Origin of the sequence: Paenibacillus sp. 2RAB27, assembly GCF_052115445.1 — a bacterium.
In the GTDB taxonomy this organism is placed as follows: domain Bacteria; phylum Bacillota; class Bacilli; order Paenibacillales; family NBRC-103111; genus Paenibacillus_E.
Map to the genome: position 1 here is coordinate 173,015 of NZ_JBFRGR010000008.1, position 57,671 is coordinate 230,685.

At 44.3% G+C, this 57,671-nt stretch carries 56 protein-coding genes and 1 other annotated feature (2 of these 57 running past the window's edge); of the genes, 37 read left to right on the forward strand and 19 right to left on the reverse strand.

Translation table 11 applies throughout. From position 1 onward, the window contains the following. The 5 genes from AB4114_RS14385 to AB4114_RS14405 all read right to left on the reverse strand — a co-directional run. On the reverse strand, positions 1–384 hold the 5' portion of the coding sequence (locus tag AB4114_RS14385; RefSeq protein WP_441989058.1) for a TetR/AcrR family transcriptional regulator. It extends 273 nt beyond the left edge of the window; only the first 384 of its 657 coding nucleotides appear in the window; the start codon lies at positions 382–384; its stop codon lies off the left edge, out of view. A 37-nt stretch (positions 385–421) separates the two neighbouring features. Continuing rightward, positions 422–1,453, reverse strand: a complete 1,032-nt coding sequence (locus AB4114_RS14390) for an ABC transporter permease (RefSeq protein ID WP_441989059.1) — start codon at positions 1,451–1,453, stop codon at positions 422–424. After that, entirely contained in the window at positions 1,450–2,178 is a 729-nt protein-coding gene (locus AB4114_RS14395) for an ABC transporter ATP-binding protein (protein ID WP_441989060.1), read from the reverse strand. Before AB4114_RS14395 ends, AB4114_RS14390 begins: the two co-directional genes overlap by 4 nt. Before the next feature lie 174 nt (positions 2,179–2,352). Next, positions 2,353–3,033: a hypothetical protein gene (locus AB4114_RS14400; RefSeq protein ID WP_441989061.1), complete on the reverse strand. Its 681-nt coding sequence runs from the start codon at positions 3,031–3,033 to the stop codon at positions 2,353–2,355. Positions 3,034–3,144: 111 nt separating this feature from the next. Beyond that, positions 3,145–3,783 (reverse strand): DUF1054 domain-containing protein, encoded by a 639-nt coding sequence (locus AB4114_RS14405; protein WP_441989062.1) that lies wholly within the window; start codon positions 3,781–3,783, stop codon positions 3,145–3,147. A 197-nt stretch (positions 3,784–3,980) separates the two neighbouring features. On the opposite strand from AB4114_RS14405, the gene AB4114_RS14410 reads away from it, so the two are divergent. Then, positions 3,981–4,838, forward strand: a complete 858-nt coding sequence (locus AB4114_RS14410) for a stalk domain-containing protein (RefSeq protein WP_441989063.1) — start codon at positions 3,981–3,983, stop codon at positions 4,836–4,838. A 4-nt stretch (positions 4,839–4,842) separates the two neighbouring features. Here AB4114_RS14410 and AB4114_RS14415 read toward each other — a convergent pair whose 3' ends face one another. Together AB4114_RS14415 and AB4114_RS14420 are read right to left on the reverse strand one after the other, a co-directional pair. Beyond that, complete coding sequence (locus tag AB4114_RS14415) at positions 4,843–5,496, reverse strand: response regulator transcription factor (protein ID WP_441989064.1); 654 nt, start codon at positions 5,494–5,496, stop codon at positions 4,843–4,845. 15 nt (positions 5,497–5,511) lie between these two features. After that, complete coding sequence (locus tag AB4114_RS14420; protein WP_441989065.1) at positions 5,512–6,648, reverse strand: sensor histidine kinase; 1,137 nt, start codon at positions 6,646–6,648, stop codon at positions 5,512–5,514. Positions 6,649–6,832: 184 nt separating this feature from the next. On the opposite strand from AB4114_RS14420, the gene AB4114_RS14425 reads away from it, so the two are divergent. Genes AB4114_RS14425 through AB4114_RS14435 form a run of 3 tightly spaced genes read left to right on the forward strand, consistent with a single transcriptional unit; the run spans position 6,833 to position 10,115 of the window. Next, entirely contained in the window at positions 6,833–7,768 is a 936-nt protein-coding gene (locus AB4114_RS14425; protein WP_436242709.1) for an ATP-binding cassette domain-containing protein, read from the forward strand. A gap of 12 nt (positions 7,769–7,780) precedes the next feature. Next, a complete protein-coding gene (locus AB4114_RS14430) occupies positions 7,781–8,965 on the forward strand; it encodes an ABC transporter permease (protein ID WP_441989066.1) in 1,185 nt (394 codons plus the stop codon). Then, positions 8,958–10,115 (forward strand): ABC transporter permease, encoded by a 1,158-nt coding sequence (locus tag AB4114_RS14435; RefSeq protein WP_441989067.1) that lies wholly within the window; start codon positions 8,958–8,960, stop codon positions 10,113–10,115. Before AB4114_RS14430 ends, AB4114_RS14435 begins: the two co-directional genes overlap by 8 nt. 57 nt (positions 10,116–10,172) lie before the next feature. Here AB4114_RS14435 and AB4114_RS14440 read toward each other — a convergent pair whose 3' ends face one another. Continuing rightward, positions 10,173–10,301 carry a YjcZ family sporulation protein gene (locus AB4114_RS14440; RefSeq protein WP_441989068.1) on the reverse strand — a complete coding sequence of 43 codons (129 nt, stop codon included), beginning with the start codon at positions 10,299–10,301 and terminating at the stop codon, positions 10,173–10,175. Between the two features lie 189 nt (positions 10,302–10,490). Here AB4114_RS14440 and AB4114_RS14445 point away from each other — a divergent pair, with 189 nt between their 5' ends. The 8 genes from AB4114_RS14445 to gndA all read left to right on the forward strand — a co-directional run bounded on the left by AB4114_RS14445 (position 10,491) and on the right by gndA (position 18,901). Continuing rightward, positions 10,491–10,721: a DUF6953 family protein gene (locus tag AB4114_RS14445; RefSeq protein ID WP_171635459.1), complete on the forward strand. Its 231-nt coding sequence runs from the start codon at positions 10,491–10,493 to the stop codon at positions 10,719–10,721. Positions 10,722–10,912: 191 nt separating this feature from the next. Then, the gene (locus tag AB4114_RS14450; RefSeq protein ID WP_056612513.1) at positions 10,913–11,509 is read left to right on the forward strand and encodes a hypothetical protein; all 597 of its coding nucleotides are present in this window, start codon (positions 10,913–10,915) and stop codon (positions 11,507–11,509) included. A 177-nt stretch (positions 11,510–11,686) separates the two neighbouring features. Beyond that, entirely contained in the window at positions 11,687–12,691 is a 1,005-nt protein-coding gene (locus tag AB4114_RS14455; RefSeq protein ID WP_441989069.1) for a LacI family DNA-binding transcriptional regulator, read from the forward strand. A gap of 99 nt (positions 12,692–12,790) precedes the next feature. Further along, positions 12,791–13,795 (forward strand): LacI family DNA-binding transcriptional regulator, encoded by a 1,005-nt coding sequence (locus AB4114_RS14460; protein ID WP_441989070.1) that lies wholly within the window; start codon positions 12,791–12,793, stop codon positions 13,793–13,795. 17 nt (positions 13,796–13,812) lie between these two features. After that, complete coding sequence (locus AB4114_RS14465) at positions 13,813–15,084, forward strand: lactate racemase domain-containing protein (RefSeq protein ID WP_441989071.1); 1,272 nt, start codon at positions 13,813–13,815, stop codon at positions 15,082–15,084. Continuing rightward, positions 15,081–16,643: a gluconokinase gene (gene gntK, locus AB4114_RS14470; RefSeq protein ID WP_441989072.1), complete on the forward strand. Its 1,563-nt coding sequence runs from the start codon at positions 15,081–15,083 to the stop codon at positions 16,641–16,643. The genes AB4114_RS14465 and gntK overlap by 4 nt, the downstream gene beginning before the upstream one ends. 42 nt (positions 16,644–16,685) lie before the next feature. Beyond that, positions 16,686–17,453 carry an SDR family oxidoreductase gene (locus AB4114_RS14475; protein ID WP_171635468.1) on the forward strand — a complete coding sequence of 256 codons (768 nt, stop codon included), beginning with the start codon at positions 16,686–16,688 and terminating at the stop codon, positions 17,451–17,453. A 32-nt stretch (positions 17,454–17,485) separates the two neighbouring features. Then, positions 17,486–18,901 (forward strand): NADP-dependent phosphogluconate dehydrogenase, encoded by a 1,416-nt coding sequence (gene gndA, locus AB4114_RS14480; protein WP_171635470.1) that lies wholly within the window; start codon positions 17,486–17,488, stop codon positions 18,899–18,901. On the opposite strand, the gene AB4114_RS14485 is transcribed toward gndA, so the two are convergent. Then, entirely contained in the window at positions 18,902–19,222 is a 321-nt protein-coding gene (locus AB4114_RS14485) for a hypothetical protein (RefSeq protein ID WP_441989073.1), read from the reverse strand. It abuts the gene before it with no gap. Between the two features lie 168 nt (positions 19,223–19,390). On the opposite strand from AB4114_RS14485, the gene AB4114_RS14490 reads away from it, so the two are divergent. Continuing rightward, positions 19,391–19,909, forward strand: a complete 519-nt coding sequence (locus AB4114_RS14490; protein ID WP_441989074.1) for a shikimate kinase — start codon at positions 19,391–19,393, stop codon at positions 19,907–19,909. A gap of 10 nt (positions 19,910–19,919) precedes the next feature. On the opposite strand, the gene AB4114_RS14495 is transcribed toward AB4114_RS14490, so the two are convergent. Beyond that, on the reverse strand, positions 19,920–20,210 hold the full coding sequence (locus AB4114_RS14495; protein ID WP_056612497.1) for a rhodanese-like domain-containing protein: 291 nt from the start codon (positions 20,208–20,210) through the stop codon (positions 19,920–19,922). Positions 20,211–20,564: 354 nt separating this feature from the next. On the opposite strand from AB4114_RS14495, the gene aroA reads away from it, so the two are divergent. Genes aroA through AB4114_RS14510 form a run of 3 tightly spaced genes read left to right on the forward strand, consistent with a single transcriptional unit; the run spans position 20,565 to position 23,155 of the window. After that, entirely contained in the window at positions 20,565–21,863 is a 1,299-nt protein-coding gene (aroA, locus tag AB4114_RS14500) for a 3-phosphoshikimate 1-carboxyvinyltransferase (protein WP_441989075.1), read from the forward strand. 31 nt (positions 21,864–21,894) lie between these two features. Beyond that, on the forward strand, positions 21,895–22,716 hold the full coding sequence (locus tag AB4114_RS14505; RefSeq protein WP_441989076.1) for a C39 family peptidase: 822 nt from the start codon (positions 21,895–21,897) through the stop codon (positions 22,714–22,716). A 13-nt stretch (positions 22,717–22,729) separates the two neighbouring features. Further along, complete coding sequence (locus AB4114_RS14510; protein ID WP_441989077.1) at positions 22,730–23,155, forward strand: CoA-binding protein; 426 nt, start codon at positions 22,730–22,732, stop codon at positions 23,153–23,155. A gap of 91 nt (positions 23,156–23,246) precedes the next feature. Here AB4114_RS14510 and AB4114_RS14515 read toward each other — a convergent pair whose 3' ends face one another. Next, complete coding sequence (locus tag AB4114_RS14515; protein ID WP_441989078.1) at positions 23,247–23,813, reverse strand: NAD(P)/FAD-dependent oxidoreductase; 567 nt, start codon at positions 23,811–23,813, stop codon at positions 23,247–23,249. Between the two features lie 265 nt (positions 23,814–24,078). Between AB4114_RS14515 and AB4114_RS14520 the strand changes: the two genes are divergently transcribed. The 6 genes from AB4114_RS14520 (at position 24,079) to AB4114_RS14545 (ending at position 30,760) form a co-directional block, all read left to right on the forward strand. Next, complete coding sequence (locus AB4114_RS14520; RefSeq protein ID WP_171635482.1) at positions 24,079–25,968, forward strand: glucose PTS transporter subunit IIA; 1,890 nt, start codon at positions 24,079–24,081, stop codon at positions 25,966–25,968. Then, complete coding sequence (gene ptsP / locus AB4114_RS14525; protein ID WP_056612485.1) at positions 25,965–27,704, forward strand: phosphoenolpyruvate--protein phosphotransferase; 1,740 nt, start codon at positions 25,965–25,967, stop codon at positions 27,702–27,704. Before AB4114_RS14520 ends, ptsP begins: the two co-directional genes overlap by 4 nt. A gap of 1 nt (position 27,705) precedes the next feature. Beyond that, positions 27,706–28,248, forward strand: coding sequence for a type 1 glutamine amidotransferase domain-containing protein (locus AB4114_RS14530; protein WP_441989079.1), 543 nt, complete (start codon positions 27,706–27,708; stop codon positions 28,246–28,248). A 124-nt stretch (positions 28,249–28,372) separates the two neighbouring features. Then, on the forward strand, positions 28,373–28,780 hold the full coding sequence (locus tag AB4114_RS14535; protein WP_171635487.1) for a hypothetical protein: 408 nt from the start codon (positions 28,373–28,375) through the stop codon (positions 28,778–28,780). A 180-nt stretch (positions 28,781–28,960) separates the two neighbouring features. After that, positions 28,961–29,968 carry a catabolite control protein A gene (gene ccpA, locus AB4114_RS14540; protein ID WP_056612480.1) on the forward strand — a complete coding sequence of 336 codons (1,008 nt, stop codon included), beginning with the start codon at positions 28,961–28,963 and terminating at the stop codon, positions 29,966–29,968. A gap of 90 nt (positions 29,969–30,058) precedes the next feature. Continuing rightward, on the forward strand, positions 30,059–30,760 hold the full coding sequence (locus tag AB4114_RS14545; protein ID WP_441989080.1) for a 5'-methylthioadenosine/adenosylhomocysteine nucleosidase: 702 nt from the start codon (positions 30,059–30,061) through the stop codon (positions 30,758–30,760). A gap of 78 nt (positions 30,761–30,838) precedes the next feature. Here the strand turns inward: AB4114_RS14545 and AB4114_RS14550 are convergent, their stop codons facing one another. Both AB4114_RS14550 and AB4114_RS14555 read right to left on the reverse strand, forming a co-directional pair. Then, positions 30,839–32,020, reverse strand: a complete 1,182-nt coding sequence (locus AB4114_RS14550) for an acetoin utilization protein AcuC (protein ID WP_441989127.1) — start codon at positions 32,018–32,020, stop codon at positions 30,839–30,841. 73 nt (positions 32,021–32,093) lie between these two features. Then, positions 32,094–32,732: a GNAT family N-acetyltransferase gene (locus AB4114_RS14555; protein WP_441989081.1), complete on the reverse strand. Its 639-nt coding sequence runs from the start codon at positions 32,730–32,732 to the stop codon at positions 32,094–32,096. 315 nt (positions 32,733–33,047) lie between these two features. Between AB4114_RS14555 and acsA the strand changes: the two genes are divergently transcribed. Further along, positions 33,048–34,772 (forward strand): acetate--CoA ligase, encoded by a 1,725-nt coding sequence (gene acsA, locus AB4114_RS14560; RefSeq protein ID WP_441989082.1) that lies wholly within the window; start codon positions 33,048–33,050, stop codon positions 34,770–34,772. Between the two features lie 108 nt (positions 34,773–34,880). Here the strand turns inward: acsA and AB4114_RS14565 are convergent, their stop codons facing one another. Continuing rightward, complete coding sequence (locus AB4114_RS14565; protein ID WP_441989083.1) at positions 34,881–38,036, reverse strand: transglycosylase domain-containing protein; 3,156 nt, start codon at positions 38,034–38,036, stop codon at positions 34,881–34,883. A gap of 127 nt (positions 38,037–38,163) precedes the next feature. Beyond that, positions 38,164–38,553 (forward strand) — a binding site (T-box leader). A gap of 51 nt (positions 38,554–38,604) precedes the next feature. On the opposite strand from AB4114_RS14565, the gene tyrS reads away from it, so the two are divergent. Beyond that, complete coding sequence (gene tyrS, locus AB4114_RS14570) at positions 38,605–39,867, forward strand: tyrosine--tRNA ligase (protein WP_441989084.1); 1,263 nt, start codon at positions 38,605–38,607, stop codon at positions 39,865–39,867. 54 nt (positions 39,868–39,921) lie between these two features. Here tyrS and rpsD read toward each other — a convergent pair whose 3' ends face one another. Beyond that, positions 39,922–40,521 carry a 30S ribosomal protein S4 gene (gene rpsD / locus AB4114_RS14575; protein ID WP_056612460.1) on the reverse strand — a complete coding sequence of 200 codons (600 nt, stop codon included), beginning with the start codon at positions 40,519–40,521 and terminating at the stop codon, positions 39,922–39,924. A gap of 351 nt (positions 40,522–40,872) precedes the next feature. Between rpsD and AB4114_RS14580 the strand changes: the two genes are divergently transcribed. From AB4114_RS14580 to AB4114_RS14595, 4 genes are all read left to right on the forward strand, one after another. Then, on the forward strand, positions 40,873–42,858 hold the full coding sequence (locus tag AB4114_RS14580; RefSeq protein ID WP_441989085.1) for a diguanylate cyclase: 1,986 nt from the start codon (positions 40,873–40,875) through the stop codon (positions 42,856–42,858). Positions 42,859–43,059: 201 nt separating this feature from the next. Next, positions 43,060–43,743 (forward strand): TVP38/TMEM64 family protein, encoded by a 684-nt coding sequence (locus tag AB4114_RS14585; protein WP_441989086.1) that lies wholly within the window; start codon positions 43,060–43,062, stop codon positions 43,741–43,743. 116 nt (positions 43,744–43,859) lie between these two features. Beyond that, positions 43,860–44,108 carry an HPr family phosphocarrier protein gene (locus tag AB4114_RS14590; RefSeq protein WP_056612449.1) on the forward strand — a complete coding sequence of 83 codons (249 nt, stop codon included), beginning with the start codon at positions 43,860–43,862 and terminating at the stop codon, positions 44,106–44,108. Between the two features lie 123 nt (positions 44,109–44,231). After that, a complete protein-coding gene (locus tag AB4114_RS14595) occupies positions 44,232–44,519 on the forward strand; it encodes a YlaN family protein (protein WP_056612445.1) in 288 nt (95 codons plus the stop codon). A gap of 37 nt (positions 44,520–44,556) precedes the next feature. Here AB4114_RS14595 and cax read toward each other — a convergent pair whose 3' ends face one another. Further along, on the reverse strand, positions 44,557–45,603 hold the full coding sequence (gene cax / locus AB4114_RS14600) for a calcium/proton exchanger (RefSeq protein WP_441989087.1): 1,047 nt from the start codon (positions 45,601–45,603) through the stop codon (positions 44,557–44,559). Positions 45,604–45,765: 162 nt separating this feature from the next. Between cax and AB4114_RS14605 the strand changes: the two genes are divergently transcribed. Next, positions 45,766–46,143, forward strand: coding sequence for an Asp23/Gls24 family envelope stress response protein (locus AB4114_RS14605; protein ID WP_056612440.1), 378 nt, complete (start codon positions 45,766–45,768; stop codon positions 46,141–46,143). Between the two features lie 32 nt (positions 46,144–46,175). Here the strand turns inward: AB4114_RS14605 and ftsW are convergent, their stop codons facing one another. Together ftsW and AB4114_RS14615 are read right to left on the reverse strand one after the other, a co-directional pair. Then, positions 46,176–47,354: a putative lipid II flippase FtsW gene (gene ftsW / locus AB4114_RS14610; protein WP_441989088.1), complete on the reverse strand. Its 1,179-nt coding sequence runs from the start codon at positions 47,352–47,354 to the stop codon at positions 46,176–46,178. A 13-nt stretch (positions 47,355–47,367) separates the two neighbouring features. Further along, the gene (locus tag AB4114_RS14615) at positions 47,368–47,715 is read right to left on the reverse strand and encodes a YugN family protein (protein ID WP_056612435.1); all 348 of its coding nucleotides are present in this window, start codon (positions 47,713–47,715) and stop codon (positions 47,368–47,370) included. Positions 47,716–47,921: 206 nt separating this feature from the next. On the opposite strand from AB4114_RS14615, the gene AB4114_RS14620 reads away from it, so the two are divergent. The 5 genes from AB4114_RS14620 to AB4114_RS14640 all read left to right on the forward strand — a co-directional run bounded on the left by AB4114_RS14620 (position 47,922) and on the right by AB4114_RS14640 (position 54,229). Then, positions 47,922–49,091 (forward strand): M20 family metallopeptidase, encoded by a 1,170-nt coding sequence (locus AB4114_RS14620; protein WP_441989089.1) that lies wholly within the window; start codon positions 47,922–47,924, stop codon positions 49,089–49,091. A 76-nt stretch (positions 49,092–49,167) separates the two neighbouring features. After that, positions 49,168–49,608: a CBS domain-containing protein gene (locus AB4114_RS14625; RefSeq protein WP_441989090.1), complete on the forward strand. Its 441-nt coding sequence runs from the start codon at positions 49,168–49,170 to the stop codon at positions 49,606–49,608. 133 nt (positions 49,609–49,741) lie between these two features. Next, on the forward strand, positions 49,742–51,847 hold the full coding sequence (locus AB4114_RS14630) for a PAS domain S-box protein (RefSeq protein WP_441989091.1): 2,106 nt from the start codon (positions 49,742–49,744) through the stop codon (positions 51,845–51,847). A gap of 136 nt (positions 51,848–51,983) precedes the next feature. After that, entirely contained in the window at positions 51,984–53,135 is a 1,152-nt protein-coding gene (locus AB4114_RS14635) for a Gfo/Idh/MocA family protein (RefSeq protein ID WP_171635509.1), read from the forward strand. Positions 53,136–53,155: 20 nt separating this feature from the next. Then, on the forward strand, positions 53,156–54,229 hold the full coding sequence (locus tag AB4114_RS14640; protein WP_441989092.1) for a Gfo/Idh/MocA family protein: 1,074 nt from the start codon (positions 53,156–53,158) through the stop codon (positions 54,227–54,229). Here AB4114_RS14640 and AB4114_RS14645 read toward each other — a convergent pair. Continuing rightward, the gene (locus tag AB4114_RS14645; RefSeq protein WP_441989093.1) at positions 54,174–55,100 is read right to left on the reverse strand and encodes a LysR family transcriptional regulator; all 927 of its coding nucleotides are present in this window, start codon (positions 55,098–55,100) and stop codon (positions 54,174–54,176) included. The genes AB4114_RS14640 and AB4114_RS14645 overlap by 56 nt on opposite strands. A 117-nt stretch (positions 55,101–55,217) precedes the next feature. Between AB4114_RS14645 and AB4114_RS14650 the strand changes: the two genes are divergently transcribed. The 3 genes from AB4114_RS14650 to AB4114_RS14660 form a co-directional block, all read left to right on the forward strand. Further along, the gene (locus AB4114_RS14650) at positions 55,218–55,406 is read left to right on the forward strand and encodes a hypothetical protein (RefSeq protein ID WP_441989094.1); all 189 of its coding nucleotides are present in this window, start codon (positions 55,218–55,220) and stop codon (positions 55,404–55,406) included. Between the two features lie 70 nt (positions 55,407–55,476). Next, positions 55,477–57,162, forward strand: a complete 1,686-nt coding sequence (locus AB4114_RS14655; protein ID WP_441989095.1) for a DNA repair helicase XPB — start codon at positions 55,477–55,479, stop codon at positions 57,160–57,162. A gap of 17 nt (positions 57,163–57,179) precedes the next feature. Then, positions 57,180–57,671 carry the 5' end (the start) of a helicase-associated domain-containing protein gene (locus AB4114_RS14660; RefSeq protein WP_441989096.1) on the forward strand. It continues 1,551 nt past the right edge of the window, so only the first 492 of its 2,043 coding nucleotides appear in the window; its start codon is at positions 57,180–57,182; its stop codon lies off the right edge, out of view.

Below are 57,671 nucleotides of genomic sequence, written 5' to 3' on the forward strand. Positions count from 1 at the left end.
CATGAAGATTTTGATGACTGGAAAGTGCCTGCGCGCAAATTCTAAGCGATTCACAATAATTGCACGTAGGAATTGCTCGACATCGGGATAATCCGCTTCCAAAACCTTCGTAAAATCTTTAACCGCAAATGGTGCAATGAGCTTGGACATCATCGGTGCTACGATCGAGAGGAGCAGCTCTTTTTTTGTTTTGTAATGACGGAAGATCGTGCCTTCAGCGACGCCAGCTTTCTGTGCAATCTCACTTGTAGAGGAGCCTGCAAAACCTTTCTCAGAGAAAATCTCCACAGCCGCTTGAACAATCTTAATCTGTTTATCGGTCATTTTATCTTCTTCGTCGTTCAGACGCAGCAGTTCAGTTAACCATGGCTCGATCTCGGACATTGCATTCACCTCTTTCTCCGTTCTAGACATCCATCCATTATATCTTACGATGCTTCTTTAATGCCACAATATTCAAGATCATAAAGACGAGTGTAAAGGCTGCAAGTACAAGCACATCAAGCCAGATGCGATCCCAGCCTGCGCCGCGAATCATAATATTCCGCAGAGCGTCAGCGCCATAGTACAGCGGCATCAAATGACCAATCCAGCGTAGGTAGACAGACATTGTATCCAAGCTGAACAAACCGGAGAAGAAGACCTGAGGCACAATGATGAGCGGGATGAACTGAATCATTTGGAACTCATTGTTCGCGAAGGCAGAAATCAAGGTTCCCAAGGAGAGCGCAGCCAGAGCCAGCAACAGGGTAATCAGCAGCACATACCAGAAGGATCCTACCATCATCAAGCCGAGAACGCTCGTTGCAAACCAAGCAATAAGTGTCGCTTGCAAGGTAGTGAAGATTCCAAAACCAAGGATGTACCCCACAACGATCTCCCATCGACGCAAAGGTGTAGCGAGCAATCGTTCCAAGGTCCCGCCTGTACGTTCTCTCAAGAAGGACACACCTGACAATAGGAAGACGAAAAAGAAAACGAAAAATCCAATAAGTACCGGTCCGAAATTGTCAAAAGCGGCCATATCAGCGGCACCGTGTAAATACGATATCGTTGGCGCAAGTACGGATGCGGTGCCAGTCGGGGCTGAGCTTTGCAGTGACTTTTGCAGCAGGAAGAGAACAGCTTTGTTCTTGCTTGGATCACTGCCTTCCAGGGTTAATTGCGGTGTAGTTCCATTCATGACTAGCACAGCGTCTAAGTTGACATGATCCAGTTCTATTTGCGCTTCTTCTGCCGAGTAGACAGTAACCTCCGCGTTCAAATCCTGCAGCTTCTGAATAAGCGGGGCAGGAACATTTACGGCGCCAAGCTTGGGCACATAGGTGTTGCCATTGAAAACTAAGGACATCATGAACAAAATGAGCATAGGAGCTACCAGCATCATCATGAGAGTTCGTTTATCATGGAAAAATTGACGAAGAATGCGTATAACAATGGCCCGAATTCTCATGCGTGAGCACCTCCATAAATTAAGAATGCTTCTTCGATCGTGGAGGAAGAGGTAGCGTGTTTTAACTCCTCTGGCGTACCTATGGCGGTGAGGCTTCCGTCTCGAATCATACCGAGTTGATGGCACTTGTCTGCTTCATCCATTACATGTGTGGTCAGAAGAATGGTAGTTCCATTCAGACTTAGATTCATGAGCTCCTGCCAGATCGATTTGCGTAACACAGGGTCAATCCCTACGGTAGGTTCATCGAGAATAAGGATGCTTGGCTCGTGGAGCAAGGAAATGGCAAGCGATAACCGTCGCTTCATGCCCCCCGAATAGTTGCTGACTTGTTTCTTCAAATGATCGCTCAAATCAACGAGCTCCATGACAGCTTGAATGCGCTGCTTACATTTGGCTCCTTTGAGGCCATATAAGGCTGCGAAAAAAGCCAGGTTCTCCTGCGCCGTCAATTCGGTATATAAGGCATCTGATTGCGCCATATAGCCGATTTGGGAGAGCATAGCTAGCTGAGGCATCTTCTGGCCAAGTACGGTCACCTGACCGGATGTAGGGGCATCAATGCCTGCGATCATGCGGACCAGTGTTGTTTTACCCGAACCAGAAGGACCTAGTAGTCCAAAAATCTGTGCGCGAGGAACTGCAAGCGTAATGTCCTTCAGAACCGTTTTCTCACCAAATTGCTTGCTGACTCCTTGCACTTGAATCGATGTGGCGGATGTCATGGTCTGCACCTCTTTCAATAAATAATAAAGTGAGTAATCACTCATTTTTGATTCTAAACCCATCATACGATAAATTTATGCAGTTGAGAAGTGAGTAATCACTCATTTTTTAAAGTGAGGTGCTAATACTGAAAAAGAGGCATTCCATAGAATGCCCCTCCTGTTAACGCCAAACTACTTTTTCGCTTTTGGTTCCATTTTGTGATCAACCCACTTCTCAATCGAGGGTGTTAATTGATCCTTAATCGATACCACTAGCTTGTCTTTGGAAATGCCTTTCGCTTGCGCAATTTCAGCCAAAGACTTACCTGCATGCAGTTGTGCACGGAGTTCGTCTTTACTCATGCCTAGCGATTTTGCGAGCTTTTCAGTGTCGGGCTTTAAGCCGAACTTATGCTTGCCATGCCCAGGATGGTGAGCTAGCAGGTTCTTCTCATTGAGAATGAACTTCAAATGCTCGCCGAGCTTTTGCTTCATGTGCTCGCCTTGGTCAGCAGTCAGCTTGCCATCTTTCACTGCGGTTTCAATCTTCGTCGTCCGAAGTTGTTGCAGCTTCGCAGTCAGATCGGCTTCCGAGATGCCCTTTTCAGCGGCGACCTCCACAATGCTTTTCCCGCTCTTCAGCGACTTGAAGAGAACTTCTTTGTCGACACCGATAACCGTTGCGGATTCTTCAATAATCGGCCATTTCCGTTTATGGTGTCCGCTTTGACCAGTCTCATCTGACTGTTGCAACATAACGGTTGGCTGATCTTCGGAATCAGGGTTCTGTGCGACAGCAGAGAGGCTGCCACCCAAGATACAGGTGAGTGCGATGGAGCTGATGAGCAGCTTCCTAATGTTTGTTGCTTCCATGGGATTCGAGGCCTCCTTTCCTGTTTATTGGGAATTACAGGATTTAGTCTGCGCAGGAAAGCCGCGTTTTAGTTGAAAGCAACCTTAATTTAATATAAATTTTTCGTGAAATTAGAGCGATGGTGTGTCGACAGCAAGTTTGTACAACGGAATCAGCTTCTCAAAGGTTTGTTCGATTAAAAGTTCCAACTCAGCAGGTTGTGCTAACACGGGGTCATCGAAACGGAGGTTTCGACCGATGAGCAGCTCTGCTTTTTTGACATCACGGAAGCGAATTAAGGCTTCGTTCCAGCCTGTAGTGTCGAGTTGAGACACGGAAATCGTATCTTTTTTCATATGATCAAAAGAAAGTAGGAAATCTGTTGGAATTTCGGCTTGAATCTGCTTCAAATTGTTCATGTAAGTCGTAGCGATATTGCCTTTGTTCGGCAGCTCATAAATGAGTGCAAGCCAGATGAAAACTCGATCATCGAAAAGACCGACCTGGAAGTGAGGTACTTGCTTGTAGCCGCGTTTGTTAGGACAGATAGCCATCCAGGTGTCGACAGGAGGATTGATCTTACGTCGTAAGTGTTTGGCAATATGGAGGAACATTTCGGTTCCCGATTGGACAGATAATTCGGTTGCCAATACATCGCCAAGGGCTTTGAATTTAGGTTGAATTCGCTCGCGAATGGCGGCCATTCGTCCGTCTAATCCCTCGATGGCGAAGGTATCGAAATCGTGTTGTGTAAATCCTGTAAAACTCATTATGGAAGTTCCTCATTTCACATGCATGTTTTTCAACTATTCTAAAGCAATTTCGACCAACTCGCAATGAATCAAGTGCATTGTTTGGTTAGCTTTTATAGGTCAATAGAGGGAAATTGTCGAAACAAGGAGGTAAATTAAGGTAGTTGTCGAATGAGTTAAGGTAACAAGCTAGGAAAGGTACAGGAGGAATTTGGATGAAGAAGATGCCAAAATGGTCGAAGGTTGCAATCGTTGGAACACTAATGGGAACATGTTTTGGGGCAGGTGTATATGCACAAGATGTACTTCAACGTGTCGATGCGTATCTCAGAAGTGATTATAAAGTTGTCGTAAATGGTCAAGCTGTTCAATTAGCGAATCCGCCATTAATTTATAATAATTCAAGTTATTTGCCGGTTAAGGAGTTGGCTGGTCATTTAGGAGCTGTCGTGAATTGGCAGGAAAGTACGAAAACGATTTATGTCGTCCCGCGCGTGAATTCGAATCAGCCAGTTGTGGGAAATGAATCGAATTATACGGAGATGGTCTTGCAATTTCCCTATGCGCAATATATGGATTACCAGGGAGCATCCTACCCGGTCTTACTTAATAACACAGATCAAACGTATTATCGGTTGAGCGATATTGAACGAATGGGAATCCGAACAGATGGTTTACGTAAAGCAAAAGAGAAATTTACGGGTCAAGTGTACGTGAGTGAAACTGAATTGAAAAATGTATGGGGGAACCAGCCCCCACAGATGTCTTATTCCAGGTATGAGACATTAGTCGTGTCAGGTGAGACAGATCCGCTTAAATTGAAGGCACTGAAGACTTATGTTGATTCTTACCGTTATTTTGTTGTGGATAAAGTAAGTTACTCTTGGAATCCAGTCATTATTGATAAGCTGCCGGAAGAAAACACCTATTATTACTTGTTGAATAATAATGGACATTTCTTTAAAACCACGGTCAAGTTAACGCCTTTTATCAATTATAGTAATGAAATTTCTGATTACCTAGTTGCCAGTACTTCGGTGGAAGATATCGAGGCGGGTAAAGTCGTGAATTAGGTTCTCAGCCTTGCTGTCGCTTCAGGTAAAAAATGGCAATTTGAGTGCGATCTCGGAGGTTCAATTTACTTAAAATTTCAGTTACATAGTTCTTCACCGTACCTTCGCTCAGGAATAGCTCCTGGGCGATTTCTTTATTTGAAAGGCCTTCGGAGATTTTAGCAATGATAGCCTGCTCATTAGCTGTCAAGCCATACCCATCAAATGGATGGGCCTGTGCATCAGCTTTTGGGGGGCTATCTTGAATGAAACTGGTTAGTTTCTTCGCAATATCAGGATGAATGAGCAAATTCCCTTGCTTCACCGTCTTAACGCCTTGAATAATACGATCCGGGGAAATATTTTTTAATAAATAACCGCTGGCGCCGTTTCGTAGTGCTTGTATGATGTACGCATCATCATCGAAGGTAGTCAGAATCAGTATCGCGATTTCCGGGTACGCTTCTTTGATTTGTTTTGTCCCTTGAACACCATCGCAGAGCGGCATACGGATATCCATGAGGACTACATCAACTAGTGTTCCATTTTGAATAAAGGTGAGTGCTTCGTTCCCGTTCGTACAAGTTCCAACAACCGAGATTTCAGGATCAAGACCAATAATTAATTGTAAGCTTTCACGAATAAATGGATCGTCGTCGGTTATGAGTACATGAATCATCAACAATCCCTCCTTTTAAGTAGCTTCATTGTGTCGAAAAGCTGGCAGCACGGTAGTTACGGTGAAATGTTCCTCATTCGAAATAATAAGATGCCCGCCAATCACTTTAATTCGTTCTTCCATACCGGATAAACCAAGCCCTTTAACCGTAGGCTCCATCTGACGTGTGCCATTATTAGAGACTCCCATGGTCACTTGATTGGCTGTGTACTGCAATGTGATCTGAACGTATGTAGCAGCGCCATGCCGAATCGCATTAGAGATCGCTTCCTGTGCATTTCGGTAAAGAATGTATTCAAGGCTTGGATACAATTCATAAGGCATTCCCTGAATATCGAGTTCAATGTCGATAGCGTTCTCTCGAGTTAGCTCATCAATTAATGTAGCCAAGGAATAACTTTGCAGCGAATGCTTGTTCGGTTTCAATCGACGTACAGTTGAACGAAGGAGTTCCATACTCTCACCGAGTTGATCGCGAACAGAACGTAACATCTCAGTACCTTTGGTTGGTTGAGAGGGGAGGATGGTAAGTGAGGCCTCCATCATCATTTTGATTCGAATAAGCTTATGTCCCAAATCGTCATGCAAATCATGTGAGATGCGGTTACGTTCTTCCGTTTGGGCAATGTTCTCTACTTTTCGGGCATAATCCATTAATTGAAGACGGGCTTCATCCAATTCATAATGCTTCTTTCGGAGTTGATCATAGAGCAGCTCAACATCATCTTTATTTTTTTTCATTCGCTGAAGCTGGAAAGATAGGATGGCGATTGTGCCAAACATCACGTTTGCAAAGATGAAATACATAGATGGTTGATTTTGCAAGGAAAAATTAAGAACAAGTAGCTGTAACAGAATTGCTCTAAATTGCTGCTGACGATTCAACTTGGGTACGTAAGTCAGAAGGGTTGAGAAGAACGAGAGAAACCATACGCCTTCGAAATGATAACTCATCCAGCCTGTACAGGCGATTTCAAGGAGGAGCATCCAGTTCGTGTTCGGGAAGCGTGTTCGCCTCATTTCGATCAGTCCAATAAATAGGAGTACGAATAGCGCATAGGTGTTATTGGATATGTAGACTTCCAAATACATGGAAGCAATCGCAGGTACGAGTAAGAGAAGATAGCGTGTGAGTAAGAGTTGGTTTATCAATCGAGATTCGCATCCTTTATCTTAGTAAAGAAAGTATAGCATACGACTTTTCGTTGGATAACACTTTTCTTAGCAAAAATAAAGTGACTTTTGTCACTTTGTAAAATGACTTCTTCTACCTGTCGAGTTGCTCACAAAAGCGTACAATTACGGTAATAAGTGCAGTGAAGAAAGGGAGAGATGTATGAGCTTTGTTCAATTGAAGGATGTAGTTAAGAAATATGACAATCGTATTTCTGTAGATCATCTGAATTTGACGATTCGAGAAGGTGAAGTTTTTGGTCTGTTAGGACCTAATGGAGCGGGCAAAAGTACAACGATTAAAATGCTAAGCGGATTGCTGAAAATCGATCAAGGTGACATCTTGGTAGGTGGCAAATCTGTTGCTAAATACCCAATGGAAGTCAAGCGTAATTTGGGGCTCGTGCCTCAAGATTTAGCGATATATGAAAACTTAACAGCTCGGGAGAACGTCACTTTTTTCGCTAAATTATATGGGTTGAGAGGAAAGCTGCTTAAGGAGCGAGTGGAGGAATCGTTAGCCTTTGTGGGACTCCTAGATCGTGCGAGTGATAAGCCTAGTTCATTTTCAGGTGGCATGAAACGAAGACTGAATATCGCTTGTGCTATCATGCATCAACCAAAGCTGATTATTATGGATGAACCAACGGTGGGGATCGACCCTCAGTCACGTAATCATATCTTAGATTCGGTAAGAGAATTGAATCGAATGGGATCGACGATCCTATATACCTCCCACTATATGGAAGAAGTGTCGGCCATTTCGACGAGAGTCGGGATCATGGATCATGGTCATCTCATCGCTTGCGGAACGCAGGAAGAGCTGCGTAATCAAGTTTCCCAGGACAATAAAATTGTGCTTCAAATTACGAACCTCACGGACCAAGCAGTTAAAGAGTTGAGAGAGTATCCGTTGATAAAACAGTTAAATGCAAATGAACAAACCCTTGAACTGATCGTAAGCGCGTCACAAAGTTATTTGCAAGATATCCTCTTCATTTTGTCTAAACATCAGGTGAAAATACAATCGCTCACGCAGGTGGAGCCTGATCTAGAAGCTTTGTTCCTGTCATTGACCGGAAGAACCTTGAGAGATTAGGGGGAGATTCACATGCCAATTTGGACTATTGCTAAATATGAAATCCTCAGGAAACTGCGGACCCGCTATGTGCTGTTGATTCAATTTCTAATGCCCTTACTGCTCATTTTTATTTTGGGATCAGCTCTCTCAGGCGTGTTTAAGGTCGAGGATAAAGGATTAAATTCAGTCAAGGTTGATATCCTTCAATCGGATTCAGGAGCTTTGCAGGAAGGTTTTCAAAAATTCTTGGCATCTCCAGAGACCCTAAAGCACCTGCAAACCCATGTGATATCAACACGCGAGGAAGCGATAAAACGGTTGAAGAATGGAGAATCTGAATTTGCAGTTATCATCCCGAACGATTTCAGTGCTCAGGTGCAGGCGGGAAAAGCAGCCCAGTGGGAGATGATATTGGGTCATGATTATTTGAAAAATGTAACAGCTCAAATGGTGTTTCGCACCTATTTCGATAAAGTGAATCAGATTCAAGCTATTCAGACTACAGCTCGTTCAACGTCTTTGGAGCCTCTAAAGCAGGTCGAAGGCATATCCTCACAACGTGGGGCTGCAAACCCTTCGTTGGTACATGTAGGCCAATTAGCAGCTTCAAATGGCAACTACACGGCCATGCAATATTATGCGGCGTCGATTCTCGTGATGTTTTTATTATATTCGGGCATGATCACTGCTTTTAGCTTACAGAATGAAAAGGTGAATCACACGTTATCTCGTTTGAATGGCATGCCTATTCGTGAGTATCAAATTTTAATTGGTAAAATTAGTGGGAATATGTTCCTTTCTATTGGTCAGGCTGCAGTTATCATCGGTGCCACCAAGCTATTCTATGGTGTGGATTGGGGTTCTCAATTCCTAACACTCTTTCTTATTTGTTTATGTATGATTCTAGCTTCAATGAGTTTGGCCATCGTAGTCATGCTCCTCTTCCAATCAGATAGTATGATTGCGGCGATTTTTCAAACGGGGATTATGATTATGACATTCTTAAGTGGGGGCTTTACACCGCTTCCTGATGGATTCCTTAAGCAAGTAGGTTCGTACACATTAAACTATTGGGGGATGCAAAGTATGTTTCAACTCATGCTGGGGAGCGAAACGTCTATAGTAGCGCATCACTTATTGATTTTAGTTTGCATGGCCATTGGCTTGTCACTAATCGCATTTCTTGTTTACCGAAAAGGGGGATATCATGAATAGTTTGGCGATCGCTCTAAATATGCTGCGCCGTTCCCTTTTTCAACGAAAAGGACTTCTCATGTATTTGGTTATACCGGCTGCCGCGGTGTCACTCATCATTTCTGTTCTTGGTAAACAAAGTGAGCATCGAGCAGACATCGCTTATCTTAATTTGGATCAAGGTGCATTAGGCACACAGGTCGTACAAGAGTTAAGTGCATTACCTGATTATCGGTTGACATTGGCTGCATCTGAAGCCGATTTGAAAAACGATGTTATTAAACAGAAGGTCACCGGTGCCTTCATCATACCTGCAGACTTAAGTGAAAAGTTATTAGCAGGAGGAACTTTGCCGCAGCTTGACATGTTTCAACTCAATTCGAATGAATCCACGATTACATTCAAAATAAGTCTGGAAGGCATTTTATCCAGGTATCAAGATACGATTGCTTTATACAGTAAACAAGGTCTGACAGAGACTGATTTGCGAGAGAGCACCTTGCAAACAATTTCTCAAATTCAAAAGTACCAAGTTAGTCCTAAAATAACGGATTTGGATTTGTATACGAATCCTAACATGCATATCGTGATTGGACTCATGCTGATCTTCATGATGGGCTTAATGAACAATACAGTGTCTCTCGTTATGGAAGATCGAAGACTTCGTACATTAGCAAGAACGTACACAGCGCCAGTTAGAGCTTTTGAAATTGTAGCAGGAAATTTCTTGGGCAGTTTTGTTGTGGGTACACTTCAAGTGCTAGTTATCCTCTTCATTACTAGATACGTGGCTGGATATGAGTACGGTCTCCCATTCATATCTCATTTTGTCATCTTAGAATTTTTCCTGTTAGCGAGCATGGGAATTGCCAGTGCTGTAGCGAGTATGGTGAAAAATGCGACTAACATGAACGTGATAAACGCTCTTGTTGTTACGCCAACCTGCATGCTGGGCGGATGCTTCTGGCCGATTAGCCTCATGCCGGAATGGATGCAAAAGCTCGCAAACTTTGTCCCGCAAAAGTGGGCACTCGATGCGATCGAACGTATGTCTGCAGGAGAACCATTGTCTCAGCTATGGATGAATATAGGGGTATTGGCTTTATTCGGTCTTATCCTTATGAGCATTGGCTCAGCAATCCTCAATCCGGCGGAATCTGAAGCTGGTTAAATAAACTCAAAGGGCAGCTCCTGAAGTACAGGGCTGCCCTTTATCAACTGTGAAGTATTAGATTACAAAAGCGCTAGTGATAATAACTAACAAGATGAAAAGAACCAAAATTGCTGCAGAAGATCCATATCCACCGCCACAGCCAACTCCACCAACTCCACCAACACCTGCTACACCATAACCCATATCATTCACCCTCTCTGTTTGAAGTCTTGTTCATTGACTTTCGACATAGCATATGGAGCAATACGGTAGATGGAATGGGCTGTGCGAGAATTCTGTCATGATTGTGCTGGTGTCCTTAGTCAGGTGCGGATATTACAAGGATGTATGTTATAATGATCAAATGGACAAGGAAAGGAGAATGGTTGGAGTATGACAGAGAATGAAATTGCAGAGTGGATGTTGAATGAGTTGAAATCGGCAGGGATTTTGTATCAAAAGGATGCCGTAGACTATATTCTTAAGACTTATGGGGAATCCTTTATTTATGTCAATGACAATGGGAATCAAGCCATTTCCAAAGAGGTCAAGAAAATCTTCAAGAAATTGCATGGCGGTAGAGCTGCATGGGAACGCGATGGATTTTTCTGGGGCTGGCATTAATCATAGGATGGCAAGAACATGGGCTGTAGCTGATGGCAAACAGGCATCGGCTTTTTTTGTGCGCTTTCTTTTAAAAAAATATCCATAATCCAAGTTGCTAAAACATAGAATTCATAATAAGATAACTGTAAGAACACAAGTTGTCTGAATATTTAAATAAATGGTTTGCGCCAATTATGGAGGGGATTGCCGTGAGTAAGAGTCATGAAGTGGAGTATTGCAACCTAGAGTTACGATTTGATCGCCGGCTAATCCGGAACTTCATTAAAGCCCTCATCCAAGAAGGATATTCGCTCTACTGGAACGAAAGTGAACTTCAATTTATCATCTCAATTCGCACAGGGCGCAAGTTGATCAAGCTGAAATTCGAACGAATTGGCGAGAAGTATAAGATTGTTGGCAATTATTCATTCAAAGATGAGAAGCTTGCTGAAATGATGGAGAAGCTGATCGGAGATACTCGCGGTCATGCCGTTGTGAAAAGATTTAAGGATCGGCAAATTCTCATTGAGAATATTATGTTCGGGGAAATCATCCGCATGGTGGAGATTAGCGGAATTGAACATAAGGTGCTGTATCAGAAGGAGCCTGCTGTGACCGTAGAAGAAGTCATGCAAGCACTAAGATCGAAGCGGACAGACGAACGCATCCCTATTTTGCGCATGGAGCTTGATTATGAATTAGCTACGCTGCAAGATGCACTCTCATCCGGGGACACCAAGGCCGCGATGGAAAGTAAAGTTAAATTGATCGAATTGAGACAAGAAATGCTTCTATTGGAGATGTGAGAATGAATAGTGTGCTGGGATGAAAGAGAGCCTGTATGAACGTATACGGGACTCTCTTTTGTGTGTTTATAAGGGGAGAAGAATGAAACATATACAGGAATGAAGCTATCGAATATAATTGTTTCATTAAAATTAAAGCGCTTATACTTTTTATTGTGAGTTACAGGAGCTGAAGATATGAAAGTCAGTATTTTTGATGTAGCGAAGAAAAGTGGACTTTCTGTAGTCACGGTCTCCCGCGTAATCAATCAAGCAGGTACGGTGCGCGAGGGGAATCGGCAAAAGGTGCTGCAAGCCATGAAGGAGCTGGACTACCAGCCGAATGCAGCTGCGCGCAGTTTAGCCAGAGGTAGGACAGGTATTATTGGTGTTGCGATATCGACCCTCAACGATTCATTCTTCGATGCCGTGGTGAAAGAAATGAATGATCGCTTAGCAGAGCGCGGCTATTTCCTTGCTTTATCGGTCTCGACCGATGCGTTCAAATCCTTTGAGAACTCTTTATTTCAAGAAGATCGGGTAGATGGGTTAATCGTCGTGTCTCCCACGAATGAATTTGCCTATGTAACGGAGTTGGAGAAGAAGAAAATCCCTTTTGTGCTGATTGATAATCAGTATTGTCATGATGCTGTATCGTCTGTCATTGTAGATAACTTCATCGGCGGCTATGAAGCAACCAAGCATCTTATTGATCTCGGGCATCAAACGATTGCTCATATTCGCGGGCCAGAGCCCTTCTTGAGCAGTGCGGAACGTGAGCGCGGTTATATTCATGCGATGTTGGAAGCAGGTTTGACTGAGTTGTGGATTGAACAAGGTGATTTTAGCATCTCTTCAGGCTACGATATTGCAGATGGTTGGATACGTAATAATAAGGTGCCAACTGCTGTATTTGCAGCAGATGATTTCATTGCAATCGGTTTGATGGATGCATGCAAAACGGTAGGATACCAAATTCCCAATGATATGTCGATCGTAGGGTTCGACGATCAAATATTCGCTTCTGAATTTCGCCCGCATTTAACAACGGTACGTCAGCCTGCCAATGAACTAGGGCGTTGCGCCGTCGATGAATTAATACGTAAGATTGATGGTGTGGTAGACATAGACACGTATCCCACGATAAAGTTGCTGCCAGAGTTAGTAGTGAGACAATCGACAGCAAAGAGAAATCATACATAATGAGTTGTGGACTCCCTGAGAAGGGAGTTTTTTTGTCTCGCGAAAAGACTATTGTTAACGTGTGCATAGATGTGATATGCTTCTGTTAGAGGTGAATGTATGAGCGCAACTATTAAGGATATTGCGAAGCTCGCGGGTGTTTCCCACACGACAGTTTCCAGAGCGTTGAATAACAGTCCGCTCATTCAAGAGGAGACGAAGGAGCGCATTCGCATCATCGCTGAACAGCTGGATTACACGCCGAATTATAATGCGAAAAGTTTAGTGCTGGATCGTTCGTATAACTTGGGGCTATTCTTTACAACACTAAGCAATGGAACTTCCGCTGGTTTCTTCTACGAAGCCATTCGAGGGGTTAACTCGGTGATTCGAGATCGCTACCAGTTGATTGTCAAGGGAATCGATGATTACACTAGCTTTCATTCCATCACCAAGAAGAGCTTTGATGGCATAATTATTGTCAGCCAAAGTGACGACGATGGGCCGATCATTGAGCATATTGCGAACAAAGGGATTCCGCTCGTCGTATTGAATCGGCCAGTGGACACCGCCGGTGTTCTGAATGTTCTCTCTGACGAGGAGCAAGGTGCTTTTCATGCAGGAGCTTACCTTGTGAATCAGGGTCATAAGAAAATCGCCTTAATCGAGGGGCGTAAGGGCTTTAAATCTGCGCAGAATCGCAAGGATGGCTTCGAACGAGCAATGGAGCATTATGGGATTTCCATTCCAGCTGCGTTCCGCATGCCGGGACTTTACGATTTGGAAAGTGGTCATCAAGCAATGCAGCAATTTTTGAGCCTCGAAGAGAGACCGACAGCGGTTTTTTGCTGCAATGATGAGATGGCACTAGGAGCCATTAAAGCTGTGTTTGAAGCGGGTTTACATGTCCCTAAGGATATCTCCGTGGTTGGTTTTGATGATACGGTATTCGCGGCCTATGTGACACCTGCCTTAACGACCGTGCGCAGGCCGATCGAACAAATTAGCAAAGAAGGCGCACTGCGTCTCCTAGGTAATATAGAGAATAAATTGCATACAACCGAGCAAGTTCTATTGCGAACCGAATTAATTGTTCGTGAATCTGTGCAATTATTACAAGCATAAGAAAGTGGGGAAAGTCGATGAGTATTCTAAGAGAATTGTTAAATGACATTCCGATTCCGCAAATGGTCAAAATTCGTCAGAAATTTGATCGTTCGATTCTGGAAAATCCTTTGCAGGAACTTGCCGATAAGCTCGAAAGCAGTGGCGTTATGCCGAGTATCCTTCCTGGCCAACAAGTTGCTGTGGCAGTAGGGAGCAGAGGGATTGCCAATATTGCGGGCTTCACGAAGACAACTTTGGATGCCATCAAGGCACGAGGTGCACATCCGTTTATCGTACCGTGTATGGGAAGTCATGGCGGGGCGACTGCGGATGGCCAGACTGAGGTGCTCCAGCACTTTGGTATTACGGAAGAAACGATGGGAGCACCGATTCGCTCTTCCATGGACGTGGTCAAAATCGATCAACTACCGAATGGTTTGCCTGTTTATGTAGATCGCATTGCATCAGAGGCAGATGCCATTGTCGTTATTAACCGTGTGAAGCCGCATACCGCATTCCGCGGACGCATTGAGAGCGGCATCATGAAGATGATCGCGATTGGCCTCGGCAAGCAAAAAGGGGCTGAAGCTTGCCATCAGCTTGGCTTTAAATACATGGCAGAGAATGTTCCTGCGATGGCAAATTTGATGATCGAGAAGCTGCCGATCGTCTTTGGCGTAGCCCTCGTAGAGAATGCTTACGATGAAACTTGTCAGGTTGAGGTTCTTCCTGCTGCCGAGATTGAAGCGCGTGAGGAGCTGCTGCTTGTTGAAGCAAAATCACGTTTGCCGAAAATTTTATTCGATGAAATCGATGTGCTAGTGATTGATTATATCGGTAAAAATATTAGCGGTGACGGTATGGATCCTAACGTAACGGGACGCTATCCTACTCCTTATGCACATGGCGGACCCGAAGTGTCAAAGATGGTTGTTCTTGATTTGACACACGAGACCAAAGGGAATGCCAATGGCGTAGGTACAGCGGATTTCACTACTCAACGTCTAGTTGATAAGACAAATCTAGAATTCACGTATGCCAATGGGTTAACTTCTACGGTCTGTGCACCTACGAAAATCGCGACGACTTTAGAAAATGATTTCTATGCGATCAAAGCTGCCGTGAAAACTTGCAATATTTTAGATTACACGACCTGTAAGCTTGTTCGTATTCAAGATACACTTCACTTAGGTGAGATTGAAATTTCGGTGAACCTCCTTGAAGCCGCTCGTCAGCATCCGGATATTGAAATTTTATCAGAGCCATTTGAGCTAACATTCGATGCAGAGGGGAATATTTGCCCATGACGCAAAGTCAGAAGCCTTATATCATAGCTGCTGATATTGGAACAACGAGTACCAAAACGCTGGTTATTGATCGGGATGGGCAGGTACTTGCCTCCCATTCCATCGAATATCCGCTCTTCACCCCTGCCGCAGATCGTGCCGAGCAGGATCCAGATCAAATCTTTGATGCTGTGGTGCAGGGGATTGGCGCCGTTGTTCGCAAGCAAGGCATCTCGCTTGAACAAGTGCTTTGCGTGTCCTTCAGCTCAGCGATGCACAGTATAATTGCCGTAGATGAGCACAATAAGCCATTAACCCAATGTATTACATGGGCGGACAATCGTGCCGCGAAATATGCGGAGGATTTGAAGCAGAGTGGGCTTGGTCAACAGATTTATGCGAGAACAGGCACACCGATTCACCCCATGTCACCACTTTTGAAATTGAAGTGGTTCGGGGAGCATGAACCAGCGCTTGTTCGAAATACCCATAAATTTATAGGGATTAAAGAGTATGTGTTTGCCAAGTTGTTTGGTCAGTATTTAATCGACCATTCCCTGGCGAGTGCAACAGGATTATTCAATCTGGAGCAATTGGATTGGGATGCGGGTGCGCTTGATTATGCAGGGGTAACACCTCAGCAGCTATCCGCACTTGTGCCAACGACACATCGTGTAGAAGGCATGAGCTCTGCTTATGCTGATGCGATGGGCTTGTCCACGGACACGCCATTTATTGTCGGCGCTTCCGATGGTGTACTTGCCAACCTTGGCGTCGGCGCCTTCGAACCCGGCGTTGTCGCGGTTACGATCGGTACGAGCGGCGCAGTCCGCAGCGTCGTGAACAAACCGCAAACGGACCCCGAGGGTAAGTTATTCTGTTACGCGTTAACCGAAAACTTCTGGGTCGTTGGTGGGCCGATTAACAACGGAGGTATTGTATTCCGTTGGGTGAGAGACCAGATCGCGACAGCAGAAGCAGAAGAAGCACGCCGCATGGGCATGGATCCTTATGATCACTTGACAGCACTTGCTGCTGAAGTGGGAGCAGGCTCCGAAGGATTGCTTTTCTTGCCATTGCTATCCGGCGAGCGTGCGCCTTATTGGAATGCTAATGCACGTGGCGTTTATTTTGGTTTATCACTTAGTCATCAGAAGAAGCATATGATCCGTGCCGCATTGGAAGGCGTCATGTTCTCCATTCAAGCCGTTGCGACATCGTTGGAGCGCATGATGGGACCTGCAACCGTCATTCGTGCATCAGGCGGCTTCGCTCGCTCAGAGTTCTGGCGTCAGATGATGACCGATATGCTCGGCACGGCCGTTACCGTTCCAGACTCCATCGAGAGCTCAGGAATTGGCGCAGCTTTACTTGGTCTACTCGCAATGGGGGAGATCGAGGACTTATCGCTTGCGCATAAATGGATCGGGGTAGGAAAGGCTCACGAGGTGAATGAAAACGATTATCGCGTATATCAACAATTGACATCTATTTATACGAGCGTATATCATCAGTTAAAAGATCAATTCGACGCGATCACCGCTTTTCAAAGTCAGCACCTACGGAGTCCTCAATCATAATACTTTTTAGACAAAGCACTATTATTCGAGAGGATGACGACAATGAACTTATTCGATCTTTCTGGGAAAACAGCAGTAATTATTGGCGGTAATAGTACACTTGGTGGCTCAATGGCTTTAGCTCTTGCTGGACATGGTGCAAAAGTAGCTATCGTCGGGCGGAATCAAGAGAAAAGCGAACAGGTTCAAGAGGCTATTGCTGCGATTGGCGGCGAAGCGAAGACTTTCCAAGCAGATGCAACCAAACGTGAAGATTTAGAGCAAGTCCTTCAAGATGTTATTGCTTGGTCAGGCAGTGCGGATGTTCTTATGAATTGTCCAGGTAAAAATAGTGCGACACCTTTCTTTGACATTTCCATGGAAGAATGGGATTCTATTATGGAGGTAAATTTGAAAAGCGTCGTGCTAGCTTGCCAAGTGTTCGGGAAATACATGGTTGAACGAGGTGAAGGCGGAAGCATTATTAATATTTCATCCGTTTCCTCGGATCCACCACTTTCTCGTGTGTTCACTTACTCCGCTTCTAAAGCAGCTGTGAATAATATCACACAGAACCTAGCCCGTGAGTTCGCTCCGAGCCGTGTGCGTGTGAACGCGATTATTCCAGGCTTTTTCCCAGCAGAGCAGAATCGTAAGATTTTGTCGCCTGAGCGGATCGAATCCATTATGCGTCATACGCCGATGAATCGATTTGGTGAAGCTGCAGAGCTTCAAGGTGCTGCTGTGTACCTGGCTTCAGAGAAAGCTTCGAGCTTTGTAACAGGAACAGTTTTGAGAGTAGACGGCGGTTTTGGCGCGATGACGATTTAACTATTTATATATCGGAAGGGTGTATGAGAGACATGTCTAAGCAACAAATAGGTGTTGTAGGTTTAGCAGTAATGGGGAAAAACTTAGCATTAAACATTGAAAGCAGAGGCTTTACGGTATCCGTATTCAACCGTTCTGCTGAGAAAACGAAGGAGCTTCTTAATGAAGCACCAGGCAAGCAACTTGTTGGTACATATACGGTTGAAGAATTCGTTCAATCCCTAGAAGTGCCGCGCAAAATTTTGATCATGGTCAAAGCAGGCGGACCTACGGATGACACAATTAACCAATTGCTTCCGCATTTGGATAAAGGCGATATTTTGATCGACGGCGGAAATGCATTCTTCCCAGACACACAACGTCGCAACAAAGAGCTAGAAGCTCACGGGATTCGTTTCGTTGGAACAGGTGTTTCCGGCGGTGAAGAAGGCGCGCTTAAAGGACCTGCGATCATGCCAGGTGGCCAAGAAGACGCGTATAAATTGGTAGAGCCTATCCTAACAGCCATCTCAGCTAAAGTTGGCGAAGATGCTTGTTGTACGTATATCGGGCCAGACGGCGCGGGTCACTATGTAAAAATGGTGCACAACGGTATTGAGTATGGAGATATGCAATTGATTTGTGAAGCTTACCAATTGCTGAAAGATGTACTTAACGTTAGCACAGAAGAGCTTCATGAGATCTTCACGGAGTGGAACAATGGGGAGCTGGACAGCTACCTAATCGAAATCACACGTGATATTTTCACGAAATATGATGCTGAAACAGGCAAACCAATGGTTGACGTGATTTTGGATTCCGCTGGACAAAAGGGAACAGGAAAATGGACCAGTCAAAGTGCTCTGGACCTTGGCGTGCCGCTTTCTATCATCACAGAATCCGTATTCTCCCGTTTCATCTCTGCGATGAAGGAAGAACGCGTAGCAGCAAGCAAAGTACTCAAAGGACCTGATGCTCCAGCATTCACAGGGGATCGCAAAGCGTTTATTGAGGCTGTTCGTCAAGCTCTTTACGCAAGCAAAATTTGTTCGTATGCACAAGGTTTCGCTCAAATGAGAGCAGCTTCCGAAGAATACAAATGGGATTTGAAATACGGCAGCATCGCAATGATCTTCCGTGGCGGTTGTATCATCCGCGCTCGTTTCCTTCAAAATATCAAGGATGCGTATGATCGCAATCCTGAGTTGAAAAACCTGTTGCTTGATTCCTACTTCACAGACGTAGTGGACAACTACCAAGGATCATGGAGAACAGTGATTGCAGAAGCGGTTACTCGCGGTATTGCAGTACCTTCCTTCGCATCCGCACTTGCTTACTACGACAGCTACCGTACAGAAAGATTGCCAGCTAACTTGTTACAAGCACAACGTGATTACTTCGGAGCTCATACATTCCAACGTGTTGACAAAGAAGGATCCTTCCACTACAACTGGATGGGTAACGAGTAGTTATTTCTCATCTTGTAAACCGTATGCCGCTTCTCGCAGCCACAACTTCAGTCGATCAGCTTYTTGATCGAAGCCGTTGCGTTTGTGAATCAGCATGAGGGATATCTCTGCAAAATAACGGAAATTTCTTAATAATCGTGGTTGAGTTAGACCCTGCATCATCGGGTCTTCTTCAGCCACTTTTTTCTTAATAAATTCTAAAATCCAGACGACATCCTCTTTGCATAGTGTATAGCTTGGGTGTAAAATTTGCTCCAGTTTGCGTTGTGTGCGATTGGTAAAGGCGGTAGTTTGGTTTTGCTTCAGCACAGTTGGGTTCAAAGCTCCATCTCTCCTTATCGGCGTGGTCTCTCTAAAATCTTAACTGTTTGTGCTAGAATTTATTCACACTACTATATGATTTTTTAATGGATTGTATTCATGCTGAAAGGGCTATGGTATGATGTTGGGAAAGTTTGTATGACTAGCATATGGGAAAAGGGGATTTGTGTGACAGTCAGAAATATTGTGCTTGTTGGATTCATGGGAACAGGGAAATCAACCGTAGGCAAGAAGCTTGCAGAGCGTTTAGGATGGAGTTTTTGTGATTCTGACGCCGTGTTAGAAGAGGTACAACAGACAAGTATACCCGAAATATTTCGGGATTATGGAGAAGCACGCTTTCGCGCTCTGGAAACCGAGACGCTGGCACATATATTAGACAGTGAGGGCCAAGTTGTTGCGACGGGCGGCGGTGCGGTACTTGCAGAATCTAATCGAATTTGCATGTTGCAGCATGGCTTTGTTGTCGCGTTGAACGCAACGGCGGAAACGATTATCCAAAGAGTGAGTGCGGATACGAATCGGCCTTTGCTGCAGGGGAATTTGGAAGAAAGAGTTCATACATTAATGGAACAAAGAAAGCATGCCTATGATTTCGCTCATACGTCCATTGATACGACGGACTTAAGCGAAGATGAAATTGCAGATCGCATCATTCAGCAAGCGGCGTCATTAGGGAGAAGATAAGCTTTTCAGCTTAATCTTCCCACTCGAGCATGCCGCCGGTCATGTTCTTAAGACCTTTATAACCGTTGGCTTCAAGATAGCCTAGTGCGCGTCCGCTTCGATTTCCACTACGACATACTAAAATGACTTCGTCGACTTGTGGGATCTCGCTAAGCCGCTCTGGCAATTGGCCTAATGGAATATGTATGGCGCCTTGAATCATACCTTCAGCTACTTCCTCATCTTCGCGAACGTCGATAAGTGTTAGCTGCTCTCCTTGCGCGAGTCTTGCTTTGATCTCGGATGGTAGAATCGTGTCCATGATATGCCTCCATGTTTGTATTTTCAGAAGAAAGCTTCTTACTTAGTATGATAGAAATATAACGACGTGATGTCAAACGAAGTGTTTCTTTAATATATAAGAACTTGTATGTTGCACACGATAAACTGGCTATATTTCTAGATAAACGCTCCCGTCCAAGAAACGGCGGAGCCAATTATTTCGTCTAGCTTTTCCAAGATGCAGCTGCTAGGTCGGAAGGTTCCCAAGTTAGATTTCGTATGGTACACTGTCAATAAATCTTAGGATCTCTATCATCCCGCTGATGATTGGTTTCTTGTCATTCATTCTGCTGGATATACATATAAACTACTTGCGAAGGAGTTAACAAACGACATGAAAGCCATCGTAAAACCAACTTCCCATCTTGAAGGGGAAATTAATGCTTTATCCTCCAAAAACTACACTACACGCTACTTGCTAATTGGTGCACTAGCGAATGGGACAAGTACAATCTATTACCCAGCTCATAGTGAAGATAGTGATGCTATGAGACGATGTGTACGTGATCTTGGCGCTATTATAGAAGAAGATGATGAGAAAATTGTAATCACAGGCTTCGGCAAGAACCCTAAGCATGTGTCTGAATTGAATGTTGGTAATGCTGGTGCGGTGCTCCGCTTTTTGATGTCTACGGCTGCTTTCTGTCCGGAAGTAACTTTTGTGAATACATATCCGGAATCATTGGGTAAACGTCCTCATGATGATTTAATCGATACTTTGCAACAAATGGGCGTAGAAGTACAACATAATAACGGTCGTTTGCCGATAACAATTAAAGGGGGACAACCTCGCGGCGGCAAAATCACCGTTTCTGGTAATGTGAGCTCGCAGTTTCTGAGTTCTTTGTTGTTTATGACGCCGCTGCTGGAAGAAGACAGTGAAATTGAAGTTCTGCATGATTTGAAGTCCAAAATTATTGTAGGGCAGACGCTTGAAGTGTTAGCGCAAGCGGGTATCGTCGTTCATGCAAGTGAAGATTTGATGCACTACCGTATTCCAGGTGGGCAATCCTATGAAGCCAAAGAATATGTGATCCAAGGCGACTATCCAGGTTCAGCAGCCATTCTAGCTGCCGCTGYGGTTACGAATTCCGATGTGCGTGTACTTCGTCTGGAAGAGAACAGCAAGCAAGGTGAGAAGGCTTGTGTGGACGTTCTGAAGGCAATGGGAGTTAATTTAACGCATGACAACGGTGTAGTTCATGTGCGTGGGAATCAACGCCTTGTTGCTGGTGAATTCGATGGTGATCATTTCACGGATGCTGTTCTTGCGATGGTTGCTGCGGCAGTGTTTGCAGAAGGTACTTCGCGTTTCTACAATGTTGAGAACCTACGGTATAAAGAGTGTGATCGTATCACAGATTATTTGAATGAGCTTCGCAAGGCTGGAGCTGATGTAGAAGAGCGTCAGAGTGAGATTATTGTTCATGGTAAACCACAAGGGGTTGAAGGTGGCGTAGAAATTAATGCGCATTTCGATCATCGTGTCATCATGGCTTTAACTGTAGTTGGTCTGCGCTCTGAGAAGGGTTTAACGATTCGGGATGCTCACCACGTGGCGAAGTCGTATCCACAATATTTCGACCATTTGCGCTCCATTGGCGCACAGGTTGAGCTAGTGAGCGAGTCTTAGAATCTCAATTACATTGAATGGGTGAGTCAGCATGAGGATTATTTGGCAAGGATTGAAAGTGACGTTTGGATTGTTTCTCGTAGCAGGTCTTACATTTGCGAGCAGCGTATTTGCTGTATTGCTTTATGCGAAGGCTACAGGGAAAGAAMCAGCTTTATTCGCTTCTGGTCCGGTAGTCTTAGCAGTTGATAAACCCACCGCTACGGTGAAGGGCACCGTGAAGCCGACACCACCGCCAACGCATGCACCAGTCAAATCAGCGATGCTGGATGTCCCCGTCATACAGCAACTGCCCGAGCTGCCTGCTGGCTGTGAGATCACAAGTCTCACGATGCTGCTGAAGTACTATGGCGTAAACAAAACAAAGATGGAATTAGTCGCCGAGATGCCAACAGACATGACACCAGCAACATYGGATGCCAATGGCAACATCGCTTACTGGGGCAATCCGAACTCCGGCTTCGTTGGAGACGTAACGCGTAAGAAAAGAGGCTTTGGCATCTATTCTGCAGGATTGTTTCCGCTTATGAAAGACTATATCCCTCAAGCGATTAATATAACAGGGGAAGCTTTTGAATTGTATGAGGGGCAAGTGGCGAATGGGATCCCTGTAATCGTTTGGACGACAATTGACTACAATCTACCGTACAAATGGGTAACGTGGGATACGCCAATCGGTCCTCTAAAGACAACGTATTCGGAGCATGCTGTTGTCCTTGTTGGATTTGACGAAACGAATGTTTACTTAAATGACCCATTGAGTGGCAAAAAGCAAGTTAAAGTGAGTAAAGCACAGTTTGTTGAAACTTGGGAAGCAATGGGGAAACAAGGTCTAACCTACTTGAATAAATAGGAGAGCGATCCACATGACATTTGAGAATCCGTCTAGGGAACACATCAAAGAATTGCTTGCCCATGCAGGGAATATCGCTGTTGTAGGCTTGTCTGATAAACCAGATCGCACATCTTATATGGTATCAGCAGCCATGCAAAGCCGTGGATACCGAATTATTCCCGTTAATCCGAATGCAGATGAAATTCTAGGTGAGAAGTGCTATCCATCGTTATCGGACATTCCTGAGCCTGTGGATATCGTGAACGTGTTTCGTCGAGCTGATCAGGTAATTCCAGTGGCTGAAGAATCAGTTAAGATTGGGGCGAAGGTGTTCTGGTTGCAGCTTGATATCGTGAATGAAGAAGCAGGACGAATTGCCAACGAGGGTGGCTTAGAAGTCATCATGGATCGCTGCATTAAAGTGGAAGATGCGATATTGAATCCGCGCAACAATTAATGCAGGTCCCACAGGGAAGCCTCAATCAAATAAAACCGCTAGTCGATCACCTTTGCAGGGGAACGATTAGCGGTTTTCTCATACGCTGGAACTAGGCTTTCAACACATCGTGATCTACATAACGAGCACCGTTAAGCTCACTAATTACATTGATAGCGACTTTGGCTCCGTCACCAGCAGTGATAATCGTATGCATACTGACACCAGCCGTCGTACCTGCTGCCCATACACCTTTGACACTTGTATGTCCTTGTGCATCACAGTCAACAATAGATTTAATTCTCGGTTCAGTACCTTCTTTTGTCGCGATACCAGCAGCTTCAGCAAGTTCAACGGATAAACCAGTTGCTAGAATAACATGCTTACCTGTGTATGTACCATTTTCTGTGGTGATCTCAAAACTATCTTCATTCTTTACTAGTTGAGTCGCTTTGCCAGTTACGAATTCAGTGCCAAATTTAGCAGCTTGTTTCTTGCCGATCTCAACCAAATCTGGCCCGCCAATCGCTTCGACACCATAGTGATTCTCGATCCATGCACGTTTCGTAACGCTTTGCTCATTGTCGATGACGAGCGTTTTCTTGCCTGCTTTTGAAGTGAAAAGTGCAGCACTCGCACCGGTAGGACCTGCACCAATAATAATAACATCATAAGACATAAGCGTATTTCCTCCTTGAATTCTAAATTTGGGTACAAATGAATTATGACAGCTATCAGGGGACTTAGTCAACTTTCGCGTTTACTATGTAGAATAACCCTGATGGAATAAGCGATCTGCTTATTTTTTTTGACAAAAGCACGAACAAGCTTTACGATTTGATAAGAGAATCTTATGCTTATGGAAGATACTCTTCGAAATTGCTAAGGGATGATGCTTACGAAGTCAGTTTTCTGACGAAAACTTTTAGGAGGTTAGCATTCGTTTGAACTGGATGGGGAACTTACAACAGCTTGGCCGCTCCTTAATGCTGCCTACCATTGCGCTTCCTATTGCTGCTGTGCTGCTTTGTCTAGGGGATTTACCTTGGGATGCTATACATGCTTCAAGCTTTGGGGAAATGCTGTCATTGGCTGGAAATACAATCTTTGATTATATACCAATTATCTTCGCTGTTGGTGTGGCATTGGGATTAACAGAAAGTGCCGGAATAGCTGGTTTATCGGCTATGCTAGGGTATTTCATGTTTACCCGACTCATCGAGCATGGGCTGGGCACGCAATTTCAATTAGGCGTTTCTGGCGGGATCTTGATTGGGCTGCTGGCTGCAATCATCTATCACCGCTGCAAGGAAATTAAGCTTCCGGAGTACATACAATTTTTCGGTGGTCCTCGGATGGTGCCGCTCGTCATGGGCCTCGCAACGCTCATTGTCTCTTATATCATGATCTGGCTTGGTCCTTATCTGGAGACGCTTATGGGCAAAATATCAAGTGGATTACTTGGATTAGGCGGCTTCGGTGCATTCATATATGGGATTGCTCATCGCTTGCTCGTACCTTCGGGCTTACATCATATTTTGAATAACTTTTTCTGGTTTCAAGTGGGGGCGTACGAGACGCCATCAGGACAATACGCCTATGGCGATTTGCCGCGATTTTTTGCTGGCGATCCATCTGCAGGGATGTATATGGCCGGTTTATACCCGATCATGATGTTTGCATTACCAGCTATTGCTTTTGCAATTATCGGAGAAGCGAGGGAAGATTTAAAGCCGAAGATCAAAGCTACATTCTTAACGGCTGCATTGGCTTCCTTTTTAACTGGTGTAACAGAGCCGATTGAATTTGCTTTCCTTTTTGTAGCACCTTATTTGTTCGTTATTCATGCCATCCTTTCGGGCGTAGCTATGTGGATCGCTTATGAGTTAAATATCCACCATGGATTCTCTTATTCGGCTGGGGCTATTGACTACATCATTAATCTGCACTTATCACACAATGGCTTATTGTTGATTCCGATAGGGCTGGTCTATGGTTTACTGTATTATTTCTTATTCCGATGGGCGATTCAGAAGTTCCGAATTCCTACACCGGGTAGGGAAGAGGGCTCATCGCTAGAAGAGTGGGCTGGGGACATACCGTATCGTTCTCCGTTAATTTTGCAGGCACTTGGTGGGAAAGACAATATTAAGAAGATTGAAGCCTGTATTACCCGATTGCGACTTACGCTTGTCAATGATCGTCTGATGGACATCACGGCATTACGACACTTAGGAGCAGCAGGCGTCATACGTCTTGGAGGAGGCAATGTTCAAGTCGTGTTTGGAACATTTTCAGAGCTTATACGTGAAGAAATTATGAAGGTATTACGTAAAGATATTCATGTCGTCTTATTTACATCTCCAATGCAGGGACGTATGATCCCTATTGAAGAAGTGCCTGATCGTATCTTTGCCTCCCGACTCGTCGGGAATGGTGTTGCTTTTATTCCTGAAAAAGGTGAGTTGGTTTCCCCTGTTGCAGGTACCATTATGCACATTTACCCWACTATGCATGCACTGGGGATCTTAACGGATGAAGGTCTTGAAGTYCTGCTGCATATCGGAATTGACACGTCCAGCTTACCAGGCAAGTGCTTTAATGCTCTGGTGAAGGAAGGCGATCGTGTGGAAGCAGGACAGCTGCTAGTGAAGTTCAACTACAACAAAGTTAAGAAATTTGCTTCTTCCTTAGCGACACCTATGATAATTACGAATCCAGATATTGTGAAGTCATGGAGTTTTGCTCCGTTTAAGCCAGTTAAGAAAGGCCAAGGCTCTGTTATGTCCGTTGTCCTTAAGCCGACTAAATCCGAGGGGGGGACGAACGGATGATTAGAGGTGTAGGCGCGTCATCGGGAATTGCAATGGGTCAAGCGTTTGTTATTCCCACTTGGGAATGGGATTTTCCAGAGAAAATGATAGATGTGACAGATTTAGCTTATGAATTCGAGCGATTGTATGATGGCATTCGGCATTCCAAGGATGAGCTAGAGCTAATCAAACAAGAGATCAAAGAAGTTGTAGGGCAAGAACAAGCCTATATTTTTGATGCACATTTGGCCATTTTGGAAGACCCCATCTTCATGAATGAGATTCAAGGTATTATTGAGCTGCAATATAAAGCCGCAGAAGTCGCCGTGAAAGAAGTCATTGACAAATTTGTAGGTATGTTTAATTTAATTGATGATGAATACATGAAAGAACGCGCTTTAGATATTAAAGATGTCGGTAATCGTCTCTTGAAGCATTTATTGGGGGATACGAGCACGACGGTTCCGCCGATTGATCATCCTTATATTTTAGTTGCGAAGGAGCTTACCCCTTCACAGCTTGCTCATTTGGATCCAACGAATGTGCTAGGACTGTTGACAATTCTGGGTGGCACGCACTCGCACGTGTCGATTATGGCCAGAGCGATGTCTGTCCCTTATGTACTCGGATTAGAAGGAAAGCTGCTGCGTCCTATTCAAAATGGTGATTTCTTGATTATTGATGGTCAAGAAGGCACCTTGTATATTAATCCGGATAAGATTACAATCGAACGTTATCAAGCACGTAAGAAAAACTGGCTGGAGTTCAAGGAAAGCTTGCAAGAAATTGCCGATGTAGCTCCGCTGACGTTAGATAGAAGCTTGGTTAATCTACATGCGAATATTAATTCTGTTATGGAAATTGACCAAGTATTGCGGAATGGCGCATCAGGTGTAGGGCTTTTTCGTACCGAATATTTGTATATGGATCGAGATTCATTGCCTAGTGAAGAGGAGCAATTTGAGGTCTATCGCCACGCGGCCATGCAGCTCAAAGGACGTCCAATCGTGATCCGTACCCTGGATATTGGCGGCGACAAGAAGCTTGACTACATGCCGCTTGCCAAAGAAGATAATCCCTTCCTAGGCTACCGGGCCATTCGAATCTCTCTGGATCGAACGGATCTCTTTATGACGCAGCTAAGAGCGATCTTAAGAGCAAGTCATTATGGGAATGTGAAGATCATGTATCCGATGGTGACCTCCATCGAGGAGGTGCGTCAAGCGAAAGCGCACTTAGAAAGAGCGAAGCTGGAGCTAAGTAGTCTTGGTGTGCCTTTTAATGCTAATATTGAGGTTGGACTTACCATTGAAGTTCCTGCTGCTGCCATCATTGCTGATGTGCTTGCTAGCGAAGTGAATTTTATGAGTATTGGCACAAATGATCTAGTTCAATATGTTCTAGCAGTTGATCGAATGAACGAGAATATCGCGCACTTATATAATCCTTATCATCCGGCCGTTATTCGATTACTTAAACTCGTGATCGATGCAGGCAAGCGTGTTGGCATTCCTGTAGGCGTATGCGGGGAAATGGCTGGAGATATTCGGGCTCTGCCAATTTGGCTTGGACTGGGCATTGAGGAGCTGAGCATATCGGTTCAGACGCTCTTGCAAGTCAAGCACAGACTGCTTAGCAGTGATGCCGCGACATGCAAGGCATTAGTAGATCGTATTTTAATTTGCAAAACAAGTGATGAAATCTTGGAGCTTCTTGCTCAAACGGAACAAACGGAATCCATTGTAGGAGGAAATTAGTATGGAGTTAGCAGGTTTGAAGGTGCTAGCCTTCGTTGATGAAGAATTTGAAGATTTGGAAATGTGGTATCCTGTCTACCGGCTGCGTGAAGCAGGCGCAATTGTAGACATCGTTGGACCTAAAGCAAAAACTGTCTATCATGGCAAATATGGCGTACCCATCACGACGGATTATGCATTCGATGAAGTGAAATCTTCGGATTATGTTGGTCTTTATGTTCCTGGTGGTTGGGCACCTGACAAGCTTCGTCGTTATGCCGATGTGCTTAGACTTACGCAGGAGTTTCATGCGGATGTGAAGCCTATCGCACAGATTTGTCATGCAGGCTGGGTTTTGATTTCTGCCAAAATCGTTCAAGGTTACACGATGACGTCCACGCCAGGCATTCGCGATGATATCGAAAATGCTGGGGCCATTTGGCTTGATGAAGAAGTCGTGGTGGATCGCAATATCATTTCAGGGCGTAGACCACCGGATCTTCCGGCATTTTCCAAGCGTTTTGTGGATGAAGTTATCTCCTTTAGCAAACAACTGCAAAAGTAACATCTCTCTTCCATAGGTGGCAAAAACTACTATGTATTGATCAGAAGGAAATCTGATGACATCGTAGAATAACATAGTACAAGCAACTAATGTACATGCCGCCTGTCAGTGAAGGAGTGTTAGAATGCAAAAGTATTGTAAGTGCGGACGCACGATGAACCTTCGTCTGCGCACGGTTATTTATCAAAGTAAAGTAGATATTGAGAATGTTCCTATCTATTCCTGTGAGGGCTGTGGACGAAGTGAGGTTGTACCTCATGTAAAGCCTGAACTTACCGGTCTGATCGGTAAGCTGGGTAGTAAACCAGAGAAGCAGCAATTCTTCTTCCATGAAGTTTCGGAGGTTGCCTTTCTGCTGTTAAAAGTAACAGAAAAAGAGCGTATGAATGATTCTATGGAGAAAATTGTGGAGGAACGAATCAATGAGCTGTTGGACATCTTATTGCTAGCGCAATCGCTAGGCGATGAGCCATGGGCTGAGGAAATTCGTAAACGTTTATCGCAAATCACTCAAAGCGCAATTTCAACCTAAAAATGGGCTGCCAATCTCGACAAGAGGTTGGCTTTTATTCTATTTGTGACCCTTTTGAAAATAAAATGAAAATTATTTTCAAAGCATTTTCATTTTGCATTGCAAGATGGATTAATTTGTCGTATCATAACGATAATATACTAGGTTCGCAGAATACTTGTGAAAATGGAGAGAGTAACCGTGACCGTAACCATTTATGATGTAGCGAGAGAAGCAGGCGTTTCCATGGCAACCGTATCTCGGGTCGTTAATAATAACCCGAACGTGAAGCCGCAAACACGTAAGAAAGTTTTTGAAGCCATTGAACGATTGGGTTACCGTCCAAATGCGGTAGCTAGAGGATTAGCAAGTAAAAAGACGACAACGGTTGGCGTTGTTATTCCCGATATATCCAATTCTATTTTTGCTGAAGTAGCGCGTGGAATTGAGGATATTGCGAATATGTACCATTACAATATTATTTTGTGTAATGCGGACAAGAAGAAAGAGAAAGAAATTCGTGTAATCAACACGTTGCTTGAGAAACAAGTTGACGGGTTGCTCTTCATGGGTGGTGTTGTTACAGAAGAACATATTCAAGCTTTCCGTACGTCATCTGTTCCGGTTGTCCTATGTGGCACGAAGGATGAGAACCAAGCGATGGCATCCGTTGATATTGATCATGAGGCGGCTGCATTTGACGCAGTGAACGTACTTATTGAAGCAGGTCATCGTGATATTGCCATGATTTCTGGAACTCTACAAGATCCAGCGAATGGCTTCGCTAGATATCAAGGCTACAAACGTGCACTTGAAACGGCTGGCATTCCAGTACGTGATGAGTATGTACGGATTGGAAATTACCGTTATGAATCCAGTGTAGATGCAGTCAACTATTTCTTGGAGCTTTCTCCTAGACCGTCCGCTATTTTCTCGGCAACGGATGAAATGGCGATTGGCGCTATTCATACGATTCAAGACAATGGGCTTCGCGTTCCTGAAGATATCGCTGTAATCAGTGTGGATAATATCCGTATGGCCTCCATGGTTAGACCGACATTAACGACGGTAGCTCAACCGATGTATGATATCGGAGCTGTGTCGATGCGACTACTGACGAAGCTGATGAATAAAGAATCAACAGAAAATATGCAAGTTATTTTACCGCATGAAATCATTAATCGTCACTCGGTTAAAGCCCGAGCTTAAGTGAAAAATAAACCTCTAATCGTGTCCTTCCATTCTGGAAGAGGTGCGATAGAGGTTTTCTCATGTAAGAAGAGAGAGAGGGAAATTAGTATGGCTTGGAACAAAATCGCACTCATAGGAGCAATGAATGAAGAAATTGAGCTGCTCGTTGCTCATATGACAGATATAACCGAAACGGTAAAAGCAGGCATTACCTTTCGAGAAGGTACTTATTTCGGTAAAAATGTCGTTGTCTGTCGCACAGGCGTTKGGAAAGTGAATGCTGCAGTAACCACGCAAATTCTAATTGATCAGTTCGGTGTAGAAGCAATTATCTTCACAGGTGTAGCTGGGGCCTTAGATCCTGAGTTGCAAATTGGCGATCTAGTTATTTCCACAGAGTGTGTACAGCACGATATGGACGTGACAGCACTAGGATTTCCACGCGGCGTCATTCCGTATGCTGAGAACTCAGTGTACACTGCTGATCGCAAACTCGTAGAGCTAGCCGTAGCTTCGGGAGAGAAATTGTTTGCAGGTAAAGTGAAGCAGGGTAGAGTGCTGTCCGGCGATCAATTCATTGCAAGCCGAGAAGTGGTAGCAAGTCTGTATCAAGAGTTGAACGGTGTTTGTGTGGAGATGGAAGGATCCTCCGTTGCTCAAGTATGTGCGATGAATGGCATACCTTATGTTATCTTGCGCTCCATGTCCGACAAAGCAGATGGTTCTGCGCATGTGAATTTCGCGGAGTTTACGGTGATTGCATCGGAGAATTCGTATAAAATGGTTGAAGATATGGTGAAGCACCTGTAAACAACTGCTGTCCATGAATAAAGCTCAGAGCATCGCCTAATTGGCGGTGATCTGAGCTTTTCTCATCTTCGAAACGATTTATTTCAAATACATCATCGCTAGTTCCTTGGTCTGTCGATTCTTCTCGGTGATCACCTGGCGCCTTGGGATCGGCGCCCAAGCTTCAACCGGGTCGAGCCACGTCTCCACTAGGGGGACGGGGCTCTTGCCCTGCCAGGCGTCTAGCCACGCCTGGGGCAGCCTCAGCTGGGGCTCCGCCTCCAGCTGACTCATCATCGCCTGCTCGCTCATGACGAGCCAGAGCAGGCTCCAAGCCCGCGGTACGACACGCCAGATGTCGTACCCGCCGCCCCCGAGCGCGACCCACCGACCTTCGCACCACTGGTGCGCAAGTCGATGGATAAGCTCGGGCATGGCCTTGTACACGCGCATGGAGCAATGTACATGCGCGAGCGGGTCGAAAGCATGGGCGTCGCACCCATGCTGCGAGATAATGACGTCCGGCTGGAAGCGGGCGATCAGCTCGGTTAGCACCTCGCTGAAACATTCCAGCCAAGAATCATCCTCGGTATAGGGCTCCACCGGGATGTTTACATTCGTTCCGAACGCGTCGCCTTCTCCGCGTTCGTTCACAGCCCCTGTGCCGGGGAATAAATATTTCCCCGTCTCATGAATGGACAACGTGCCGACCTGCGGGTCGGCGTAGAAACTCCACTGCACGCCATCGCCGTGGTGTACGTCTGTGTCGATGTAGAGCACCTTAGCGCCATACTTCTCTTTGGCATAAGCGATCGCCGCAGACGCGTCATTATAGACGCAGAAGCCTGCACCCTTGCTCTGCAGGGCATGGTGGAGGCCGCCGCCTAAATGTAGGGCATGAGGTGCTTGGCCGGACATAACGAGGTCTACGGCAAGGATAGAGCCGCCTACGACCTTCGCAGTGATGTCATGCATCCCTGGGAAGTAGGGCGTATCGTCTGTGTCGAGCCCGAAACGGGCCGCTTCACGCACCCAGCGTTCCTCAGGAGCAGGAACACTTAACGCTTTCACCGCCTCGATATAAGGAGCTGAATGCACCCGCAAGAGTTCTGCATCAGTCGCTGAGCGAGACGTAAGTACCGCATTGTCTGGAAGAGCGCCAGATTTACGTAGTAAATCGACGGTCATGATGAGACGATCCTGATTGAAGGGATGCGTATCATTAAATTTATATTGAATTTCTTGATCATCATAGATAAACACAGGTTCCGTAAACTTCATGTCCATTTCCAAATTCCCCCGAATTGGCTAACAATTTCGTTTGAAGATCTGCTGCTAACTGCATCTTATGGAGCTAATACATAAAGCGCTGCTGAAAACGCACGCGATCAAACTGCTCGACTGACGAGATAGGTACTTGCTTCCCGATCCTCACCATCAGACAATTGGCGGGATGTGAGCAAATTTCTGGATCATCAGTGGCAAACCAGACCATATCGATGCTTTTCATGAGCTTTTCCATCATTTGACGATATTCCCAAACGGTTAATTTACTCGTTTCCAAATMCCAATGCCAATAATATTCGGTAGTGAAGCAAATGACATTTTCCATTTGATCATCTTCAAATGCAAGCTGAATCATCTTTTTGCCTAAACCAATCGATCTGTAATCATCAGCGACCTCAATCGCGCCTAGTTCAATTAAATCCTTCATATTGCCTTGTGACCATCGCTCAATTTCATCTGCGTAATGGAATGTAACGTAACCGACAATGGTGGATCCATCTCTCGCAAGGATGATTCGTCCTTCAGGCAACCCGGCGATCTCGATGAGTGCTTCGAGTTGTTCTTTAGGCCTCCTGAAGGCGTCGAGTTTCGTGTGCATGGTGAGTTCCTGCAATTTTTCTGGTGAAACGGGACCCTCAATTATAATTTCAGGTTGATCGGGAGCAGTGCGCAAGCTTTGTGAGTGGTAGATTTTGATATGCTGCATAACTTTTGCTCTCCTTCTAAAAAACAGCATGATGGGCGTTTCCTTTACTAAAAATATAAGAGTTTATATGTTTCACAGAATTAGTTGGCTATATTTCTCCATAAATGCTTAACGTCCATGAAGGACGGCGTAGTCGTTTATTTTGGATTCATAGTAATTTTATACCAAACTTTGGTTTGAAATCATAGCAAAACTTAAACATAGGCGAAATATTCTGAGTATGTTATAATAGAACATGTCAAAAATCGATCACATTTTGCTCGAATTCATCAGTAAAGTGAAAGCGGTTTATTTCGTGAGGAGGGTTTTACGTTTATGGATCAAATGAAAGATGAACTCATTAAATCAGTATCCCTTAATCCAAACATGGCTAATTACGAACAAACACATGCGTCATTTGATTGGGCAGACATCGAGAAAAACTTCTCATGGTACGAGACAGGTAAAGTGAATATGGCCTATGAGGCCATTGACCGTCATGCGGAAGGCGGGAAGAAAGACAAAATTGCTTTATATTACAGCGACAGCTCACGTGATGAAGCAATTACTTTTGGACAAATGAAGGAAAGATCCAATCAGTTTGGTAATGTGCTTAGAAATCTAGGCATTGGCAAAGGTGAGCGAGTTTTCATTTTCATGCCGCGGACACCTGAACTGTATTATTCTTTACTGGGATCGCTCAAAGTAGGTGCGGTCGTTGGACCACTTTTTGAAGCGTTCATGGAAACTGCGGTTCGAGATCGTTTGGCAGATAGTGAAGCGGTTGCGATAATCACGACGCCTAGTCAATTATCACGTGTGCCGTATAGTGAACTTCCGCACCTTAAGCATGTGATCCTTGTAGGGGAGAACATTGAGCTTGGTGAAGGACAAGTTGATTATCATAAAGAAATGGCAAACGCTTCTACAGAGCTTGAGATTGAATGGTTGKGGCGTGAAGATGGATTAATTATTCATTATACATCCGGGTCAACTGGGAAACCGAAAGGCGTATTCCACGTTCAGAATGCGATGTTGCAGCACTATTATACGGGACAAATTGTCCTTGATTTGAAAGAAGATGACATCTATTGGTGTACCGCAGATCCAGGTTGGGTAACAGGGACTTCCTATGGGATCTTCGCTCCTTGGTTGAATGGTGCGACGAATGTAATCCGCGGAGGACGTTTCAGTCCACAGGATTGGTACAATACACTTCAGAAATATAAAGTAACCGTTTGGTACAGTGCGCCAACTGCTTTCCGTATGTTGATGGGGGCAGGCGATGATGTTTCTGCAAGCTATGATTTATCGGCACTTCGTCATGTATTGAGTGTTGGAGAACCATTGAACCCGGAAGTCGTTAGATGGGGTATGAAGGTCTATAATCAACGTATTCACGATACGTGGTGGATGACAGAGACAGGCGGACAGTTGATTTGTAACTATCCTTCTATGACGATTAAACCAGGCTCAATGGGTCGTCCAATTCCAGGTGTTGATGCTGCTATTATCGACGATGCGGGTAATATTCTGCCTCCGAATCGGATGGGGAACCTCGCGATCAAAACACCTTGGCCATCGATGATGCGTAAAATTTGGAACAACCCGTCCAAGTATGAAGAGTACTTCCGTTTGACAGGCTGGTACGTTTCCGGAGATTCCGCTTATCAAGATGAGGATGGTTACTTCTGGTTCCAAGGCCGTGTGGATGATGTTATCAACACAGCAGGTGAGCGCGTAGGTCCATTCGAAGTCGAAAGCAAGCTCGTTGAGCATCCAGCTGTTGCTGAAGCTGGGGTTATTGGGAAACCAGACCCTATGCGGGGAGAAATCATCAAAGCGTTTATCGCGTTGCGTGAAGGTTTTGTTGCTTCTGATGAACTGAAAGCTGAAATTTCTAAGTTCGTCAAGGAAGGTCTTTCTGCGCATGCGGCACCGCGTGAGATTGAATTCAAGGACAAGCTGCCCAAAACACGCAGTGGGAAGATCATGCGCCGTGTGCTTAAAGCATGGGAGCTTAACCTTCCGACAGGTGACTTATCGACAATTGAAGATTAATTAGGTTCATCCCAAGCTTTCTACGTACCCTCAGTGGTGCAGAGAAAGCTTTCTGTGCATCAAAAAAAAGAAGAACCTGGCTGCTGCCAGGTTCTTCTTCAATTACGCTTATTTATTATAAGCGATGGTGGCAGAGAATTTAGACTCTCCAGCTTCATTAATGGCTGTTATCTTATAATAACCATTGAAAGCTGCCGCGTAGTAATGGAATTCAGTTCCATTCTCAACGGTGCCTAGCTTCGTGTATGTGCCCTTTTCTTTATCACTAAAATACACGACATATTGTTTGACTTTGTCTTTGGCATCATTCGCTTTCCATGTTAGGACAAGAGAAGCTTCTTCAGCCTTTGCCTTGATGCCCGTAGGTGCAGAAGGAGCATCCTTGGATGCCGGCTTGCCCGTAGGAGTGCCAGCTCCTGTTCCTGTTCCACCATTCGTTGGTCCTGGTGATGGTGATGGTATGATAAGATCTTTCAGTGGATTGCCATTGCTATCGACACCAGGGATGATGAATGAATCTAGAGAGCTGCCATCCGTATAAGAGGACCGGCTTGGTGTGGATTCTTTACCTGCTACATCAACAGCAGTGACATAGTAGCCTGTTATAGCTGCTGTTTGAGGTTGATCAACAAACTTCGCTTCAGCACCTGCCATCACGACTTTTCCACCCATGAGCTGGAACTTGCCTTGATTATCTGAACGGTAAATGCGATAGCCTACGATATCTGCATCCGTGTTCGGTTGGAAGGTAATTGTCGCCGTATCACCTGATTTGACTGTCACGACGTTCTGAGGTGGTGGAGGTGCTTTCCCATCGTCAACCCTTGGATCAGCTTCGGAAGGAGCATCTACGTCATAATCAGTTGGTTTATAGAAATCGATAGGCTTTCTGCTTTTCTCAGGAAGCTTTTGCATCGCTTCATCGATTTCTTTTAATAATTGCGTGATTGATTTTTGTCRTTTAATCACGACTTTCTCTTGTACGAAATCAGCAGGTGTCGTTTCTTGAGCTACGTAATTGAGCCCATTAAGCGAGCTGATTTTCATTTTAACCATGACATTATCTGTTTGTGTTGGCAAATACTTTTTGTTGAAAATGTCGGTTACCAGATGCTCGGAGCTAGTCGTCAGTTCACTTGGAAGCATGCCGGATAAGCTGGAGACTGTTGATGAAACGATTCCATCTGGTTTTGCGAATGTTTTGTTCGGGAAAAGATCTGGTTTTTGCTCAATCGTTTTATTCAAGATGAGCGCCCAAATATCTTTTGCATGGTTGGTTTGGCCTGTTTTGGAAGACAGTTTATTAATCGGCTGATCATAACCGATCCATACACCGACTGTTACATCAGGGGTGAAGCCCATGAACCAAGCATCAGCATCATCCTGTGTGGAGCCTGTTTTTCCAGAGATCTCGATTTTGCCGTATGATTTGAATTTTTTCATGAGATCCGTAGCTGTCCCTTGGCTAGCATTGCTAATAACGGTTTTCATCATATCCGTTATTAGGTAAGCCGTTTGCGGCGAGTACGCCGTTTGGGGCTTCTGTTCATGAGCATAGATAGTTTTGCCATTCGAATCTTTAATTTCACGAATTAAGTACGGGGCATTAAACACGCCTTTATTCGGAATAGATGCATAGGCACCTGCTAGTTCCTTGACCGAGGTTCCCCGACTTAAACCACCTATAACACCAGTTTGTGCGACATTATCCTCTTTGGTAAGAGACGTAATACCTAGTTTCTTAGCGAAATCCCATGCTTGCGTAATGCCTACTTTATTGAGGAATATATCGATAGCTGGGATATTATAGGATTGATTTAAAGCTCTTCGGGCAGTCATCAGGCCATGGAATTTATGGTCCCAGTTCTCAGGCAAATGGAAGCCTTTAACTCCGTCCTTGAGAATGATTGGGATATCATCTACGATGGTGGCAGGCTGCAAGACCCCTTTTTCGAGTGCAGGGATATAAGCGGCAATTGGCTTCATTGTAGATCCGGGCTGTCTATAGGCTTGTGTAGCGTGATTCAATTGTTCATCGAAGAAGTCGCGGCCCTCAATCATTCCTTTGATGGCTCCCGTTTTGGAATCAATCATAATGGCACCTACCTGCTCAATGCCACCTTTTTTCTCATCCGTTGGTGCGAAATTCTTCTCATTGCTTGAAATTTCATGCATCGAATCATAAATCGTTTTATCAATTGTGGTGTAGATTTGATATCCGCCGCGTAATAGCTGTGTATGTATGTTCTTGAGCGCTTCATTATAAGCGGTCTGGTTCGTCTTCGGATCGAGCTCTGGATGTTGAAGTTTTAATAAAATTTCAGATGCTTCCTGCTCGGTCTCGATCATTAGATAAGGGTAGGTCGTATAAGCTTTTTGAGCTGCTGCCGGCATGGAAGCTTTGAGATCGAATTTCAAGGCATCTTGATATTGATCACTGGTAATTTTGTTTTCTTCCATCATTCGCTTTAATACTAACTGCTGTCGCGTTACCGCTTTTTTGAAACCATCCTCATCAAAAGCCGGCTTACTTGTAAAAGCCGAATATTGCGATGGAGATTGAGGTAATCCGGCTAAATACGCAGCTTGTGCAATATTCAATTTGGTTAAATCGTCGATATTGAACAGACCTTTGGCAGCGGCTTTAATGCCGTAGAGATTATAGCCAGTTGCCCCATTGCCGTATGGGATTTTGTTTAGGTAGGCTAGTAAAATTTCATCCTTCGACATGATGCGTTCCATCCGAAGTGCAAGCAGCAACTCTCTTGCTTTACGGCCGTCATCGCGATCTAGTGTGAGGAAAACACGTCTAGCTAGCTGTTGTGTGATTGTACTTCCGCCGGTTTGTACATCTTCATTCAGAAGCTTCTGAGTGACTGCACGGTAGAGACCACGGAAATCGATACCGCGGTGATTGTAGAAATCTTTGTCCTCAATTGCGAGGACTGCGTCTAACAAATTCTGTGGGATATCTTCAAGTTGTGCAAGACGTCGATCTTCTTCGGTTCGTAATTGTCCAATCACAGCATCATCATTGAAATAGGCGAATCCTGTGATGGCATTCTCTTGCATTTGTTGTCGAATCGAATCCTCGCTGCGGATTGGATCTTTTTTGACAAGTGCACTTACATATCCGAAAGCGGCGGATCCACCTAGCAGGCCAGCCAAAAACACACAAATAATGGCCCATTTTAATGAAATTCCAATTACTTTAAATGTCGTTCTTACCCAGGGGCGATTCCATTTCGCGAAAAAATTGCGCATAAGTTCCAATATCCTCCTTACATGAACCCTAATAGTATATCATAATTGCTCCTTTTGCGGTAATGCTGATGGGAGAAAGGCTCAGTTCTAGGTTTGACAAGCATCAGATTCCTGTGTTATAACAAGAACAAATGCGTTGATGGATCAGCAGTAGGTAGCTTGTGGATGCTTTCAGAGAGCCGGTGGAGGGTGCGAACCGGTACCTGCAGGTTAGTGAATTACGGTCTTGAGCAGTAAATGGGAACCTGCAGGAATGTGCCTGCACAAGTAGTTTTTACCGATTAAACCTCGTTACCGGTTCTTGAGTGAAAATAGCACGCCGTGCCTCGACTTTGGTTACCACAATAGAAAGTATAAGTTTTCGGCTTCCGAAAACGTCTTTCTATTTGGCGATAAAACCATCATCTAAACGCGGTCGCTCATCTTTGAATGGCCTCGATAGAGGTTTTCTCATAGATGTACGTAACTGCTGTTTTAATTAGGGTGGTACCGCGAGTTAAGTCTTCTCGTCCCTTTGGGATAAGAAGGCTTTTTTGTTTTTTCATTTCATAATAAAGGATGGTTGTACATGAGTATTCTGAAGGATTTAGAGTTTCGCGGTTTGCTGCATCAAATTACGGATAGAGAAGGTTTGGATAAAAAGCTGAGTGAAGAGCGGGTAGTCCTATACTGTGGCTTTGATCCGACAGCGGATAGCTTGCATATCGGCAGTTTGCTTCCCATTTTAACCTTGAGAAGATTCCAGCTTGCTGGACATGTTCCTTTAGCTTTGGTAGGCGGTGGAACGGGGCTGATTGGTGATCCGAGTGGTAAAGCGAATGAACGTACATTGAACGGCCCTGAAGTTGTTGAGGCATGGTCTCAAAGTATTAAAAATCAGCTCTCACGATTCCTTGATTTCTCAACTGAAATTGAAAACAGTGCTGAGTTAGTGAACAATTACGATTGGTTAGGCTCTCTGAATGTGATTGAATTCTTACGTGATGTTGGCAAAAACTTTACAGTGAACTACATGTTAGCTAAGGATTCTGTAGATTCACGTATTACGAAAGGAATTTCGTTTACAGAATTCAGTTACATGATTCTTCAATCCTATGATTTCTTGAAGTTAAATGAAACGAAGAACTGTTCTGTTCAAATTGGTGGAAGTGACCAATGGGGGAATATTACGGCTGGACTTGAGCTTATCGGCAAATCAACAACGGATCGCCGCGCTTTTGGTGTGACATTACCGCTTGTTACGAAGAGCGATGGGCAGAAGTTTGGTAAAACGGAAGGCGGAGCTATTTGGCTGGATGCAAGCAAAACTTCACCGTATCAGTTCTACCAATTTTGGTTAGGAACTGCTGACAATGATGTTATCCGATTCCTGAAATATTTCACGTTTGAATCCCAAGAAGAAATCGAACGACTTGAAGCTGAAGTTGTCGCACAGCCAGGGAAGAGAGAAGCTCAGAAAGTGCTGGCTCGCGAAGTTACGAAGCTTGTTCATGGGGGAGATGCGCTGGAGAGTGCGCTTAATATCACTTCTGCCTTATTCAGTGGGGATATTCAGTCACTATCACGTGTTGAAATTGAAGAAGCGTTCAAGGATGTACCTTCAACAACATTAGAGCAAGATGACGTTGCGTTGATTGATCTTCTTATTTCCGTGGGAGCAGCACCATCCAAACGCCAATCGCGTCAAGACATTGAAAGCGGAGCGGTCACAGTGAACGGCGTGAAGGTGACGGATCTGGAAGCAACGACGAAACAATTAGGTCGACTAGGTGATTCCTATCTCATTATTCGCCGCGGTAAGAAGAATTACTTCCTCGTCAAATTTGAATAAAGCTTAGGCAACAAAATAACCCCCTTAGGGAAATCCCTAAGGGGGTTGATTTTATTAACGGCTGTAGAACTCGACGATTTGTTTTTCGTCAATTTCTTGTGGAAGCTCGGAACGTTCTGGTAAACGGATGTATTTACCTTCTACGCTTGCGTCGTTAAACTCAAGGTAAGTTGGAAGGTAGTTACGGTTAGCAAGAGCTTCTTTCACAGTGGAAAGGCCTTTGCTTCTTTCACGAAGTGAAATCACATCACCAGTGGATACGATGTAAGAAGCGATGTCAACTTTTTTGCCGTTCACAGTAACGTGACCATGAGCAACGAGTTGACGTGCACCTGCACGGGAGTTGGAAAGACCAAGACGGTAAACCAAGTTGTCTAGGCGGCTTTCAAGCAATACCATGAAGTTTTCACCGGCAATACCTTTAAGCTTGGAAGCTTTGTCGAACAAGTTGCGGAATTGTTTCTCGTTCAAACCGTACATGTGACGAAGTTTTTGCTTCTCGTTCAATTGTACACCATAACCGCTCATTTTTTTGCGTTGTCCTGGGCCATGCTGACCTGGAGGGAATGGGCGTTTCAAGTCTTTACCGTTACCGCTCAAGGAAATACCAACACGACGGCTTAATTTGAATTTAGGTCCTGTATAACGTGACATATAGGGAAAACTCCTTCTCATGACAATTAGTTTGTAAATAGCATCTAGATGTCAGGGTGAAGACAAGTGCCCGATTTTGCTTACGAATCATAAAGTGATTCCCTGTCAAGAGTAGTTCAGCCGCTGTCTTGTCAGGAGCAAAAGCAGTGAGGGTGATCACAAATGGCATTCACCGAAATCATGGTGTTACTCGACTTCTAATTTTATTAAAAACAGGAGCAAGTGTCAAGTCTCTCATCGCAATAACGAGAGGAAAATATCGTGCAATAGATGTGAAAAAATAGTATGATAGGAGTAAGTGGTTTTTAAATTGGTACTTCAGGACTATTGTTAGAAAGTGAAGGAGAGCCTATGAGTGAACTTCGCAGTATACAAAAGCATAGCCGCACAGAACACTTTGATGTGTTTCTTCGGCAAGGCTTTATACTTTCTGGCAACTTTTCTTATGAGGGTTTGCAGGCAAACCCAAACTTACACCAAGTATTTGAAAACTGGAATCAGCAATTCGGTCCGAACATGCTGCCTTCGCAAACTGCGCTGTTGTGCGCAAACGAGCATCTGTGTGTAATTGATTCTTGTTCGAATGATACGCCTTCGATAGGCAACTACCTGCGATCAGGTAGTTCTTGGAAGGTTGCTGATCAAGGAGATAATCCGCTTGCTCGCTGTGAAAGTGCAGGTTATTTGCAATTGATTAATGGCGATGACTTGCACGTGAGAGAACTGAAAGCGTATTTGATTGCTGTTACGCCAGTTTTGGATAATCATGGTAAAGTTCAATTTTATTTAGGTCTTTTTACCCAATCTCGCATAAATATGGAAAATCTAGCACAGTTGCTATATAGTCTTGCACTTTCCTTTCAAAGTTCCATCCAAAATGTTGAAGAACGTAGAAAGTACGATCGTTTAAATAACCTTCATCATTTGAAGGAAATGGAATCTAAGAAGCACGTCATTCTTTTTGAAGCATCCAAGAAACTCCTTGCAAAGATTGATGTAGATTCTGTTTTGACAGAAGTTATTGATTGTCTGGGACGTGTATATCCCAACACGCGTGTAGATTTACTTCTTTCACAAGACAATGATTCAACGAATTTGTCCGTTAAGCCTTTGAACTTCCAACGGACAGAGTCCGATATTCGAACGCGAGCTTTTATGGAAGGTCAAGTCATCTTTGAGCCAACCCTAAGAGGGAGCGATTCAAGTTCGGGCAACATCGCGGCACCTTTATCAGGGAAACAAGGCGTGTATGGTGTTCTGTACATGGAGTTTACGGATGAACTCATTGATGCGTCGGATTTACAATTCATTTCGTTGTTAGCGGACTCTGCAGGTACAGCTTTTGAAAATGCGAAACTGTACGAGCAATCGAATCTGATGATTAACGAATTGCGACTCATTAATGAAATTACCAAGCAGCTTAATCAAAGTTTACGTCTAAATGAAATTTTCAATTCAGCGTCTAGTGAAATTTTAAGTATTTTTGGTGCTGATTATAGTTGTATCCTTCAAAACTCCAAAGATAACAATMAACTTATTGTTCAAGCTACGAACTTACCTGCCTTGTTTCATGAGACATTTACGCTTGATCAAGGTTTCTCAGGTCTGATTTACTCATCTAAAGAACCAATTATTATTTCCGACTATTGGAGTAATGATAAAGTGACTTCAAGTTTGATGCAGCGAACGAATTCTCGCTCACTTATTGGTTCGCCTATCCTTGTAAACGGTAACGTAGAAGKGGTAATCCTCATTGTACATCGTTTGCCCAACTTCTTCTCTTATGATAATTATAAGCTCTTGCAAGTGCTCTCAAGCCATATTGGACTAGCCATGACGAACGCCTCCTTGCATGCTGAAGTGAAACGAATGGTGATTACGGATAATTTAACTGGGCTCTATGCTCGGCATTATTTGGATGAACAAGCGAATTTGATGCAGAAGAAAGACTTCTGTGGGTCTCTAATTGTCGTTGATATTGATAATTTCAAGAAAGTGAATGACACTTATGGTCACCAAATTGGTGATAAGATTCTTATTCATGTCAGCCAGATCATCAAGTCCAGTATTAGAGAGATGGATATCGCGGCTAGATGGGGCGGAGAAGAGCTTGCTGTCTATTTGCCTCAAGTGTCTAAGGAACAGGCGATTCGGATTGCAGAGCGCATTCGGAGGCGTGTCATGGAAGAGACGCAGCCTCAAGTTACGGTGTCCTGCGGTGTATCGGACTGGAACTGGGAAGAGGATAAGATAAGTGTAGAATCACTCTTCTACCGAGCAGATATGGCTCTTTATCAAGCTAAACATAATGGCCGTAATCAAATTCAAATCGGTTGACGCATATTGGTGTTTGTCTTCGGACAGGCACTTTTTCTTTGTTAATCAGGCCGGTGAAGGGGAGATACAATTGTATGTATCCAGTTGAACGTATTTCTCTACCCAGTGAGCATGGAGTGAGGATGACGATCACCTGTTTGCTCTTCCTGAACCTGTTGTAACATGTTACAATGATTTGGTCTAAGGGAGGATGGTCGAATTTTGTCGGCATTTAAAAGTAAACGTACAGGACTGCTTATTTGTATTTTTATTGTGCTCGTTGGCTTGCTATATTTCTTCTTCTTTAATCCTATAGGCATTAAACTTGCACATAGTAATATGCGGCAATTGTCCGGACATTTAAGGGACATTGGCTGGCCCGGTAAAATTATTGGAATGAGTCTGATTTTCTTCCAAACCTTCTTTCCGTTTATTCCGTTTGTTCTCGTAGCGGGTACGAACGTTGCGATATTTGGAATAAAAATGGGGTTTCTTGTGAACTATGTGATGTCGTGCTTAGGAGCCGTTGCTTCCTTTTATTTTGCACGTTATTATGGACATGCCTGGGTAGAAAAGAAATTAGAGCGTTTTCCGATTGTTACGCAATTTAGCAAGCGGATGGAAAGGCACGGCTTTTTCTATGTACTAATCGGACGATTGATTCCGATATTGCCATCATCTGCCGTTAACTTCTCCGCAGGTTTAACTCGAATGAAATTTCGGCATTTCTTATGGGGCACACTACTGGGGAAACTCCCGATCGTATTCMTGGAGTCGATGATCGCGCATGATCTATTTCATTTTCAGCGGTATAAGGGGAGATTGCTCCTACTGCTCGGGATACTGGTCTTGTTAGTATTCCTAGGAAATAGTGTGAAGAGGGCACTAGCTCCAAAGGCGAAATAAAGGGCTTACATGGAGAATGCAGGAAATTTTGTAGTTGCTTTCCCTTCCTATTCCAAGTTATCATAGAGGAAGTAAGACGACCAACTCATTACGCGACTATAATGGAGGAATGAAATATGCCAAGTGCCAATAATGCAGCAATTGTTGAGATTTCACAAACAGCTAATAAATTCAGATCATCTATCGTTCTTCAATACGACAATAAGTATATCGATGTAAAAAGTATCCTTGGCTTGTTTACGACTCTACTTAGCTCCAGCAACTATGATTTGCACGTTCATGGACCGGATGCTGAAGAAGCGAAAACAGCGATGGCTGAAGTATTTGCGAAGCATAATTTAGGCGTAAACGTCGTTCAAGAGTAGTTTTGAATAGAGAGAAGGTATTCTCAGAATCTCTGAGGGTACCTTCTCTTGTATATTACGGCAATTTCGCTTAATATAGATCATATAAGGACGGATGACTTTGCGTATAGGGGGAAGTTGGGAATGTCTTCATCTGATTTATTGCTGGATATGAATCAAAAGGCGCTTAATCTTCTTCAAGAAGATGCAGATAAAATCGAAAAGCTGATCGAAGTTCAGATGGAAAATTTGACGACACGTCAATGTCCACTTTACGAAGAGGTATTAGATACGCAAATGTACGGACTATCGAGAGAAATTGATTTTGCCATTCGAGCGGGACTGATCTCCGAATTGCCAGGCAAACAAATTCTCAATAAGCTTGAACGTAATCTTGCGCAGCTGTATGAAGCGTTGAACAATAAAAAGTAACMCTGAAGGGTTACTTTTTTTGTTTGCATATAGGTATTTAGACTAAGAAGAACACGACACCAAGGATGATATAGACGAACAAGAGAAGAAGTCCTTCATACCAGTTCGTAGATCCATCTTGTGTGATGGATTTGGTTATGAAGACGGCGACGCCGATGGCTGCAATCTCATAGGTGGTAAAGACAATGTTCATTGGCGTACCACTGATGAAAAAGCTGAGTAGGATTAGTACTGGCGCGACGAATAGAGCGATTTGTAAGGAGCTTCCGACCGCAATTTCCACGGCTGCGCCCATTTTATTCTTCATGGCCATCATGACCGCGGCACTATGCTCAGCTGCATTCCCGATGATAGCGATTAGGAATGCACCGACAAATAGGTCGGACAGTCCGAATTTATTTTTAACTTCCTCAATGGTTCCTACTAACCACTCACTTGTAAAGGCAACCATTGCAGTCGCAACGATGAGGAATAGAATCGAGGTGCCTTTGGACCATGGAGCCTCACCATGTTCTATGGCTTCATCAGACAGCACACTTTTGTGGGTTACCATAGAGAAGAGGAGCCAGAGCAGATAAGCTACGATTAGGATAATAGCTACAATCATACTCATGGAGGAGGTTTCGTCAGTGGTCAAACCGCGGGAAAATAATGCGGGAATGAAGAGTGCGACAACACCTAGAATCATCAGTGAAGAGTTATGAGAAGCCAATTTAACGTTAAAGGATTGTTCTTTGAACTTTAAACCGCCTGCAAATATGCTGAGCCCAAGAACGAGCAACAAGTTCCCGATGATGGCACCAGTTAGACTGGCTTTGACAACTTCGAATAACCCATCTTTGACTAAGAAGAAAGCGATAATGAGCTCAGCCGCATTCCCGAAGGTGGCATTGAGAAACCCACCCATGCGGTCTCCTGCATAATGTGCAACACTTTCTGTTGCTTTTCCTAAGAAACCAGCCACAAAAACGATGGCGATACAAGCGATTACGAATTGCAGAGTTGTATTCTGGTGCGTATAATGCACGATTCCGGCTGCTATGAACGAAACTAACAAGCCTATGTAGAACAATTTTCCTTTCAATGGGAACCCTCCGACTCTAATATATTGGAAATTTTTACACTTCTTTTAATATACCTACTTTGCGTACCAATGTAAATTAAAATGGATACCAGCAGGCAGTTCTTGCTTTAAGCTATTGTTCTTATTACAATAGATTTATACCAAGTTTAGGGAGTGATCCGTATGTCCGAAGACAATCAAACCGGCTTAATTCGAATTTCTGATGACGTAGTATCGACCATTGCAGGGCTTGCCGCCTTGGAAACAGCAGGMATCGCGGGCATGTCAGGTGGTATTTCAGAAGGCTTAGCTAAGCGTTTAAGTGGTAAAAATGTGCAGCGTGGCGTTTCTGTTGAGGTAGGACAAGTTGAAGCAGCGATTGATTTACGTGTGATCGTTAAATATGGTTCCCGAATCCAAGATGTTTGCAGAGATCTCCAAGAGAACGTTCGGGAAGCTGTTGAAAATATGACGGGGTTAAATGTTGTGGAAGTCAATGTGAAAGTAGAAGGTGTCGCATTTACCGAAGAAGAAATTGAAGATCAGCTTCGAGTTAAATAAGACTCATAAAAAAAGACCCTATCGACGTTATATTATGTCGATAAGGGTCTCTTTTTATGGGTTTTCTGTGTTTTTTGTGTAGCTGGTAATTCTTTGTAGGATTGTTCACGAGAAATCCCGAGAATAATCCCCATGCTGATGAGAGAGACCATCATAGAGGAGCCGCCTGCTGAGATGAAGGGAAGCGTTACACCTGTAAGTGGAATGGTATTGGTGACGCCGCCGATATTAATAAAGGCTTGTATAGCGAACATGACCATGATTCCTACACCGGATAACATACCGAACATGTCGGGACAACGTACTGCAATGAGAATTCCTCGCCAAATGAAGATTAAATAGATGAGAAGGAAGAGAGAGCTGCCTATAAATCCAAGCTCCTCGCCTATAATAGCAAAGATGAAATCGTTATGTGCTTCCGGTAAATAGTGAAGCTTCTGAATACCTTGTCCGAATCCGGCGCCAGTTAGTCCGCCATGTCCGAATGCGTACAAGGATTGCACAACTTGTAAGCCTGAGCCTTGCGGGTCAGCGAACGGATCCATAAATGAAGTTATTCGATTGAGCCTAAAGTTGGAGTCAATATCGCCTAACAACAAGTATAAGAGGATTGCAATACCAAGAAAAATCGTAAGAATAGTTCCAAGATAAAAAATATGCTTGAGGTTAGACCCACCGACCATGATAACAATAGCTGAGCACGCTAGAAGAATCATACAGGAACCAAAATCAGGCTGTAAGAGGATCAAACTGCACACGAAGCCTACGATCAAGATGGCAGGGAGTAATCCTTTACGAAAACTTCTGAATTTCTCTTCTTTATTACTGATCAGCGAAGCTAAGTAGAGAATGACGATTAACTTGGCAAACTCAGTCGGTTGTATCCCGTATCTGCCAAGTGAGTACCAGCTGCTCGCCCCATTCGCTTTACTCGTAAAGACGACGAAGATTAAGCCAAGTACAATGAAGAAGAAAGCAGGGATAACGAGCTTCTTTAACTTCGTGTAATGGACATTCATGCAAAATAACATGCCAATGGTGCCGACCCCGACAGCAAAAATTTGCTTTCTCGTAAAGAACCAAGGGTCGTCCCACCGATAGGCACTAGTCATTGAACTTGCGCTGAACACCATAACTAGACCAAAACATACCAACACAAAGGTTAATAAGAGCAGCAGAAAATCCGGCGTTCCTCTTCGAGGGGGATTCATGCTGATTCCTCGCCTAGTCTGCTAATAATTGTTGCAGTTGGTCTAATTTTTGTTTGGAAATCTTAAGTACGTTTTCTGGAATTGGAGAATTATAGTCCAAGCCATGTGGGAACGTTTCTTTGCCTATGTAAGCTTCTTCTAGATATAATACGGCATAGGGAGATTCTAGCTTGCCTGTTTCAACGCGTGCATTTACACGTAAGAAGTACACAGCTTTGCTTGCTTTATCTTCCATTTTAAAATCGTATGTAGCACGGGTGTATTCCCATTGCCAGCGCACGAAACCAAGTTTAGTTGTTACTTCGTCTAAGTGAGCCAAATCGCTTTTTAGGCCTTTTAAGCCAGTTGCTTCAATAATCAATTTTAACGCCTCCATATTGTACGTTTGCATTCTTTTCTCATGATAGTATGTTTCTAATGGTTCTGCAAGTCGATTGCCATCTGTAAATTCTAATATTTGATGGCGCTTTAGAGATGAAACCGTGATTGATATTTGATAGAATAGGTTTCAAGAGATCATTTTAGATATATAGTTAGGTGATCACGCCTTAGGAGGTGGATGAACTTATGAATCATTATCATGAAGATCTCCAAGCCATTTATGAAGAAATGGTGGGTTGGAGACGTTATTTACATCAGCATCCTGAGCTATCCTACCATGAATATCAGACCGCAGAATTTGTAGCGAAGCATTTGCTAAGCTGGGATATTGAAGTGCGTACTGGCGTAGGCGGAAATGGTGTTGTTGGTTTGCTTCGCGGCAATGGCGAAGGACCGACGGTTGCTCTGCGTGCAGACATGGATGCTCTCCCCATTCAGGATGAGAAGAACTGTGACTATACATCAACTAAGAACGGGATTATGCATGCCTGTGGACATGATGCACATACATCAACTTTGCTTGGGATTGCCAAGGTTGCAAGCATGCATCGGACGGAGATCAAAGGGAATCTGGTTTTTCTATTCCAGCATGCTGAAGAAATTTCACCAGGTGGAGCTGACTCGATGATCAAAGACGGCGCTCTGGATGGTGTAGATGCTGTATTCGGCGTTCATTTATGGACACCGTTCCCTGTTGGTCATGTTTACACGCGATCTGGGCCTTTCATGGCCGCGCCAGATGAATTCACGATTCGCATCCAAGGCAAAGGCGGACATGGCGGGTTACCCCACCAAACGATTGACAGCGTGTACGTCGCCTCACAATTAGTCGTTAACTTGCAATCGATTGTGAGCCGCCAAGTTGACCCTGTTGAGCCTTGTGTGGTCAGTGTAGGCTCGTTCCATGGCGGGACTAGCTTCAATGTCATTGCTGAAACGAGTGTACTTAACGGAACTGTACGTACCTTCAATCCAGAATTAAGACAAGAAGTGAGAACACGCATGGAGAGAATCGTGCAGGCTACTTGTGACATGTCGCAAGCTACCTACGAGATGGATTATAAGCTAGGCTATCCGACCGTAATCAATGATGCGAATGAAGCAGCCCGTTTCTTTCAAGTTGGCGCGGCTTTGTTTGGTGAAGAGGCTGTACATGAATCCCCTCTTATTATGGCCGGAGAAGACTTTTCCTATTATTTGCAAGAGAAGCCGGGCTGCTTTATGTTCGTAGGTGCTGGTAATGTAGAAGCAGGCATTGTATATCCTCATCACCACCCGAAATTCGATATAGATGAAAGATCTATGCTGAACGCAGCGAATTTACTCCTGTCTATGGCCTTGGATTATATGGCATGAATGCCTTATGTGCTTTGGTGAATGCTAATGTAGCAATTATTTGTTGCCTTACATGACACCAAGGAGGATGATGAGAATGTCGGATAAATTAGTGAAGGACATCATGAGTAAAGACTGCGTGACGGTTACCTTACTGGATAATGTGTTCGAGATTGCTTTGAAAATGAAACAGCACGACATTGGATTTGTTGGGGTTCTCGACGGGGATACCTTCATAGGCGGTGTGACGGATCGGGATCTTGTTATTCGAGGCTATGCGGAAAAGCATTCAGGGTCAACGGCTGTAGAAACCGTCATGACGAAGGGGATGACCACCGTATCTCCTAATACGACTGTTGATGAAGCCGCTAAGATCATGGCACAGCACCAAATTAGGCGCTTACCCGTCATTGATAATGGGAAGCTTGTCGGTATTGTAGCGATTGGCGATTTGGCGATTAGAGGGAATTATGAAGATGAGGCTGGCGAAGCCTTAAGTCAAATTTCGAAAGAACGAACGCTTGTTGGAAGTCATTAAAGAAGTCGATTCTCATGTGAAAGCAGCTTTCCCGAATGGAGGGAGGGTTGCTTTTTTTCATATTCTCTTTACGAGGTGCATCCAAGTGAGCGATAATAATAACGAACTGGTGAAKGGGGTTCGTATAGAATAGATGAGCACGTTTGAAGAGAACGCTTCCATGGGATTTATCATTCTAGATTCAAACTGGCATTTTATATACGCAAACGACTATGGTGCAAGTATTTTAAATCGATCTCCTGAAGAACTTCTTGGCAAAATGGCGTGGGCAGAGTTCCCAGCTGCTATTCGGCATGCTTCCTACAGTTATTTTCATCAAGCTCGCAAAAGTGGTAAAGAAACTTCATTCAAAGAATATGTAAAACCATCCAATCAATGGATACATGTTAGTGCCTATCCCGTTGGTGAGAACTTACATATTGTTATTCGTAAAACAGAAATGCTTGCCAATCATTTTGCCATGGAAAAAGATATCTATCAAAAGTACACAAACTATGTTCAAGATCTCATTACATTGACATCAGAGGATGGCATTCTACTCTATGTATCGCCCTCGGTAAAAAACCTTCTTGGATTTGAACTGGAGGATATGTACGGTGCAAGCGTATTAGCTTTTTGTCACCCGGAAGATATCGATGGGTTGAAGAACATTTTTATCAACGAAAAAGAGTGTGCTACGAATGATCAAGGAATTGTAACCTGTCGTTTTCTTCACAAAAAGGGTTGGTATGTTTGGTTGGAAAATAAATTTAAGTGGTTATCGGACGAGCAAGGTAAACGTACTCAGAATTTAGGGATTTGGCGTGATATATCAGAACGTAAGATTGTTGAAGATCGGTTCGTACAGGCACAACGTTTAGGTCAATTCGGCAGCTTTGAACGAGATTTGGATGAAGATTCCATTGCATGGTCGGACGAAATGTTCCGAATACATGGGCTAGAACCTGCTTTAAGAATAGATTTGTGTAAAGCGATGGAGCCCATATTCGTAGATGACCGTGAGAAAGTAGCACTCGCGATTAAGCAAGCCATACTGGTTGGAATGTCGGATATAGAATACAAGATTACACGACAGGATGGCGATATCCGTCATTTGCGTTCCCAAATTGAACGAGTGGTTCTAGATGGGGGGCGAATGGCCGTACGTGGATTGGTTCATGATATTACCATTCACAAACGAGTTGAGCATGAGTTGATCCAAAGTAAAGCTAAATTGGAAATTGCTCAAGAAATAGCAGGTTTGGGTCATTATGAGTGGGATACAATTAATAACATGGTGTATGTATCAGATGAATTGAACGCGTTATTTGGTTGCAAAGATGCGGTCCAAACGTTGCCTATTGAGGTACTTCATGAAAGTATACACCCTGAGGATAATTTAAGAATGAAGATGGCCATAAAAAAAGCCTTACATGAAGGGACAATGGATCTCATTTTTAGAGTCGTAGTTAGAGACGAGGTGCGCATTCTGCATACCTTAGCCAAGACTACGTATGATGAGTGGGGAAGAGCGCTGTGTTTATTCGGCACAGTTCAGGATATTACAGTTCAAAAACAGACGGAGGAGTTGCTTCGTAAAACGGAGAAATTGCATGTAGCTGGCCAATTGGCTGCTGGTATTGCTCATGAGATTCGTAATCCGTTGACGGCGCTTAAGGGCTTCGTGAAGCTGATGTGCCACGCCAATGAAGAAAGTAAAATGCGCTATTATCATATCATGCAAGAAGAGTTTAATCGGATTGAGTTGATTCTCGGAGAATTGCTCATTCTTGCCAAGCCGCAAGCCGTTGCTTACATGCCGCATGACCCTGTAACGATACTTGAAGAAGTGATACAGCTCTTAAATACGGAAGCCATCATGAATAATGTTGAAATTATGCTGATTGCCAATACGATTCTTTCATCTGTCAATTGTGAGCGTAATCAAATCAAGCAAGTTTTTGTCAACGTGATCAAAAATGCGATTGAAGCGATGCCAACTGGCGGCATATTGACTATTACAGCACAAAATCAAGCTAACGGCGTCAACCTGCAGTTTGTGGATCAAGGCCAAGGTATTTCAGAGGATAGACTGCCGCGGATAGGTGAACCCTTTTACACGACAAAGGAAAAAGGGACAGGGCTTGGTATGATGGTGAGTTTTACAATCATTGAAGAGCACCACGGTGTGATCCGATATCAAAGTAAGCTAGGCGTTGGAACGACGGTCAGTATTCAATTACCGTCATCTGTACAGTAAACTTGGTCTCAAACGTGTGTAACTGTCAAAGTTCGCAATAAGGTAGTCAATCTGCGACAAGATGCCTCCTCTTAAATATGCTAAAGTGAAAACGTGCTTAATAATTGTGAATCTGACAAGAAAAAGGTGACGTACAGTGGAGAAAGTAAGGATTGGTATCGTTGGTCTAGGTAACATGGGAACTGGACATGCCAAATATTTAGTGAATAATGAAGTCAAAGGCGGCGTTCTTACCGCTATTTGTGAACCGCGAGCAGATCGTCTAGAGTGGGCAAAGGAAAATCTTGGTGAAGGTGTCAAGCTATTTGATAATCTTGATGATTTTCTGGCTTCTGGCTTGATTGATGGGGTTTTGATCGCAACGCCTCACTATGATCACCCTGAAACAGCTGTACGCGCTTTCCAAGCAGGCATGCATGTTATTTGTGAAAAGCCGGCTGGCGTGTATACCAAACAAGTGCGTCAAATGAATGAAGCAGCAGAAGCTTCAGGTAAAGTATTCAGCATGATGTACAATCAACGTACAAATCCTCTATATAAAAAATTAAAGGATCTGGTTTCTTCTGGTGAACTAGGTGAGATTCGCAGAACGAACTGGATTATTACCAATTGGTATAGATCACAAAGCTATTACGATTCAGGCGGCTGGCGTGCAACTTGGGCTGGAGAAGGCGGCGGTGTACTTATTAACCAAGATCCGCATCAACTTGACCTATGGCAGTGGACGATTGATATGATGCCGAAGCGTGTTCGTGCATTCTGTTATTTCGGGAAGCACCGCAATATCGAAGTTGAAGATGATGTAACGGCATTCGTTGAGTATGAAAATGGCGCAACAGGCTTGTTCGTGACGACAACAGGGGAAGCACCTGGGACGAATCGATTCGAGTTGTCCGGGGACCGAGGTAAAATCGTCATTGAAGATGGCAAGTTGACGTTCTGGCGTTTGCGCGTTTCCGAAAGAGAATTCAATGAAACGTACAAAGGCGGCTTTGGTCAACCGGAATGTTGGAAATGTGAAATCCCAGTTGAAGGTAAAGAAACGGGCCACATGGGGATCACACAGAACTTTGTTGATGCCATTCTTCATGGTACACCATTGATTGCTCCAGGAGCGGAAGGCATTAAAGGCTTAATGATTTCCAATGCGATCATGCTCTCAACATTCACGGACAACTGGGTTGATTTGCCGATCGACGAAGATCTTTTTGAACAGCATTTACAAGAGAAAATCAAAAATTCCAAATCAAGTAAAGAAGCAGGCTCCTTTAAAACACTTGATGTCTAAGATCATGGGGGAAAATCGATATGCAAAAAAATGATGGCATGAATTATGCGCCAAAAGGGAAACCGAACCTTGTTGTTCAAAAAGGGGAGTTTACCTTTGCAGTAATTGCGTTGGATCATGGTCATATTTATGGCATGAGTAACGGACTTCTAGAAGCCGGCGCTGAACTTAAATGGGTGTACGATCAAGACCCAGCGAAAGTAGCGGCATTTGTCGCGAAGTTTCCTCAGGCTCAGATTGCTGCTTCTGAAGATGAGATTCTTCATGATCCAGAAGTGAAGCTTGTCGCTTCCGCAGCTGTACCTTCAGAGCGTGGTCCTCTCGGGATTCGTGTGATGGAGCATGGCAAGGACTATTTCACAGATAAAACACCATTTACTTCCCTGGATCAGCTTGCTGCGGCGAAGGCCGTAGTTGAAACAACAGGACGTAAGTATGCTGTTTACTATAGTGAGCGACTTCACGTGGAAAGTGCGGTTTTCGCGGGTCAATTGATTGAAGAAGGCGCGATTGGTCGCGTGGTTCAAGTGATTGGCTTAGGACCTCACCGTTTGAATGCCTCAAGCCGTCCGGATTGGTTTTTCGAGAAGGATAAATATGGCGGTATTCTATGTGATATCGGCAGCCATCAAATCGAGCAGTTCCTCTTCTATTCGGGCTGTAAAGATGCGACAGTCGTTAGCAGTAAAGTAGCGAACTATCATGCGAAGGATTATCCGGAGCTAGAGGATTTCGGCGATGCGACACTGATTGGGGACAATGGGGCAACGAATTATTTCCGTGTAGACTGGCTGACACCTAATGGCTTAGGAACATGGGGAGACGGGCGCACATTGATTCTTGGAACTGAGGGTTATATCGAGCTGCGTAAATATATTGATATTGCTCGTGATCCGCAGGGGGATCAGTTGTATCTAGTCAACCAACAAGGAGAAAAGCACTACAGTCTGCATGGACAAGTAGGCTTTCCTTTCTTCGGTCAGTTGATTCTGGATTGCATTCATCGTACAGAAAATGCGATGACACAAGCGCATACATTCAAAGCGGCTGAATTGTGCTTGATTGCCCAAGAGAAAGCCGTTCGTGTGGAGTAGTTTCACACATCAGCTGGATGAAGTTTGTCAAGGGTACAGATAATTGTCTTTTGGCATGATAGCATAATTGCACATTCAATTTAAAATTCGGGTAGTTCAGCGGTAATATCGCTAACTGCCCGTTTTGTGTTTCCGTTGTTACGGTCGTTCTTGGTAGTAAGCAAAGGCCGAGCCCGTGCATAGCGCATTTTTTGATCGTTTCATAGTTGTTAATCTCATAGGTGAGTGTATACTGCACATTATGTTTACGCAGCATCGTTTCAAATAATTTCCGACAACGTCCTCCTGATATGGACATCAGAATTTCAGCGCCATTAAGATCCTCCGGTATAATAGCCGATTTCGCGGCTAAGGGGTGATCAGGTGCTGCCACAATGACAAATTCCTCTTCCTGTATCGTCCGATAGATTAAATCAGGATCGCTGAGTTCCTTGTCGACGATGAACCCTAAATCGCATTCGCCTGCCTTCAGCGCACGGGACGTATCATTTTCCATTAATTCATTGATGGTGATTGTAATGTTTGGAAAGCACTTTTTGAAAGCACCGAGAAACGGCGGCAGCATGTAGGAGAAGAGCGTTGTTTCGTGTGTGCCAATCATAAAGCTTCCTGTCGTTTGACCAGCTACATTGATTTTGGATTCCTCATATAATTTCAAAATTTTCGCTGCATATCGCAGTAAAATGTCCCCCGCAGGCGTAGGTCTCATCTTTTTATCGATCCGCTCGAAGATTTCAACCCCGTATTCGATCTCTAGTTTTTGAATTTGGGAGGTCACACTAGACTGAGCGTAGCCCAATTTTTCGGAAGCCTTCGTAAAGTTTTGCCATTTCGCTACTTCGAGCAGTGTTTTATATAAGGTAAGATCCATCTGTATGCACTCCTTAACCATCACTATTTTCGATCGAAACGATCATTTATTATAGATAACTCTGGTACTTCTTGCCATGTTAAAATCAATTCCAACCAAAGGATGGGGGGAATTACCATGTGGAACTTATACGAGATAGAGAAAAAATTTGAGGCTCATGTGAAAGATGTTGAAGCGCGCGCGAGGAAAGCACACTGGTACACGAAAGAGGAGAAAGTTGGTGTGCGCCCTGGCGTAGTTGCAAGTTGGGTGTCTATATTTGCCATCATTATTGTTGGGATTATCGCCGTGTATGAACTCTTTTGAGATACGTTAGCATGGAGTCCATGTTTAAATCAAGTACTTTCCCTTCATACTAAAGGAAAAAGGAGGGAATATGCGATTGACTATGGATCCTTCAAAGCCTCTGATTGTTCAGAGCGATTTATCTATCCTCCTCGAAACGAATCATCCTGAATTTGACAAGCTTCAAGGTAAGCTGGCTCGCTTTGCAGATCTAGTGAAAAGTCCAGAACATCTTCACACCTATCGGGTTACTCCATTGTCTTTATGGAATGCAGCTGCAGCAGGCATGGGGTTGGAAGAGATGACAGCTTGCTTACAGCAGCATGCCAAATTTGGTGTACCCTCAGCTGTGCTTAGCACGATTCGGAAATATACGAAGCGCTATGGGATTCTACGCATGTTGCATGTGGGGAAGGAACTCTTCTTGGTAAGCGAGGATACCGTCGTTTTCAAAGAAATTTGTGCCTATGAATCCTTGCAAAACTATCTCAAGGATGCACGTGGAGAACGGGCTATTGCCATATCACCGAGCCATCGGGGGATTTTGAAGCAAGAGTTAATGAAGCTCGGTTATCCCGTGGAGGATCTAGCTTCCTACCGCAGCGGAGAATTTCTGGAGATTCCTTGGCGTGACGAAGATCAGATGGATGAGCCTTTCCAACTGCGCGATTATCAAAAGCAAGCCGTAGACGCTTTTCAGCAGGTTGGCCATGGCGGAAGCGGTGTTCTGGTTCTCCCTTGCGGAGCAGGTAAGACGGTAGTGGGGATCGCCGCAATGGCGAAAGCAAGCTGTGCAACACTGATCCTTACCTCCAATGTAACGTCAGTGAAGCAGTGGAAACGTGAAATATTAAGTAAGACCGGACTGACTAGCGATCAGGTGGGTGAGTATAATGGCACTACGAAGGAGATAAGGCCCATCACCATTGCCACCTACCAAATTCTAACGCACCGCGGGAGCAAGGAGGCTGAATTCTCGCATTTGCGATTATTTAGCGAGAGGGAGTGGGGCCTCATCATTTATGATGAGGTTCACCTTCTGCCTGCGCCCGTTTTTCGTGCGACTGCGGAGATACAAGCCACGCGCAGGCTCGGTTTAACGGCAACGCTAATTAGAGAAGATGGCTTAGAGGGTGACGTGTTCTCATTAGTCGGGCCCAAGAAGTATGACATGGCGTGGAAGCAGCTCGAAACGATGGGGTGGCTGGCTAAGGTGACTTGCCAAGAAGTGCGGGTACCCCTGTCAATTATGGACCGAGATCGTTATCATGCCTCAGAATCTAGGCACCAGTTCCGGATCGCCGGAGAGAATACAGCGAAGCTTGCGGTCATTGATTATTTGTTGAAGCTCCATCCAGATGAACCGACGTTAATTATCGGTCAATATATTGATCAGCTTGAAGAAATTGCAATTCATACAGGTGCTCCCATGATATGCGGCAGTATCCCTCATGAACGTCGAGAAGAGTTATATGAGCGATTCAAAAAGGGGCAGCTCCCACTGCTCATCGTTTCCAAAGTGGCGAATTTCGCTGTCGATCTCCCAGATGCGGCGATTGCCATTCAGGTATCGGGAAGTTATGGCTCGAGGCAAGAAGAAGCACAACGATTGGGTCGAATTCTTCGGCCGAAGCGAAATGGTGAGAACACGGCCATCTTCTATTCACTCGTTAGCGCAGACACGAAAGAACAGGATTTCGCCATGAAGAGGCAGCTCTTTCTTGTAGAACAAGGCTATCAATACGAGATTACAAGCTGGAATGAAGCGATAAGATGAGGAGGTAGGCTTGGAAAATGAAGTACGAGCATGTGGAAAGGAAAATGCCGGTTTCGTTAAAGGAGTCCATTGTAAGACAACCGTGGTGCTMTGCACTTCGTACATCAGGGGAATCGTTAGAAGAGATTCTTACGCTTCCTACTCATTTAGCTAAACTCTATCATCAGCTTTCGTCCGATGAGCAGCGTACGCTGCGCCTGGTAATGTCAACGTTCGGCTGTCTGCCTTTTACTGGCGAGAGGTTGGAAAAAGAAGCAGTGCTCCAAATGTCTGGTGCTCAAGTCAGTTTGGGGTTATGGGGACTTCGTCGTTATGGCGTCGTTGTTGCTTTCCGTAAATCTTGGGGAGAACAGTTGTACACGCTGCCTGAGGATGCATTCGCAGGTTGGCAGAGCCTAGTGTTTCCTGCCGTAGGGCTCACCGAGCAAAGCAATGTAGATGAGCTAAGCGATCTCAGCGACCACATCGCAGAGATGGATGAAGGCATTCCTTCGAATCCACGGGGACTC

Bases quoted from the DNA above. Each gene is read 5' to 3' on its own strand.
- AB4114_RS14390 (WP_441989059.1), bottom strand. From the start codon at position 1,453: ATGAGAATTCGGGCCATTGTTATACGCATTCTTCGTCAATTTTTCCAT.
- AB4114_RS14645 (WP_441989093.1), bottom strand. From the start codon at position 55,100: ATGGATCTTACCTTATATAAAACACTGCTCGAAGTAGCGAAATGGCAA.
- AB4114_RS14595 (WP_056612445.1), top strand. From the start codon at position 44,232: ATGTCTTCATCTGATTTATTGCTGGATATGAATCAAAAGGCGCTTAAT.
- AB4114_RS14405 (WP_441989062.1), bottom strand. From the start codon at position 3,783: ATGAGTTTTACAGGATTTACACAACACGATTTCGATACCTTCGCCATC.
- AB4114_RS14410 (WP_441989063.1), top strand. From the start codon at position 3,981: ATGAAGAAGATGCCAAAATGGTCGAAGGTTGCAATCGTTGGAACACTA.
- AB4114_RS14510 (WP_441989077.1), top strand. From the start codon at position 22,730: ATGACATTTGAGAATCCGTCTAGGGAACACATCAAAGAATTGCTTGCC.
- ptsP (WP_056612485.1), top strand. From the start codon at position 25,965: ATGATTAGAGGTGTAGGCGCGTCATCGGGAATTGCAATGGGTCAAGCG.
- AB4114_RS14640 (WP_441989092.1), top strand. From the start codon at position 53,156: ATGCAAAAAAATGATGGCATGAATTATGCGCCAAAAGGGAAACCGAAC.
- AB4114_RS14395 (WP_441989060.1), bottom strand. From the start codon at position 2,178: ATGACATCCGCCACATCGATTCAAGTGCAAGGAGTCAGCAAGCAATTT.
- gndA (WP_171635470.1), top strand. From the start codon at position 17,486: ATGTCTAAGCAACAAATAGGTGTTGTAGGTTTAGCAGTAATGGGGAAA.
- AB4114_RS14495 (WP_056612497.1), bottom strand. From the start codon at position 20,210: ATGGACACGATTCTACCATCCGAGATCAAAGCAAGACTCGCGCAAGGA.
- AB4114_RS14475 (WP_171635468.1), top strand. From the start codon at position 16,686: ATGAACTTATTCGATCTTTCTGGGAAAACAGCAGTAATTATTGGCGGT.
- AB4114_RS14650 (WP_441989094.1), top strand. From the start codon at position 55,218: ATGTGGAACTTATACGAGATAGAGAAAAAATTTGAGGCTCATGTGAAA.
- ftsW (WP_441989088.1), bottom strand. From the start codon at position 47,354: ATGAATCCCCCTCGAAGAGGAACGCCGGATTTTCTGCTGCTCTTATTA.
- AB4114_RS14550 (WP_441989127.1), bottom strand. From the start codon at position 32,020: ATGAAGTTTACGGAACCTGTGTTTATCTATGATGATCAAGAAATTCAA.
- AB4114_RS14455 (WP_441989069.1), top strand. From the start codon at position 11,687: ATGAAAGTCAGTATTTTTGATGTAGCGAAGAAAAGTGGACTTTCTGTA.
- AB4114_RS14445 (WP_171635459.1), top strand. From the start codon at position 10,491: ATGACAGAGAATGAAATTGCAGAGTGGATGTTGAATGAGTTGAAATCG.
- rpsD (WP_056612460.1), bottom strand. From the start codon at position 40,521: ATGTCACGTTATACAGGACCTAAATTCAAATTAAGCCGTCGTGTTGGT.
- AB4114_RS14425 (WP_436242709.1), top strand. From the start codon at position 6,833: ATGAGCTTTGTTCAATTGAAGGATGTAGTTAAGAAATATGACAATCGT.
- AB4114_RS14655 (WP_441989095.1), top strand. From the start codon at position 55,477: ATGCGATTGACTATGGATCCTTCAAAGCCTCTGATTGTTCAGAGCGAT.
- AB4114_RS14515 (WP_441989078.1), bottom strand. From the start codon at position 23,813: ATGTCTTATGATGTTATTATTATTGGTGCAGGTCCTACCGGTGCGAGT.
- AB4114_RS14440 (WP_441989068.1), bottom strand. From the start codon at position 10,301: ATGGGTTATGGTGTAGCAGGTGTTGGTGGAGTTGGTGGAGTTGGCTGT.
- AB4114_RS14590 (WP_056612449.1), top strand. From the start codon at position 43,860: ATGCCAAGTGCCAATAATGCAGCAATTGTTGAGATTTCACAAACAGCT.
- AB4114_RS14620 (WP_441989089.1), top strand. From the start codon at position 47,922: ATGAATCATTATCATGAAGATCTCCAAGCCATTTATGAAGAAATGGTG.
- AB4114_RS14625 (WP_441989090.1), top strand. From the start codon at position 49,168: ATGTCGGATAAATTAGTGAAGGACATCATGAGTAAAGACTGCGTGACG.
- AB4114_RS14530 (WP_441989079.1), top strand. From the start codon at position 27,706: ATGGAGTTAGCAGGTTTGAAGGTGCTAGCCTTCGTTGATGAAGAATTT.
- AB4114_RS14535 (WP_171635487.1), top strand. From the start codon at position 28,373: ATGCAAAAGTATTGTAAGTGCGGACGCACGATGAACCTTCGTCTGCGC.
- AB4114_RS14415 (WP_441989064.1), bottom strand. From the start codon at position 5,496: ATGATTCATGTACTCATAACCGACGACGATCCATTTATTCGTGAAAGC.
- tyrS (WP_441989084.1), top strand. From the start codon at position 38,605: ATGAGTATTCTGAAGGATTTAGAGTTTCGCGGTTTGCTGCATCAAATT.
- gntK (WP_441989072.1), top strand. From the start codon at position 15,081: ATGACGCAAAGTCAGAAGCCTTATATCATAGCTGCTGATATTGGAACA.
- AB4114_RS14400 (WP_441989061.1), bottom strand. From the start codon at position 3,033: ATGGAAGCAACAAACATTAGGAAGCTGCTCATCAGCTCCATCGCACTC.
- AB4114_RS14465 (WP_441989071.1), top strand. From the start codon at position 13,813: ATGAGTATTCTAAGAGAATTGTTAAATGACATTCCGATTCCGCAAATG.
- AB4114_RS14630 (WP_441989091.1), top strand. From the start codon at position 49,742: ATGAGCACGTTTGAAGAGAACGCTTCCATGGGATTTATCATTCTAGAT.
- AB4114_RS14460 (WP_441989070.1), top strand. From the start codon at position 12,791: ATGAGCGCAACTATTAAGGATATTGCGAAGCTCGCGGGTGTTTCCCAC.
- AB4114_RS14435 (WP_441989067.1), top strand. From the start codon at position 8,958: ATGAATAGTTTGGCGATCGCTCTAAATATGCTGCGCCGTTCCCTTTTT.
- AB4114_RS14430 (WP_441989066.1), top strand. From the start codon at position 7,781: ATGCCAATTTGGACTATTGCTAAATATGAAATCCTCAGGAAACTGCGG.